Consider the following 57,671-nt stretch of genomic DNA (forward strand, 5'->3'; position numbering starts at 1 on the left):
CTAAAGGACGGCTAAGGGACGGCTATGAGCAAAAGGTAGCCCGACCATCGTACCTCCCTGGTACAGGGAAAAAGGATCAGTTTTTTAACTTCTTCATGAACTCAGTAAAACGGGGACTTGCATAGTTCGCTGCACCGGATTCCTGATAGGAAATCCTTCCCTGCTTATCAAAGACGATGGTGGTAGGCAATGCTCCGCTGAAGAGGTTTTCCGGTACTGCCGATGCTGCTGAATACAACGGAAAATCATACCCTTTCTTTTTCATAAATTTATGCGTTTCAGCCAACTTTCCATCAGCATCCACAAGGATGAATACAAAATCAGGATCGTCCTTAAAAGTTTGCCAGGCTTCCTGAATCGATGGCAGTTCCGCCAGACATGGCGGGCACCAGGTTGCCCAGAAATTCAGAAATACAACTTTACCTTTCAGGCTACCCAGATCTAAACTTTTTCCGGAGGCATCTTTGAAAACAATACCTGCAAGGTTTTGTACAGGCAAGGCCGCCTCCACTTTCTCCGTCTTGCCCACAGCAGGGCGGAATAAGCCAATCTCCATCAAACCCCGGATCATGAAAGCCTTCGCTGAAGGAACCAATAGCATGACCAGTATGATGATGACAAACAGCAGATTGGTAATCCCGCTTTTACTAAAAATCTTTTTTCTCTCCATAAATGTAGCCTGAGTTCGCCAGCCGATTTGAGTTAATCACCAAAATAACAGTATATTGTCTCTGCAAACAAACACCAAAATAAACGCTTAACCACCTGCAACCATCAACAAAACTGATTCATAAAATTATAAACAGATGAAAAAAACCATTTCGGGTTTACTGTTACTCAGTGTAGCTTTGGCCTGTACCAACAAAGATAAGCAAATGGAAACTTATAAATGGCCGCATGCCACTGCACCTGTAGCAACTGTCAAACCCTTTCTCAGGGCACTGCACGGAGATACGGTAACAGACAATTATTACTGGATGATCGACTACTTCAGGAAAGGTGCTGACAGCAACGCAGTTGTCGAATACCTTACCGCGGAGAACAATTACCTCGACACCATGATGAGCGGTACGAAAATCCTGCAAGCTGATCTCTTCAAGGAATTAAAGGGCCGCATCAAAGAAAAAGATGAGTCTGTACCTGTTTTCAAAAATGGCTATTTTTATTATCAGAAGACTGAAGAGGGAAAACAATATTATAAATACTGCCGCAAAAAAGGAAGCCTGGACGCTACGGAAGAAGTGCTCCTGGACATTGACGAGCTCGCTAAAGGGCTGCCTTACTACTCCGCAACAGGATTCAGTATCAGCCCGGACAACAAATTGCTGGCATTCGGGGTCGACAAAGTCTCCAGAAGACAATACGAAATCAATGTCAAAAACCTGGAAACAGGTGCCATCAGCAAGACCGTCATCCCCAACACGGAAGGTGATCCGGTATGGGCAGCAGACAATAAAACCATTTTTTATACTTCCAAAAACCCCGTCACACTGCTCAGCGAGAAAATCAAAAGGCATCTGCTCGATACTGATCCGTCCAAAGATCCGGTGGTATATGAGGAGAAAGACAAAAGCAACTACATCGGCGTAGGTAAATCCAAATCCGGCAAATATATTTTTATCTACTCCTCTGCCACCCTATCGGCAGAAGTGAGGATGATCGACGCGGCAACACCGGCAGCAGCATTCCAGGTGTTCCAGCCAAGGATGAAAGATGTCCTTTATGATGTGACACCGCTGGAAGACAAGTTCCTCATCCTCACGAACTGGAATGCCAAGAATTTTCGTCTGATGGAATGTCCCCTGGATAAAACCGGAAAAGAAAACTGGAAAGAAGTCATCCCTCACCGCAAAGATGTACTCCTTGCAGGGGTGGAGGAGTTTAAAAACCACGTAGTCATCTCGGAACGCAAAAACGGATTGGTGCAGCTGCTGGTACGCAACAACAACGGCACAGAGCACCACATTGATTTTGAGGAACCTACCTATGCGGCGAGGATCGGCTCAAATCCTGATTACAACAGCAATACGCTCCGTTATCAGTACACCTCCATGATCACGCCTTCTTCTACTTATGATTATAACATGGACACCAAATCGCAAAAGCTGATGAAACAGCAGGAAGTAGTTGGTGGATATGATAAAGGTGCTTATGCAACGGAAAGGTTATATGCCACGGCAAAAGACGGCACAAAGGTGCCCATCTCACTCGTTTACAAAAAAGGATTGAAGAAAGATGGCTCCGCACCACTGCTGTTGTATGGTTATGGCTCTTATGGCGCAAGCATGGACGCCGGTTTCTCCAGCAACAACCTCAGTCTGCTTGACCGCGGTTTTGTTTATGCTATTGCACACATCCGTGGCGGACAGGAGATGGGCCGGCAGTGGTATGAAGATGGAAAGCTCATGAAAAAGATGAACACCTTCACCGACTTTATCGACTGCGGAAAGTTCCTGATTGATGAAAAATTCACCAGCAAAGAACACCTTTATGCACAGGGAGGAAGCGCCGGCGGACTGCTGATGGGTGCGGTGATCAACCTGGCCCCGGAAATGTGGCATGGTATCATCTCACAGGTCCCTTTTGTGGATGTGGTCAATACCATGCTGGATGAGAGCATCCCACTTACCACAAATGAATTTGATGAATGGGGAAATCCTAAAAACAAGGATGCTTACTTATACATGAAAAGTTATGCGCCGTATGAAAATATTGAGAAAAAAGCATACCCGAACATGCTGGTGACCACCGGCCTGCACGACAGTCAGGTACAGTATTTTGAGCCCGCCAAATGGGTGGCCAAGCTACGGGCAACAAAAACAGACAAAAATATCCTGCTCCTGAAAACGGACATGGACTTTGGACATGGCGGCGCCTCAGGAAGGTTTGATTACCTGAAGGACATCGCACTCAATTACGCTTTTCTGTTTAGCCTGGAGGGCATCTCTAAATAAAAGGTCAGAACCTGCCACATATAAAAGGGGGATCAAGCATCAGCAGTCCCCCGAATAAGTCAAAGGCGACTGAGGTATACCGGAGCAAATCCGTCAATACCTCAGCCGCCTTTTATATGAATTCATCATACCTGCAATTCAGCGGAATTCTGTTCTTTGCCTATTTCCTGCTGTTCAGCATCCCTTTCAGTTCCGCAACCGCCTTTCTTAGTTCTTCCACTTCAGACTTGAGGCTTATCAGCTCCCGTTGCTGTGCCACAATCAGCTCATCATGTTCCTGCCAGCCCTTCAATAACGGCACAGTCATCGTCTGGTAGTTGAGAGATAAGGTCTTCTGAGCATCATTATCCGTCCTGATCAGCGACGGAAAATACTCCTGTACATTCTGTGCGATGAAACCGATCTGATGGAGGTCCATATCCTTACGGTCGTAAGAAACGGCATGCAGTCTTCTCAGGCTTTCCGACACCGGAGGAATCGTAACAATATTTTTTTTCAGGCGCACATCAGAATTGGCAGTGACATCACCCGTTGCACGGATGTCACCGGTTACTACGACCTGCCCGGTTACACGCAGTTCCGAGTTGACGTCCAGCTCGGTAAATTTTCCCTGTGACGGAGTAGATGAACCGATCAGCGTGCCATCAATCGCCCCATTTGTGATTTCTACGGCATCTTTATTCTGGACAGCCATATTTCCTAAACCGAGATTGACACGAGCGTCATCTGCCGTCGCAGCCCCGGTTCCACCTTTCTCAACAGCCAATATCGCTCCCGGGCCGCTGCCACTGCCAGCACCGAAGGCAATCTCCGCCCAGTTGGCATCTGCAAGCCCTCCCTTAAGCTGGTAGAGTTTTTCTTCTGCGATAACGTACACCAGCATCCCCTGGCTCCTTCTTGCCGGAGTAATGCCATTGCGCTCGGCAACATCAGCCACAGATCGAAAACCACCCTTACCATAGATCTCGTTATGCGTGGGATACTTATCCGTCAGGTCATTGGGCTCAACGGCACCGATTACCTTTACCTGACCATAACCGGCCAGCGTAGCGAGGCCCATCACCATTAAAAATGAACAGATCTTTTTCATTTGAAATACTTTTATTTTGAACATTATCACTTGCTGTTAAACACTAAATTTTATTGAACACTAAAGGTCAGGCCCGCCGCTGTATTGTCTTTCTGCACGTAGATCACGTAAGAGGTGGTACCGCCGCTGGCATTGGTAAAGGACCTGATCGTTTTCTCAAAGGCACCTGTAGAATCATTTACACCGACGATGATTTTTGTGCCCCCCCATGACGAAGGATAGGCGATCACCAGTTTTTGCCTTCCGCTTGGTGTTGCAGACTTGCTGGATACGGCGGCGGCAGTGCCAAACTCACTACCCGATAGTGCCAGGATCTGTGCATCTGTCGGCGCAAAAGCAACCCCGTCGTCACCACCTGTAGCAAAACCCCAGTAGCGCTTCCATTGGAAATCTATAGCGGCACTGGCAGTAGCCGTTTTATTATCAGACGTCTTCACAGACATACTGAATGTAGTCCGCTGGTTGTTCGTTGCCGTACCGCTTTGTGTACCATTTACTGAGGCCCCCGCTGCCGGTGAGACCGTAAACACATTGGTGCCATTCACGAGAATCTCAGTGATCGGCTCCGTTGCTGCAGCCCTGCCCGCTGTCCAGGCCAGAGATACCGAGGTACTGCCTGCACCTCCCATTTCCCTGACTCCTGACGGAGTTGCCGTAAGCGATGCTGAAGGCCCCACAGAAGGATAGAAAACGGTTTCGATCCATTTGGCAAGGTCGTTCGTGCCCGGGTTTACATTTTTATAATATTCGCCGGTGATGGGACGGTCGCCGTTGAAACTACCAATGGTACCACCGCCTGTACCGAGTGTCGATTTGTCGACCCAGGAAACGGTACCATCCGCAGCAGTTACTAAAACCTGGTCTGCCGTACCAGGATTGATCTTCTCTACTGTTACCGCTTTTTCGGCAATTGTCGGATTGGGATAAGTTCCCGTCAGGTCGCCCGATGCAGGTCCTGCAGGTGTTCCCTGTAGCAGGAGTACCGGCCAGCTGTTGTCGGCTTGTTTCGGGCCATAAAGTGTTTGCGTAGCTGTATGAATAAAGAAATCACCAGCCTTTCCCGTTGCCACATCCGGCACTGTTGCGCCATAGATCAGGTTGTTGCCCGCAGCAACCCCACCCGGTGAAAAGGCTACCCAGTTGGTGTTTTTTTCCAGCTCCGCCACAACATCCGTGGCGATCAGCTGGTAAGTTTTTGCCTTACCCGTTCCGTCATCCATCACCGTACACAACATCCCAGGCTGTCTCCTGTCGATGCTGATCTTATCCCGGTCTGCGATGGTCGCCACCTGATGGTGTCCACCTTTGGCATCATTCGTATAGATGATCACTTTTCCTTCCTTGGGAATCAGCGGATTCCCGACAAACTGGGCCCGTGCATCGGTAGGATGAAAGCACCAGGTACTTAAAGCGAGCACCATAAACCTGATTAAATGGCCGCTCCATTTTTGTTTGATTTGCATATCTTTTATTTCTTAATCATTTCTACTAAACCATCTTCCTTAATTCTGAACACCAGCTCATTGCCATAACTCAAGCCCGCCTGATTGATGGCAAAGGCTTTCACATAATAATTGACACCGGCGATCAGCCCCTCGACGACCACCTGTCCATCGCCTGCATTTACAGCATTCACCCGCGTATCTGCGATTGTAGGCTGCGCTTCAGTGCTCCAGCAGATGCCGCTCGCCGTTAGGGCCGTCCCGCCATTCCCGATCAATGTCATCGCAATGGTAACTGCCGTTTCATTTTTTGCCGTGATTGCCGTGGTTGCCAGCAAAGCCTTTTTCAAGGGCCCGTATCCATACCAGTCGCTCAGCCTGAAAGGAGCTGTTTTACCGGCAAGGTGGCTTTTGCCATTCAGCAATGCCATAGAAAACGGTGCTGCACGCTCTGCTGTGGTCAGCTCATTCAATCCAAGCATATAATCAGCAACAGTACGCATGCTCAGCGCTCCTTCAGCAGGCAGCGGGGCCATCGTCCAGTCGGCATACAGGGTCATTGATTCTGTGATTGCGGCGTCAAAATTAAAAACTGTTTCCATAGCCTGGTCACTAAACCAGGTATAAAATAGCTGTCCTTCTTTTGTCGTCGTTACCGCCGGAAGTTTTACCCCGTCTTCAACCTGTACAGACTGAACCGCAGTACCACCGTTGGTTTCAAAAGTGATGGTGTGGAACAGGCTTTTTACGGTCAGCATGCCCGGCTTAAAGGTAAACTCATAATTGTCGGCTGTCAGGCTACCCAGGCTTAAGGTCACCGGGTAATTGCCGGCAGCACTGCTCAGGGTTGCCGTGGTGCTGAAGGCCGGTTCTCCCTGCAGAGCAGCCTGCGCACGGACACTGGTTTCGGTTTCTTCATATTTGAAGCCGGCCATCTGGTAACTGAACACCGGATTTTCCTTACCCACAAATTTCGTCAGTGTATCTCCCGAGACAGTAAGCATGGCCTTATTAATCTTGAAGGTCTGCTGTGCCGTAGCAGCGGCAAAGTAAGCATCTCCGGCCTGTGATACCTTGATGATCACATCACCCGCACCTTCAATGGTCGCCATATTCCCGTTGAGGTCAAGCTTTCCTTCAAGCAGTTCAAAGATGAGCGGCAGGCCGGACGTTGTGGAAGCGATGAGCTGGAAGGGCTCATCACCATAGTTTTTATTAGCAACAGGAGCGAAGGTGATGACCTGCGCCGCCTTCTGAATGGTAATTTTCACCTCTGCCTGTTGCGTGGTGGTGTTAAATGTATTTGCGGATAAGCTGAGTGTTCCTGTCAGGTCGAGCTCCCCGATTGCCGCAGCCGCATAAGCCGCCTGATCCCAGGTGATGTTCAGCTGTTCCTTAGAACCATCATTATAGGTAACTTCTACGGATGATGGCAGGCCCAGGGCGGCAAAGGTGGTTCCGAAAGGTACCGTCAGCGGAGCAATCTCTGCTACAGAAAGCAGGTCTTTCCACAATGTCACCTTTATGGATGGCTGCAGGTTGCCGCCATTCCTCAGGTCGTCAGTCAGCTGAATTTCGCCGGTCAGCATTTGTGGTGTCAGCAGGTCAGCGTGGTAATCCTCTTCGTTCCATAACACCGGCAGACTTGCCGTGGTCTGGTCGTCAAAAGTAACCACAACTGTTGACGGCAGGTCCAGGGCGGAGAAGGGTTTTCCGTAGACATCGATCAGGTCTGCCAGCGTTTCTATTGAAACCACATTCCTGTTGTCAATGATCACTTCCACCTTCGGGCTAAGGTCATCTGGATTTTCGGCTTTACCCTCCATATCCAGGATACCAGTAAACATGTAAGATCCCGGAAGGTTGCCGTTGAATACCGGCGACTCCCAGTCGACAGCGACTTTACCTGTTGACCCATCATTGAAGCGCCCGTCTACCTGCGTACCCAACTGGGTCAGCACCTGTTCCAGCGTTGTTCCGAAAGGAAAATGCAGTGGTGTGGTCACCAGTACAGAATCCAGCACCAGCAGTTTTGGCAATACCGTCACTTTAATGACGCTGCCCTTATTGTCTTTATTTTCTTCCGGCGGGCCAAGCAATGTTCCCGGCAGGATATAACTGCCTGCGAGCAGACCGTTATAGTTGCTGCCATCCCAGCTTACCGGCAGTGCTTCATGTACGTTGTTGTTATAGGTGACCAGCACCGTATCCGGCAGCATAAGTGAACCGAAGCTGGTACCATAAGGAACAGTAACTTCCAGCGGATCTGTCACACTCACAATATAACGTTGCGCCACAATTACGGTGATCTGTGCCCCGAGGGAGTCCGGATTTTCCGTCTGCTGTGGCATCACCACCGGTGCGGTAAACTGATATTCACCTGCAGTCTCTGGGTCATAATCTGTATTGACCCATGTGCCGGTGTTGAGCATTGCGGTACTGCCATCATCAAAAACTCCAGTTACAGTTACCGGCAACGAAAGGTCAGGACGCAAGGTTCCGTAGCTGACATTCAACGTGTCGGCGGCAATGCTCAGCAGAACCTTCATACGCTCAGCAACAGTGACCGTGATCACCGGCTGCAGTGCCTTAGGATTGTCCGCATCATCAGGAACAACCATCGTACCCTGCAGCGTATAGACACCTGGAGTGTTGCCGTCATAGTTGCCCTTCGTCCAGGTTACCGGCAGCAATGCTTCGGATAGATCATTGTACGTCACCTTTACCGCCTCCGGTAGGGTCAGCGCCTCAAACGTAGTCCCATAATCGACATTGATTCCCGGAAGACTGCTGATGCTTTCAATGAGTTTTCTTTCAACCACGACCACCACTTTCGGTGTCAGGTTATTTGTATTCAGTATTCCCTGAGGCACAATGATGGTTCCTTCAAAAAGATAGGTTCCGGCTTCATCGCCATTGTAAAGCGGCGACTTAAACGAGGTATCCTGTACGGAAACATCCACAAAAGTACCATCGTCAAGTGTTGCCCTGCTGATCAGCGGGAACTGGAGATCTTCCAGCGGAGTGCCATAGACAGTCCGGATGGTATCCGCCTGCAATGCAGTGATCAGCTTCTCACGCGGCATGACGGTGACTACGATCTGCGGGTTCACCGGTTTAGGGTTCTCCACCTGATCGGTCAGGGTAAACAATCCGTTCAACACATAAGATCCGGCGAGGTTACCATTGTAGGCAGAAAGGTCCCACACTACCCCGAGGTCTTCTTTGCCACCGTCTGCGAATTGAGCGTTCAATGCATCTGGCAACGTCACTGCCTCCGGAGCGGTACCGAAGACGACAATGATGGAATCCGGACTGGTATACGTATCAATGAGGTGTTTGCCTACCGTAACGCTGAGCTCCGCTTCCACATCATCTGGGTTCAGGATGTCTTCAGGTAGCTGCAATTGTCCTTTCATCTGGTAGACTCCAGGCACATCATCTATATAATCTCCTTCTTCCCAGATCACATTCATCATGCTGCTGCTGCCATTATCATAAGTAACTTTTACCTGGGCTGGCAAAAGCGCCTGGGCTGCGATAAAGCTCGTTCCAAAAGGCACCTGCACCGCAGTGGTATCTACGCTGACCACCTCAAGTGGTTTCGGCCCTACGGTCACACTCACCGTCGCAGACAGACTGTCCGGGTTGTCGATGTCGTTGCCCGTCACCAGGGTGCCTTTAAACTCATATACACCTGGTAGCTGCGCATTGTAAGTAGATGAGCTCCAGATGACACCTTCGGTGCCTGCCGACTGGTCATTGTAGGTCACATTGACGTTTTCCGGGAAGGCGATGTCATCCGTTGATGTTCCGTATTTTACGGTAATTGCGGTCGGATTTTGTATTGTGCTTACTTTTTTATTGCCCACCTGAAGGTTGAATTCTGCTGTTTTAGCGTCCTTATTGACCACTCCAGGGATCAGTACGGGCTCCCCATCGAAGGAATAAAGCTCAGGAACCAGGGGATCGTAACCTTCCGTATCCCAGGTCATGTCCAGCATGCCTGTGCTGCCATCGTCGTAGGTCACCTGTACCGGTGCCTTCAGCTGAGGAATGGCCGACAATAAGGTTCCATAAGCAACCTTCACGGTATCCAGCAGTGCAATGCTGACGATATTTTTTGGCTTTGCCAGTACAGTCAGCACCAGCTGTGCTTTGATGTTGTTCTTGTTGTCAATGCTTTCATTGTGTAGTAAGGTTCCGGAGAGGGTGTAGTTGCCGCTTTGCAGCTGGTTATAACTACCCTTGGCCCATTCTACGCCAACAGTATCCTTTGTGCCATCATCGAAGTTTACCATCACCGTTTGTGGCAATACCACCTCATCAAAATCGGTATCATAAGGGGTGCTGGCCGAATACTGTCCCTCCACAGAAACAATATTCTTGCGGATGATTACTTTATTTTCCGCAAACAGCAGTCCGGTATTTGAAACGAGGTCATTCAGCTGCAGCGTTCCTTTCAGGTCATATTCTGCGCCTTTATCAGCGACATATGGCGTCCTGTCCCAGATCACATTCAGGAATCCGGTGGTCTGGTCATGATACGTCACCCTCACTGTGGCTGGCAATGGCAGAGATGCAGCCGGGGTATTCAGGTCCACCGTGATGTCCACAAGTTCCTGTACCGAAATGATGTTATGCTGCACGTATACATCCACATTGGCTTCAAAGCCTGCCGGGTTGGCGTGCTCCTCGGTAATGCCCAGTGCAGCGTATAAGCGGTAAACACCAACCCTGGTATTGTAGCTGCCCTGATCCCAGGTCAGGTTCAGCATTTCCTTCGTGATGCCATCATCATAGGTCACCTGCACCTGTTTAGGCAGTAATGGCAGGACCTCACTGAAAGGAGTTCCCGACAAGACGCGTACCGGTGGCAGTGGCGCTACAGCAATGATGTATGGATATACCGGAGTGATGACCGCCACTTTAGCTGTTGCGGTAAGGTTATTCCTGTTGATGTCGGCATTCGGCACCGTCAGGATTCCCGTAAGGTCATAGATACCTTCGACATTGCCGTTGTAGTTACCCGGCTGCCAGGTAACAGGGAATAGCGCATGACTGCGGTCGCTCATGACCACCTCTACCTGTGTGACCAGGTTGAGCGCTTCAAAAGGGGTACCTGTATCTTTTTTGACCGGTACCGGGTAAGGCTTCAGGACCTCCACAATGTAGGCTACCCTTGGCTTCACCTTGATCTTCAGTTTCAGCGATCCGCAGACATCAGCGCCCTGCACTGCCAGCGTAAACTCGTAGTCGCCGGCTACAGTAGGCTCTCCGGAGATCAGCCCTGTGCCACTCAGCGACAAGCCGTCGGGTAGTAGCCCCTGGCTCAGGGTGTAGGTGTAAGCACCTGTTTCTGACAATTCAATCTGGTGACTGTAGCTGGTCCATTGATCTGCATCCGGAAGCTGTTGTTCCGCATTTTCAAGATAGAGGCCCTGGAACTCATAAGCACCGAGGTCTATCTTGCTGTGTTTGATCCGTTCTCCTCCGGCAATATCGGTAGTCGTTCCTGCAATCTGTGCATTGTCACCCATATTGATGACCGGTGAGCATGGTACCAGCGAAAGGTCATCCGCAGCAGCATTCACAAACTGAGGGTCTTTCGTCAGGATGTTTGTACCTGCAGCATATCCGTTCTGTATGGTAGTGGTTGACACAATGATGCCGGCATTTATCTGGTCAGCCACCCCGTTGCCACGCGTATTGCCCCAGAAGATGCTGTTGCCAACATTGACGGCCCCTGTATTCCGGTATATCGCTCCCCCATATCTGGTCGTGGTGGAGGCATTGATGTAAGCAGAACTGTTGTTGCTGAAGCTTGAGTTCAGGATACTGGCCGTCCCGGTATGATGGTAGTATGCACCGCCAAAATATCCGTTTATGGTTGTCCGGTTCCTGCTGAAAGCGGTATTGATCAGGTTGACCGTGCCGGAATAGTGATAGATGGCCCCACCATGCTGCGCCGAGGTATTGCCGATGAACAAACCGCCGGTAATGGTTGGCTTGCCATTGGTCGCATTATAAATCGCTCCACCATTTGCTGTTGCGGCATTGTTCCTGAAAATTACATCTTTCAGTTCCACAGCAGCGGAAATATGATACATCCCTGCCCCTTGTCGTGCTTTATTGCCAATGAAGCTGATCCCTTTGAAGCTCGCTGCGGCATTGTTATAAAGTCCCCCTCCAAACTGTACTACGGTATTGTTCTCCAGGATCACATTGCTGAAGGTGGCAAGACCGCTGTTGAAAATACCACCACCACTATAGTAAGCCGCGTTATTTTTTACCCAGAGGTTTTTAAAGACGACCTTTCCAAGCGCGTTGTAAATACCGCCCCCATTGTACACATCGGCTGTACTGTTGGCATTGGCTGTTTTACCGCCGCTGATGGTAAAGCCATCTAACACGGTGGCATTGGTTAAGGCGACACGGTTAAATACGACGTGATAACTTCTGTTCGCTCCATCCAGGATGGTCTCATTGGTAGTACTGATGGCGGTCGAATCCCTGTCGGAAAGGCCTTTCTCCGTTGCCGCAAAACCACCGTATATTTTTACGCCTTCTTTCAGCGTAAAGTAATTGCTGACCTTCAGTCCCGGGCTGTAGGTACCCTTTGCGACGAAGATGGTATCACCGGCCATGGCCGAGCTGATCCCTTTCTGCAGGTCCAGGAAGGCATGCTCCCAGCTGGCGCTATTGTTCATTCCTGAAGTGGCCGCCTGGTTCACATAAATCCTCACATTCCCCGTTCCGAGTTTCACTTCAAAGGTATATAGTCTGTTTCCGCAGAGGTTGCCATCGCTGGCAGTAATGTTGAAGGTATATATGCCTGCATTGATGGGTCTTCCTACAAGCTGACCGGAAGCACTCAACAGCAGACCGTCCGGCAAAGCACCATAACTGACCGCATAAGTATAACTTCCCGATCCTCCCGAGGAGACCAGCTGATGTTCGTATGTTACTCCCCTGAACCCTTCCGGCAATACTGCCGGGCCAACACTGATCCTGTTGTTCTGGTTTTCAAAAGCGCCCATGTCGACGATTTCTGATTTTAGTCTCGGCTGGCCTGCAAGATCTTTACTGATCGCTGCGGAAAGAGCATTATCACCCATATTGATGGCAGGAGAGCAATCCGATAAGGACAGGTCATCCGGATTGCTCAGGTTGAACAAAGGATCTTTATCGACGATTACCTTTCCTGCCGCGTATCCGCCCCTGATCAGGGAGTTCAGCGGCTTGATGTTGAGGTTAAGCTCATCGACAACGCCATTGCCGCGCTGGTTGCCCCAGACAATGCTGTTGTGCAGGTTCAGCGTTCCTGCATTCCTGTAAATGGCACCGCCATATTTATTTACCGTAGCGTTTACGTAGGCAATGCTGTTGTTGCTCATCGTCACGTTGACCAGTGTCACTGTACCTGTATACTGGTAGAGGGCGCCTCCGAAATAGGCCGCCGTTCCCGTCACCCTGTTGCGGCTGAATACAGCACCCTGCATGGTTAATGTGGAAGAGGACTGGTACACCGCTCCTCCATGAAGTGTGGCTGTGTTTCCTGTAAATGTGCTGTTATTCATCGTGACCTTTCCAGAATTACTGAAAAGCCCTCCGCCGTAAGTTGCCTTATTGTCTTTGAATAAAATATTGTTGATGGTCACCGCAGCTGTAGTCTGGTACAGACCAGCGCCATAAGCAGCAGCATTGTTGATGAACTGAAGGTTGCTCATGGTGGCGGCACCCGCATTGTATAAACCTCCCCCGTAGCGGTAAGATCCCGATGGGTTAATGGTACTGTTATTTTCAAAGATGATGTCGTCCAGTTTTCCTGGCCCTCCATTGTACATCCCACCACCGTAGGTATTGGAGTTATTGTTCTTAACCCATAAATGCTGGAATGTTGCTGCTCCGGCCCTGTTGTAGATCCCCGCACCGATGTAAGCTTCGCCAGTGCTTGTTCCTGTAGGCACCGACCGGCCGCCGGTGATGCTGAATCCATCAAGGAGGGTTGCAGCTGTAAGCGCCGCATAGTTGTAAACGACGTGTCTGCTGTTGTTGTTACCGTTCAGGATGGTTTCATTATCGGTCCTGATCTTCAGCGAATCCCTTTCTGCCAGGGAAGACTCCGTAGCGGCAAAACCACCATACACCTTAACGCCTTCCTTTAAGGTGAAATAAGAGGTGACTAAGGCTCCCGGACTGTAGGTACCTTTGGCTACCCAGATCTGGTCTCCAGCAAGAGACACCTTCAATGCACTCTGCAGATCAAGATAGGCATTTTCCCAGGTACTGCCATTGTTCTGTCCCGCTGTTGCCGCCTGGTTGACCAGGATGCGAACGGTACCCGTTCCCGGCACAATGTCCATATTGTATACCCTGTTCCCGCATAAAGTACCATCGGTCACATTGATCACAAAAGTATATTTGCCAATCACAATGGGGTTTCCGGTGATGAGTCCCGATGTGCCCATAGAGAGGCCATCAGGTAGCTTTCCTGAGATTAATTTATAGGTATAACTGCCAGTACCGCCAACTCCCTGCAGCTGCTGATTGAAGGCTTCACCACGTGGTGCCTGTGGCAGCGCCGCAGGATTAAGCGTGATGACATCCGCCTGGTATTCGATGGCACCAAGATCAATCAGATCTGCTTTGGTCCTGGTATTGCCCGGCCTGTCGATTGTACCTGCCGGCGCCAGGTTATTGTCGCCGGTATTGATTGCAGGGGAGCAGCCACTGAGTGAAAGGTCGTCGCCATCAGCATTCACAAATGCAGGATCGGCATCCACGATGTTCAGACCGGCAGCATAACCACCACCAATCAGCACATTGCTGGCCTTGATGTTCAGGTTCAGCTGATCGGCCATCCCTTCTCCGCGGGTGTTCCCCCAGAGGATGCTGTTGTTCAGGTTTACTGTTCCTGCATTGCGGTACAGGGCTCCCCCGTAGTTGATGGTTCCTGTTTTATAATATCCGATGCTGTTTTTACTGAAAGTATTGTTGGTTAAAGTTGCCGTTCCACTATAGACATATACTGCACCACCATAATAAGCCTGGGTGCTGTTGACCCGGTTTCTGCTGAAGGTGGTGTTGCTCATCTTAAATGTGGAATTGCTCCAGACCGCGGCTCCATGTTGACCGGAAGTATTGTTGAGGAAGGTACCACGGTCGATGTTCAGCGTGCCGGATGCATATATTGCACCGCCAGCGCCCGTGCTGATGTTGTCCTTAATGATGACGTTGTTCAGGCTTGCAGTACCATTGGCGAAATAGAAAGCACCACCTGTGGTCGCTTTACTTCCGCTGATAGTAGCATTGCTGAGGTTGGTCACCGCTCCAGAATTGACATACATGGTTCCCCCCTGGCCATTGGTCAGCGTATTGTTTTCAAAGATGATGTCATTTAGGTCTGCCGCGCCAGTGCTGAAAATTGCCGCACCATATCCAGGGTAACTGGAGGTTTCAATGATCCTGTTATTTTCAAACACCCCTTTGTTCAGCCTGAAGCCTTTCACGTTGTATACCCCTGCACCACGTGCATAATAACCGGTAGATCGGTTGTTGCTGAACACGATGTCCTGATAGATTGCATCACCACTGTGATACAATCCTGCACCATACACACCGAGATTATTTTTGATCCATAGGCGTCGGAACACCACCGTTCCCAGGGAGTTATAAATACCACCACCATAGAAGTTGATGCTGTTGTTGGAGGTATTCACCGCTGATCCGCCTCCCTGTATGCTGAAACCATCCAGGACCGTGGCACTGGTGAGTGCTGTGGCGTTATAGACCACATGATAACTGGCCACCCCCTGACTGCCGTCGAGGATGGTTTCGTGATCTGTTCTTATTTTAAGGGTATCGCGTTCTGCAAGCGTATTTTCTGTACCTGCAAAGCCGCCATATATTTTTACGCCTTCTTTCAGTTTAAAGCTGGAGGCTGCCAGAGGACCGCTGTAATAGGTTCCTTTGGCCACCCAGATTTCATCTCCCGCAGTTGCCAGCTCCAATGCCGGCTGCAGGTCGTTGAAAGCATTGGTCCAGTCGGAGCCGTTGTTGCCTCCCGTAGCGGCCTGGTGCACGTACATCCGTCCGGTGCCATTCTGCACGGTGACTTTATACTGCCTGTTGCCGCTGAGGTTTCCATCGGTGACACCAACGACAAAGGTATATATGCCAATGATATTGGGAACTCCCGTTAACCTGCCATCCGCATTGAGCAATATTCCCGGGGGAAGTTTGCCCGCCTGCAGGCTCCAGCTCAGCGGGAGGCTGCTGCCAGCGGCACTAAGTGCCATACTCAGCGATGCACCCCTTGTAATGGGCGCGATGGTTAGCGGAGTGATCAGCAACCTGTCGGTGCTTTCATTCTCATAAGCACCAAGGTCGATGGTGCCGTTGATGACCCTTGCTTTTCCGGCAAGGTCTTTATCATAAGCCTGCCAGCTGTTCTCACCGGCATCAATCGCCAGTGAACCTCCCTGCAGTTGCAGGTTGTCTGCAGCCGCATCCAGGAACAACGGATCTCCGATCTTGACATCGGTACCCGCAGCATAATCCTGCTGCACGATGGTGTTGCCTACGATGACGCCAGTATTCAGCTGATCAGCAACAGTGCCCATACGTGTATTGCCCCAGAGGATGCTGTTATGGATGGTCACTGTTCCGGCACTGCGGTACAGCGCTCCACCGTAGCTCAATGTGGCTGTACCTTTAGCGTAGTTGATGTTGTTTTTACTAAAGCTGGTGTTGTTGATCAGGACATCATTTGAGCTGATGTAGATGGCCCCGCCATAATAGGCAGCAGCCGAGCTCACCTCATTGCGGCTGAAGATACTGTTGTCAATCTTCAGATTGCTGTTAGACCAGATGGCACCACCGTGTTGCACCGCCGTATTGTGAAGGAACGAAGCACGGTTGAGGACCAGCACTCCACTGGCATAAATGGCTCCGCCCGTAGTGGTAGCCGAATTTTCTGTAAAGGTCACCTCTTCCAGTACGGGTTTACCGCTGGCAATAAATAAAGCCCCGCCTGTGGTTGCCTTGTTGCTGGTAAAACTTGCTTTTTTAATGTTGATGAGGGCGTTGGAATTGCTGTATATGGCTCCTCCCTGTCCGTTGAGGATGCTATTGTCTTTAAATTCTACCTCCGTAAGGTCCAGTGCGCCGGAAGTAAAAATCCCGGCCCCGTAACCGGTATAGTTGCTGGTTTCGACAATCCTGTTACTTTCAAATACCCCTCTGGTCAGTTTGAAGTTCTTCAGGTTGTACACTGCCGCTCCCCTGGCGCTGGAACCTTTTGCCTGGTTGTTACTGAAGATTACGTCTGTAAACACCGCGTCCCCATTGTTGTAGACCCCGGCACCATAAACTCCGATGTTCTCCTTGATCCAGAGGTTGCTGAACTGTACAGCGCCGAGGTTATTGTGGATCCCGGCTCCCTGATAGTTGTTGCCGCTCACGAGCGTGGCATTACCACCACGGATACTAAAACCATCGAGTAGCGTTGCAGAGCTGAGTGCAAGGGTATTGGATACCACATGGTAGCTGGCTACACCCTGACTACCGTCGAGCAGCGTTTCATTTGTAGTACGCAGCGCAGCCATATCCCGCTCCGCGAGGGCTGCTTCTGTGCCTGCAAAACCACCATACATGCGGACACCTTCTTTTAACTTAAAGGTTGAGGTAGCCAGTGCACCCGTATAATAGGTTCCTTTGGCCACCCAGATCTCATCACCCGCACCTGCGAGTTCCAGCGCTGGCTGTACATCGGTAAAGGCATTTGCCCAGGAGCTTCCGTTATTGTCGCCGGTTGCAGCAGTATTCACATACAGTCGGCTGACGCCATTCTGCACGGTGATGGTGTATTGCTTGCTACCCAGCAGCTGCCCGTCGGTGGCGCCGATCACAAAGGTATAGGTACCGACAATGGTTGGCACTCCCTTGAGCTTGCCGCTGGCAGAGAAGGTAACCCCCGCAGGGAGTTTTCCTGTCTGCAGGCTCCAGCTGACAGGAAGTGATGTTCCCGAAGACAGGAGCTGCAGGTCAATGCCTGTGCCTCTTGGGAACGCATTGATTGCCGCCGGACTGATCATCAGCCTGCCGTTGCCATCCTGCTCATAAGCACCCAGGTCTATCGTTTCATTGACGACCCTCGGATTACCCGCAAGATCCTTGTCATACGCCTGCCAGTTGTTCTCTCCACCATCAATGGCCAGAGATCCTCCCTTAAGGCGAAGGTTATCCGCCGCGGCATTTTCAAACATCGGATCACCGATTTTGATGTCTGTGCCGGTAGTATAGTTGTTCTGAACAATAGATGTACTGATGGTGACGCCTGCATTGAGCTGATCGGGAAGGTCGTTGCCCCGTTTGTTACCCCAGAAGATGCTGTTATTGATGGTCGCTGTTCCTCCCGCACGGTAAAATGCGCCTCCATAACTTAACGTTGCTGTGCCTTTATTGTAACCGATGCTGTTGTTGCTGAAACTGGTATTATTGATGAGTGCGTTCCCTGAGTTGAGGTAGATGGCACCACCATAATAAGCCGCAGCCGATGTCACCGTATTTCTGCTGAAAATCGTATTGTCAATCTTTAGCGCGCTGGCCGACCAGATGGCAGCGCCGGACTGCAGTGCAATATTACCGATGAAAGCCGCCCGGTTGATGTTCACTGTCCCTGCCGCATACAGCGCCCCGGCAATCGTTGTTGAGGTATTGCCTGTAAATTGTACATCAGTAAGGGTAGTCGTACCATTTGCCAGGTATATCGCAGCACCGGAAGTAGCCCTGTTTGCAGTAAAAACAGCCTTATTGATTTCTATTACCGCACCGGAGTTAGAGTAAATGGCTCCACCCTGACCTGTAGTCAGCACGTTATTTTCAAACTGTACATCATTCAGTGTCAGCGCACCGGCATTGAACATGGCGGCCCCATAACTGGTATAACCTCCACTTTCGAGGGTATTGTTCTGGAATACCCCCTTGCTGAGCTTGAATCCCTTCTGATTGTAAACAGCCCCACCACGGGCATTTTGCCCCTTTGCCTGGTTATTGCTGAAGATGATGTCAGTGTATTCTGCATCACCGGCATGGTATAAACCACCACCATAAGCGGCACTGTTGTTCTTGATCCATAGTTGACGGAAAATGGCTGCGCCATTGATGTTGTAGATACCACCGCCGAAATAGCTGGCCCCAGTATTGTTCGTTGCAGCTCTTCCTCCCTGGATACTAAATCCATCTAGGACCGTAGCATTGGTCAATGCTGCGGTATTATACACAACGTGGTAGCTGACCGTGCCCTGACTACCATCAAGGATGGTTTCATTGTCGGTACGGACCTGTGTTGTATTTCTTTCTGTGAGGAGGTTTTCAGTACCAGCAAAACCACCATACATTTTTACTCCTTCCTTCAGCGTGAAATAGGAGCTTGCCAGAGGTCCCGTATAATAAGTTCCTTTGGCTACCCAGATTTCATCACCGGCTTTACTTTGTGTCAATGCATTCTGGAGATCGGTAAAGGCATTCTGCCAGTTGCTGCCATTGTTATTTCCTGTTGCTGCCTGGCGCACGTATAAACGAGAAGGTCCATCTGTAATGACCGCATTAAATTGTTTACTGCCGACCAGGGTACCATCGGTTACCGAGATGACAAAGGTAAAGGTGCCGGCAACAGTTGGTCTTCCTGTAATTAAACCCTCTGCGGTAAGAACAAGTCCTGTAGGCAGGACTCCCGACTGCAGGGTCCAGCTGTAGTTTCCTTCTCCTCCGGTAACCGTCATCTGGAAGTTTGGTGCTGTGCCCCTTGCAGAAGAAGGGAATGTCGCTGGCAGGATCTTCAGTCCGTTACCACCCAGGCTCTCATAAGCACCAATGTCGATGATGTCATTGGTTACCCTCGGATTGCCGGCAAGGTCTGTTGTAGTGGTATTGATGGAGTTATCGCCTGCATCAACAGCAGGAGATCCACCTTTTAGCTGCAGGTTGTCCTGTGCAGCATCCGTAAACAATGGGTCTCCGATCAGGATATTGATCCCGGTAGGGTAACCGCCCTGAATGATGGAGTTGTTTACCTTCTGTGCAGCACTGAGCTGATCCGGAACATCATCCCCACGTTTATTTCCCCAGAAGATGCCGTTGTTGACGGTGACGACCCCTGCTGAGCGGTATAAACCGGCACCACCAATGGCTGTAGCATGTTTAAAGGCAATCCTATTTTCGCTGAAAGTGACGTTGTTGAGGTTGGTTGCAGCAGTAACATACATACCGCCACCGTAATATCCTGTCCCGGCAGTGGTGACCGTATTCCTGCTGAAAATGGTGTTGCTCAGGTTCGCTGTTCCGGAGCTGTTGTACATCCCCCCGGCCTGCTGACCGGCAGTATTTGCAATGAACGATCCCCTGTCGATGTTCACCACCCCGCTGCTCTGGAACAAAGCCCCGGCACTTAGCCTGGCGCTGTTTCCGCGGAAGGTTACCTCTGTCATGGTGACAGTGGTGCTCAGGTTGAAAAATCCACCACCTGAGGTATTGGCTTCATTGCCTTCAAATAAAACCTTGTCATAAGTGGCAGGGCCCATATTATAAATACCTGCACCTCTTTCTGCCTTATTGTTGACCAGCCTCAGGTTGCTGAACACAGCCTTTACAGTTGCATAGTTGTAAATTCCTGCCCCGCGGTTGTTGTCCGAATCAGAGCCTGCCAGACCCTGCCCTCCACTGATGGTAAAGCCATCCAGCACAGTGGCATTGGTTAGTGCAATATTGTTAAAAACGACATGTCTGCTGGCGACTCCCCGACTTCCATCCAGAATGGTTTGGTTGCTGGTATGCATGAGCTGCATGTCCCTGCCATTAAGTGTCGTTTCTGTTCCTGCAAATCCTCCGTAAACCTTTAGGCCCTCTTTCATCGTGAACCAGCTCGTCGCCAGTTCTCCCGGACTATAACTTCCTTTTGCCACCCAGATCTGATCGCCAGCAATGGCCTTGCTGATGGCCACTTTCAGGTCGGTATATCCATGCTCCCAGCTGCTGCCGTCATTTCTTCCCGTAGCGGCAACATTGACAAAAAACTGAGCAGCTGCAGGGCTGATGACCAGTGTATATTGTTTTCTACCGATCAGCTCGCCATCGGTAACACCGACGACGAATGTAAATGTTCCGCTTTCCATTGGCTTACCCTTTAGCACTCCTGAAGCATCAAGGCCGAGGCCCGAAGGCAGCAGTCCTGAAGTAATGCTCCAGACGAGGTTGCTTCCGCCGGCAGCGACTGTGAAAGGGATGTCGATCTGCGCCCCGCGGCCGTATGACTGAATACTTGACGGACTGATCACCAGGCTGGCGGTACCTTGATTTTCAAAGGCACCCATATCAACAATGTCGTTAAAAATCCGGGGTTTGCCATCTACATCCGTTGCTCCGGTAACACGGGCATTATCGCCCATATCAATCGCCGGAGAACCGCCTTTTAAACGGAGGTTATCTATCGTGGCGTCTTCAAACAGCGGGTTACCAATGGCGATGTTCGTTCCCGCCGCAATGCCATTCTGCACAATACTTCTGTCGATCGTCACTGCACCCTGGATCTGATCTGCCACCCCTTCTGCACGGGTGTTGCCCCAGAAGATGCTATTGCTGATGTTCACTGTTCCGCCAGCACGATATAAGGCTCCACCGCCTGCAGCAGTTCGTGAAATGCTGTTGTTGCTGAAGGTCACATTTGTCAATGTTGCTGTTGTCCCTGCGTACATGGCGCCACCATAGGCGGCGGCCGTTGCAACTGAAACGATCCGGTTGCGGCTGAAAACGACATTGTTCAGCTTTGCAGCTCCCGTAGTTTGCAGGGCTCCGCCATGCTGCACAGACTCATTGTCGATGAAATAAACACGCTCAAAGACCGGTGACCCGGCTGCGATCATCGCACCACCAATCGCCCTCGACTTATTGGATCTAAAAGTGACATCGGTAAATTCAGGTGCACCGGCATTGCTGTAAACAGCTCCTCCATTGAGTGCCTGGTTGCCGCTAAAAGTAGTATTTGAAACTTTAACCACTGCACCCGAACTGGTGTACATCGCACCTCCGTAGGCGTAACCTGTACCGGCTGTAATGTTATCTTTAAAGCTGGAATTGCTGATCGTTGCTGTACCACTGTTAAAGATGGCGCCTCCATAAGTATTGGACCCTGCGGCAATGGCATTTCCATCAAATACTACGCGGTCAACCGTGATGCCACCGGTATGGTTGTAGATCCCTGCACCTCGGCCAAGGTTACCAATGGTGCCGTTGGTGATAAATTTCGTGTTGCTAAATGTCGCTACACCAGAGAGCACAAAGGCTCCTCCTCCATAAAGGGCGATATTTCCGGTAATGATGAGGTTATTGAAGATGGGTCTTCCAAGGCTGGTATAAATACCTGCACCATAATAATTGGGACTTAACTCACCTACGTTCGGATTATTTGTACTGGTGGTGGTCAGCGTGCGTCCTCCAGAGATGGTAAAACCATCCAATATGGTTTCCGAAGTAACAGCACTGGTGCTGGACACCACGTGGTAACTGGCAACACCCTGGCTTCCATCAAGGATACTTTTATTGGTGTTGTGCACTAAACTGGTATCCCTTGCGGCCAGTGTTTCTTCTGTGCCGGCAAAACCACCATAGATCTTTACATTTTCCTTCATCGAGAAGGTAGACGTTGCAAGCAGCCCCGGACTGTAATTTCCTTTGGCTACCCAGATCTGGTCACCAGCAGTTGCCTGCGCAAGTGCCAGCTGCAGGTCGATGAAGGCATTTGGCCAGCTGCTGCCGTCTTTACGTCCCGTTGTTGCTCCCTCACTCACGTAGATGTTGGTTGCTCCTGCGGTGACGACTATGTTAAACTGTTTTGTTCCGGCAAACTCTCCATCGGTTACAGAAACTACAAAGGTGTAATTTCCAACGTACATCACCCTTCCTGAGAGGAGACCACCAGCACTCAGACTAAGTCCTGCCGGCAAGCTTCCCGAAGAGATGCTCCAGCTGAGGGAGGTTCCGCCTCCGGTTGCAGTAAGCTGTACATTGACATTTGTTCCGCGAACCGCTCCCGGTATTGTGGCTGGCAGGATGCTGAGGCTCTCTCCTCCCTGATTCTCATAAGCTCCCAGATCGACAGTTCCATTCACTACCCTTGGCAGGCTTGCAAGATCCAGTGCTGTTCCACTCGCGGCATTGTCTCCCACATCGATGGCTGCGGATCCACCCTTGATCTTCAGATTGTCGGTAGCCGCATCCGTAAACAATGGGTTCCCAATAGAAATATTGGTACCCCCGGTATGACCATTTTCGACGATGCTGTTGGCAATGGTAACCGTACCGCCAATCTGATCTGATACTCCGGCTCCTTTCTTGTTGCCCCAGAAAATACTGTTATAGATCGCTGCTGATCCTGCGCGGATATAAAAACCTGCCCCTGAGTTCACGGCAGAAGTGATGACGGTGGTATTGTTGCTGAAGGTGGTGTTGCTGAGCACTGAGGCCCCGCCGTTATTATACATCCCTGCTCCATAACCTGAAGTGTTGTTTGTCGTGACTTTGTTCCTGCTGAACATCGCATTGTCAATCCTGGACGCACCGTTATTGTAAAGGCCGGCACCAAACTGTCCGGAAGTATTGTTAATGAAGGACACCCTGTTCAAGGTGAGGGGCCCTGACCCCATCACACCTCCCCCTGTTACAGTCGCTGTATTGTTCTTAAAGATGAGGTCTTCAGCAGTCAGGCCGGTAGTGGTTGACAATCCCCCACCGGTACCAACTACTGCATTTCCGTCGAACGTGCCTCTTTTAAGGGTCAGCATTCCGGTATTGTGATACACACCTGCCCCTGATGTGCTGGCTTTATTGCGGATAAAGTTGAGGTTTTCTGCCGTGACATCCGAAATGGTATTGAACATACCCCCACCATAAACGGCTTCATTTTCTATAAAGGTAAGATTGCGCAGGATGACAAAAGCATTGCGGTTATAAAGACCACCACCGTAGGCTTGTCCACCGACAACAATATTTTTCTCAATACGGATGTTATCAAAGGTTGCAGGCCCAAGATTGTAGATCCCCGCACCATGGGTATAGGCATTGTTGTTCCTGACCCATAGGTTTCTGAAGATCGCCTCACCGGCAGCATTATAGATACCTCCGGCACTGTTCGTGACGGCTGTTGATCCCGTTGCTGTTCTTCCCCCTGTAATGCTGAAGCCGTCTATGACGGTTCCATTGGTGGATTGCTCCAGGTTGGTTACGACATGGTAGCTTTTGTTGTTTCCGGTAAGTATGGTTTCGTTGGCAGTATATAAGTTATTGGCATCTGCCACACGTGCGCTAAGCTCTGTTTCTGTTCCTGCAAAACCTCCGTACCATTTGACACCCGATTTCATCGTGAAGGTACTCGTGAGTTCTGTACCGGTTGAATAGGTTCCTTTGGCTACCCAGACCTCATCTCCAGCAACGACGTAGGTCAATGCTGACTGCAGGTCGGTAAATGCATCTGCCCAGGTGATCCCCGTTCCTTTTCCTGTCGCATCTTTTTTGACGTAAAAACGGACAGGTCCTGAGAGGGCTTCAATGGTATATTGTTTACTGCCAATGAGTGTGCCATCACCCACGGCAATCACGAAGGTATCTCCGCCGGCGGTGCTTTTCATCACCCGTCCCTGTATGCGGCCTGCTGATGTCATGGTCAATCCCATAGGCAATTCTCCTGAAAGGATGCTCCAGGTATAGGGAGCGGTTCCTCCGGCAGCCACCATCTGGATGTCAAGCTCGGCCCCTCTTGTGATCGTGCCCAGTGTCAAAGGAGTAATTTTTAGCGATGCTCCTCCCTGGTTTTCATAAGCCCCGTGATCGACAATACTGTTGTAAATCCTTGGGTTTCCATCCAGGTCCTTGCTGGTACCGACCCCGCCGTTGTTACCTTTATCAATTGCCAATGACCCTGTTTTTAAGGTCAGGTCATCGTTCGCCGCATCTGTAAACAATGGGTCGCCCACGAGAATTGCCGATCCTGTTGCGAAACCATCTTCAACGGTACTGTTGGCAACAGAAGTCACCAATGTGTTGAGCTGATCAGACTCACCTGTACCCCGGGTATTTCCCCAGAAGATACTGTTGATCACATTTACGGTTCCCGCAGCCCGAAACAATCCACCACCACTATTCGCTGCTGTTCTCGCGACACTATTTCGGCTAAGGGTAGCATTATAGATATTAACAGTACCACCGGCAACATATATACCTCCGCCATAATAAGCCGCTGTTGACGTTACGGCGTTTCTGCTCAAAGCAATGTTGCTGAAGTTACCGGTACCATTCATATAGATACCACCTCCATGCTGCACAGCGATATTATTAATAAATAACCCGCGATCCAGATTTAATGTTCCTGTGCTTGAAATACCAGCACCGTATTGCGTAGCCCGGTTGGAACGGAACGTGACCTCACTGAGGGTAGCCGTACTTGTATTCACGAAACCTCCACCATACTGTGTGGCTTCATTATTTTCAAAGACGGCATTATTCAGGATGAAGTTCGTACCTGAGTTGAAAAGACCTCCACCAAAACCTGTCACACTGTTGTTCTCAAATACGGCATTGCTGACCGTAACATTGGCACTTAAATTATAGAATCCGGCACCCTGAATCGCCTGGTGGCCGCGGAAGGTCACGTTGTTCAGTTGTGCATTCGCCCCCCAATTATAAAAACCCGCTCCTTGTCTGGCAGAACCACTCAACACATTCCCTTCAAAAAGGACGTTGTCCAGTTTGATCGCTACTGCAGTATTGTACATCCCGCCACCGGCCACACTAGCCGCATTGTTCTTTACAATCAGATTTCTATAGTTTCCATTAACGGCTGCGACAAGGCTGTAAATGCCGGCTCCGTATATGCTTGGTGAAGTTGAGGGAATGTATCCTCCTGAAATGGTAAAACCATCTATTGCGGTCTCTACCGACATTGCAGTGGTACTGGACACCACGTGCCTGTTGTATCCGGTACCATTCAGCTCAGTATTATTCAAGGTGAATTTTCCGTTAGAATCTGCCACCCGCTGACTTAAGAGTGTTTCTGTTCCGGCAAAGCCACCATACAGCTTCACCCCGGAAATCATGTTGAAAGTAGAATCGACATGCTGTACAGGACTGTATATTCCTTTGGCTACCCAGATTTCATCTCCATCCTTAGCCATGCCCAGGGCCGACTGCAATCTGGTCAATCCATTCAGCCAGTCGGCACCATTATTGGCACCCGTAGCATTGGCCTTCACATGCCATCGAGCAGCACCTTCATTTACCTGCAGCGTATATTGCCTGGTAGCCATCGCACCATTTTGGGTGGCCTTGATGACAAAGGTATAAGTGCCTGCCTGCATCGGCACTCCGCTAAGTGCTCCGGTTTGTCTATTGAAAATTATCCCCAGTGGCAATGTGCCAAAGGTATGCTCCCAGGTGATCGCACCTGCTCCCGTCGAAGTGCTCAACTGCTGAAGGTAACTTGTTCCCCTTCTTGCCAGCGTTAAGGTGGCAGGCAGTATAGACAAAGACCCGGCATTGGCGTTGACATTTTCATAAGCACCAAGATCGACGGTTGTATTGATGATCCTGGCATTGCCGGCAAAGTCATTTGCTGTAGATACATAAGTATTGCTACCTGCGTTAATGGCAACAGAGCCATTTTTCAGCCGCAGGTCATGCGTTAGGGCATTCTCAAATTCCGGGTTACCAATGATGGTATTTGAACCAATACCGTAATCATCCTGAATGAGGTTATTGGCAATAGTAGTGGTGGTACCTCCAATCTGATCCGGTACATCATTGCCTCGTCTATTTCCCCATAGAATGTTGTTGTATATGCCGAATGCAGCAGGTGCAGCATATAAACCCGCTCCCACGGTAGTCGTCCCCGCTAACACATAGCTAATGGTATTGTTACTGAACGTACTGTTGGTTACCGATCCCGAACCGTTAAAATACATCCCTCCTCCATATATGGCTGTAGCAGCAGTCGCGGCGGCAATGCTGTTTGTACTAAAGACACTATTATTAACCGCGATGGTACCCGTACCGTACAATCCGCCTCCATTTCCTAGGGCACTATTCCTGACAAAAGAGACGCGATTTAAGGTGATATTCCCAGATGTGAAAAGACCTCCGCCACTAGTGGCAGTATTCTCTTCGAAAACGACTTTGTTGAGCACCACGCTCGCTGCGTTATTCCACATACCGCCTCCGTTTACAGCCTGGTTTCCTTTAAACAAAACATCATTCAGCTCCAGACCGGTGCCGCTGTTATAAAGACCTCCACCATATCGGTTGGTTGTGGTGACCACATTGCCCTCAAAAGAAACATTGTTCAGCCTGATCCCTCCCGAATTGCTGTACATCCCGGCACCGTATACATTTGCAGTATTGTTCTTAATGATCAGGTTATTGTAGGTTCCGTTGGTGGCCAGGTTACTGATGTAAATACCCGCACCATAAGCTTTCACCCCGCTGCCGGATGTTGCAGCACCCGCAGTAATGGTAAAACCATCCAGCGTAGATTCTGGCGTCAATGCTAGAATGCTGTTCACGACATGCACGTTCACATAGTTCCCGCTAAGGATAGATTCATTGGCGGTATATTTCCCTTTTGCATCTGATACACGCTGGCTTAGCTGTGTTTCTGTACCCGCAAAGCCTCCGTAAATTTTCACTCCAGATACCATGTTGAAAGTAGAGTCAATATGCTGAACGGGCGAATAGGTGCCTCTGGCTACCCAGATCTCGTCACCGCTTTTTGCCAGGTCTATTGCCGACTGTAACCTAAGGTATGCGTCAGTCCAGTTTGCGCCGCTATTGGTTCCTGCTGTAGCTGACGCCCATACATGGAGTCTTGCCGGAGCTGTATTGACATTCATGGTGTATTGTCTGCTCGTAGTCTGTCCAGCCTGAATTACCCTTATCACGAAAGTATATTCTCCAGTAATCATCGGAATGCCACTCAGTACTCCTGTTTGCGTATTCAGTTTTACTCCCGGAGGTAATGTTCCGTAACTAAGCTGATAGGTAGCAACTCCTGAACCTGATGTCGTCAATTGCAGCTGATAAGCAGTCCCACGCGCGACGTTGCCAATTGCGGATGGCTGGAGGATGATGGAGGCGGAAGCACCGGTAAGGTGTTCATAGGCACCAAGATCGACCAGTCCATTCACGACCCTGGTATTTCCAGCCACATCAGTGGTAGTCGCCACCTGCGCATTGTTTCCCGCATTAATAGCAATAGATCCGTTTTTCAGTCGCAGATCATTGGTTGATGCATTTTCAAATTCAGGATCTCCAATAATGGTGCTCTCAGACCCCAGGAACCCATCCTGAATCAGATTGTTATACAAACCGTATTTTGGCGTAATATTCAGCTGGTCGGAAACCCCAGCCCCTCTTTTATTTCCCCAGAAAATACTATTGTAAATATTTGTATTTGTTACGGAAGTATAAAGACCCGCGCCATAGGTGTTGTCATTATCAATACCATAAGCAATCGTATTGTTGCTGAAAGTACAATTGTAAATGTTTGCCGGACCGCCAGCAATATTTACTGCAGCGCCGAGGTGAGCTGTACCGGTTCCTGTAACGGAATTCTGACTAAAGACGGAATTCTGGAGCACGAAGCTAGCCCCAGAGCTGTAAATACCTCCCCCTCTTTGTCCGGCAACATTACCAATAAATGTCGCCCTGTTGATGATGAACCCTGCACCGGCATTGAATACTGCAGCTCCATTCGTGGTCACACTATGGTTTTCAAAGCTCAGATCCGTCAAAACCACATTGCTTACAGTACTGTTGTAGAACCCTCCTCCATTTACTGCTCCTGCATTATTCCTGAAGGTAATCTTCTCAAATGTAGCTGATGCTGCAGCATTATAAATTCCCGCTCCCACACCCAAACGCTGAAGGTTGTTATTTTCGATCAGCAGGTTTTTGAAAGTAGCAGATGGTCCCGCATTATAAATTGCACCTCCTGCTGCAGCAGCATTATTTTCTTTAATCCAAAGGTTTTGAAAAACCGCAGCGCCGCTGGTCACATAGATACCTGCGCCAATATAAGGACCTGAAATTGATGTTGAGGCAGCCGTTGCGCCCCTGGCGATGGTAAACCCGTCTAACAGCGTAGTATTATTATTCCCAGATGTCACCACGTGGTTATTGGTTCCCTGTCCGTCTAAAATTGTTTCATTAACGGTATAAAGTCCATTTGCAGCAACCATACGCTGGCTGAGTAAGGTCTCATTGCCCGCGAATCCTCCGTAAATTTTCACACCTGTTTTAAGTGTAAATGTAGCTGCAGCTGTAGGCGTTGTTGTCAGGGTATAATAAGTTCCTTTAGCTACCCAGATCTCATTACCGCTCACCGATTTAGTAATCGCTGCCGGGAGCGTAGGAAAGGCATTCTCCCAGGTTAAACCTGTGCCGGTACCTGTTGCAGCGGCATTAACATAATATCGGGTCTGTGCTTTACTGTTGAGAGCAGATGAAAATAGAAAAAATAATAAAACACCAAGGATGCTATTAAGGGATATTCGCGTCATGTTTAAAAAAGGAAGTACTGCTGGAAAAATAGGGATGCGCTCTGATTACCGAAAAAAAAGCCACAGGTTTTCCAATAAGGTAAAAACAGATCGTTTTCACTTCATAGAGACGAAGTAGAAGTCCATCATTCATTCAGGAATAGGGATTTTTTTGGTAAAAAAATTTACCGCACAGCAAAGCTAAAAAATAAATTTTGCTCCACAATAAAATAAAGTGGCTTAACGCAAAAGAATCGTTGTCCTAAACAAATGGATTATAGCTGCTTACAATTTCCGAAAACAGCATTAGAACCACCATTTTGAACCTAAAAATAAAGGATACATCTGCAGATTAATATGATGAACCAGCTATCCTCTTCCAGGATTTAAACTAAAAATGCAATCATCGCCCCGTCCTATTGTTACGTTTTATTATAAAAAAATAAAGCGCTGATTAAAGCGCTTCGCAAAAACAAGATTATAGAATAATTTTTTCATTATCAACGCTATAGCTTCAGATTATCGAAGATCTAAAAATCAAACTTCAACTTTAGTCCGGTCCCGATCAGGTATAAATTTTCACGTGTGAACTGTTTGATGGGCAGCTTAACAAAAGGTTCAACAGCAAACGATTTGCCACCGAATACCTTCTGCTGATAGCCAAAAGAGAAATTGTAAAATCCAAGATACTGATCTTCCTTGACCTCATCCTTCGGTACCGTTTCTGATACTCTGCGGCTGACCACCATCGTACGAAAAGTTGCAGTATTCCCTCCGGTGAAGTCGGATGGCACCGTTTCCACGTTGTTCTCAATGAAATTATTCTGCTGACGCTGGTTGAGCACCGCAAATGCAGATAGACCGGCATTGGCATAAAGCTTTTTATTAAACCGGTATCGGATCTCCAAAGGGATGTCAATTCCTGTTAAACGGGCATCAACGGATTGCAATGATCTCGTGCTGCTGGCCAGAGAAGTCATAACGGGGGCATCTGATGCGCCGCCATTGCCGATGTTCTCTTTCGACGCTCCCATCTCATTGTAAGCAAGTCCTGAACTGATAGAAACCTTGTCGGAAAGTGCATAAGCCATACTCAGGCCATACCCCATATTGATCTTTTTGGCATTCCCGAATGAAGGGGCCACCATCACACCAACCTCCCATTTATCCTGCTGCTTTGTCGTTTTGGCCATCATGGGCTGCGGTTTAATGCTTTCTGCTTTCAGGAACTCTTCAAAACTTTGTTTGACGGGATCCTTCTTCTGAGTAGCCGATGCAGGGGATGTGGTGTTCTTACCTTTCATCTCCAATGGTAAGTCCAACTCTATGTCTGTTTTTTGCACAGGAAACTTCGCGCTGACAGCCAGCGGCTGATTCACATTGGCAGCCAGCTGATTTTTAGCTCCTTCTATTCCGGCAGCCTTTTCCGGCAGCCCAACAATGCTTTCTGATGATGTGGTTCTGTGATGAGCTGACGCTGATAGAATTGCGGCATCATTGGGTTTAGCCATTTCAACAGTGCTTGATGCCATAGGATTAGTTTCCGGCGCAGGCGGTGTACCAAATTTTCCTGAAGACTCCCGCGGAGGCTGAGGTGCTAATTCAACCTTAGGATATGCAGGATTGTTGCTATTGTTGACCACCGATACCGGGTGCTCCGTTTTCATGTAACTGTATAGTGCAACACCAAATCCCACGAATAACACCGCCGCAGCCCCCGTCACATACCTCAGCCATAAAGGCAGCACACGACGCTCCTCATCCTTCTGATTAAACCGCTCCCATGCTCCAGCAAGATATTGTTCTTCGTGTGCATGAAGCTGCGCACTGATATGCGCTATAAATTCGTCTTCTGGCGACTTCATATTTTCAATAGGTTTAATGCCCTTTTCGTTCCTCTTTTTCATCCCCTCTAGATTAATTCTGTTCCATAAGTTCCAACTGAGGTATTCGAATACAGCACCCTTAATTTTTGTTTTGCCCTGGTTAAATAGACCCTGCTCGAGCTCTCGGGAATGCTGAGCAATTTTGCAATCTCATCATGCGCATACCCCTCAATTTCATATAAGTTGAATACCAGCCGGTGCAACTCAGGCAATCCATTCAACAAGCGAAGGATGTCCTGAACATTTAATTTCGTCAAGGCATTCCACTCCGTAATTGGTTGCTCCGCTTCAGTAAAATCATCCATATAAACCAGGGCTCTCCGGCTCCGGATAAAGTCAATGGCGGTACGGGACGAGATCTTTGCGATCCATCCTTTAAAGGCTTTGGTCAGTGCGTCTTCATCCCGCGGATGCGCAAACTGAGAAAGATTTTTAAAAATCTTAATGAAACTGTCGTTAACCAACTCCTCAGCATCATTCCTATCGCTAACGTAACGAAAAACTACGCCCATTAGATAGCCATAAAATGATTTATAGACCACTTCCTTACTCTTGTTGTCGTTTTTCAAACATCCTGCTAAAACCTCCTTAAACCTGAGCATTCTTTGTTAACACCATTAAGGATTTTGTAAGTTGATCATATACCTGATATCGCAAAAGACGATCCCAATTCTCATTCGGATCTACTTATAATTTATTGGTTATCAATAGAATTGTAAATTTAGCAATTATGCCTGATTTAAAAAAAAGCCAGCCCCATGCGCAGGGCCAGCCAGATTTAGATAGTTAATCAGTGTTTTTATTTGTGTGTGTATATTTTCGCTGCCATTTTTAGACTGTCTGCAGCAACAGTACCATTAAATCCTTTTGCCCAAATGGTATAGATCAGGCCCTTTTCAATTTTAGTCGCAGGCAAAGTAGCCACAACAGTTTTTGCCGCATTTTTCACTTCGAAATTAATGCTTGCTCCAGGTTCTACTTCAACAAATGCAGTTGACTCTTTATATGCTTTTCCAGTAAACAGGTCTGTTGCAGCTCCATTGATGCCCAGGCTCAGCGCAGGTGCATCAGGGCTCAAATTCACAAAACGAATTTTAGCTTTTTCTCCCGTTGGTGCCGTAAGGTCATCCTCCACTTTAACGAAAGTCCTTTTGCTTAGTGTATCTGCAATGAATACAGAGTAAGCCACGCCTGGCGAGAATGTTTCCTGTTTACTCAGCAGGAAAGCTGTTTTTCCTTTTTCAACAATACCGATTCTTCTCAATCCAGGATACAGGTTAAGATAGCCAAGCTGACTATTGTACTGAAAGTCCTTCTCATTAGCCTTGGTGTTGTCTACAATAAAGTCATATTTAGTAGCCTCAGCACTCGCATTGATCACATTTAATCCTGCCAGCTGAATCGGCTCAGTGGTGTCTTTTGAACAAGCTACCAATACAGCAGATAAAGTAAGCACCCCAACAAATGCTTTAGATATATTTTTGAAATTGTTTGACATTTTCATCGATTGATTATTTAGTTTAATAAAGTTACTTAGTCAACGGCCATCAACTCTTTTTCTTTTAAAACGGGAAGACCTTTTGAAACGCTACAGCGGGTTAATCTTTTTTTATATCAATACGATAATAAAACAAAAAAGCTCCCTGCATCAGATGCAGGGAGCTTTTTTGAATTCAATTGTTGTTATTTAAATCAGATCAACACTTCTGCTGACAAAAGCAGTCAGCTCCGCGCCGGTCAGCATCCCCTGTGCAAGAAGCGCCAGGTCAACTGCCTGTTTGGCTAAAGTTCCTTGCTCTTCTTCATTTGAGCTGGCCAGGATCTTTCCAATCAGCTTATGGTTCCCATTGATGGCCACCTTATAGTTGTCCGGCATATTGCCATAAAAGCCCATGCCACCACCCATCTGCGCCATATCTTTCATCCGGCGCATAAACTCGTCCATAGTAACCGTTACCGGGAGCTCTTCCGGATTTAAACCGACTACCTCCACGTGCATTCCCGCTTTGGTTATTGCTTTCTCAAAGATCTCAGTTACCTTTTTGCTTTGCTCTTCTGTAAGCACAGACTCAATCGCCTCATCTTTTTCAATCAGCTTATCTGCAACTGCAGAATCCACACGTTTCAACTGCGTCTTCTCCAGCTTGCTCTCCATATGATTGATGAAGTGATTGTCAATCGGTGAGTTCATCAACAGCACATCGTAGTTTTTTTTATTTGCCGACTGGATGAAGCTATCCTGTTTCGCGGGATCAGTGGCATACAAATACACTACCTGCCCATTTTTGTCGGTTTGAAAGTCCTTTACCTTATCTTTATATTCTTCCAGGGTAAAGTTTTCTTTTTTAGTATTGGTCAGCAAGACAAAGTCTTTGGCTTTATCATAGAACTTATCTTCACTCACCAAGCCGTATTTCACAAACAAACCAATATCGCCCCATTTTTCTTCATAAGACTTGCGGTCCTTATTGAAAAGTTCCTGAAGTTTGTCCGCTACCTTTTTGGTAATGTAACTGTTGATTTTCTTTACGTTGCTATCTGCCTGAAGGAAACTTCTGGAAACATTCAGTGGAATATCCGGTGAGTCGATTACACCATGCAGCAACATCAGGAATTCTGGAACAATGTCCTTCACCTCATCGGTAATGAATACTTGTCTGGAAAACAATTTGATTTTGTTGCGCTGCATATCAAAATCGTTCTTCACTTTCGGGAAGTACAATACACCCGTCAGGTTAAATGGATAATCTACGTTCAGGTGGATCCAGAACAAAGGGTCCTCCGAAAACGGATAGAGCTGTTTGTAGAACGACAAATAATCTTCGTCTGACAAATCTGCAGGTGCCTTTGTCCAGATTGGGTTTGTGGTATTGATGATGTTGTCGACTTCTACAGCAGTGGTTTTTGGTTTTCCTTCTTCATCTTCCCCATCCGGCACCTGTTCCGTTTTCGTGCCGAATTTAATCGGTACAGGAAGGAATTTGCCATATTTGTCCAGGATCTCCTCAAGCTTATTTTTACTCAGGAATTCCTCTGATTCAGCATTCACATGAAGAATAATAGTTGTTCCTCTGCTGCTTCTGTTTCCAGGAGTAATTTCAAACTCAGTACTTCCGTCACATACCCACCTTGCAGCCTCAGCTCCATCCTGATAAGACAGGGTTTGGATTTCCACGAGATCAGACACCATGAAAGCAGAGTAGAAGCCAAGGCCGAATTTACCGATGATCTCATTTGCATCTTTTGCATCCTTAAACTTCTCTACAAATTCGCTGGCACCCGAGAAAGCCACCTGATTGATATATTTTTTTATTTCTTCTGCAGTCATACCCAGCCCATTATCGGAAATGGTGATGGTTTTATTTTCTTCGTCAAGGGCTACTTCTACCAGGAGATCACCTAGTTCACCGTTATACTGGCCCAATGCGGCAAGGCGTTTTATTTTTTGTACCGCATCAACGGCATTTGACACCAGCTCACGAAGGAAAATCTCATTGTCTGAATACAGGAATTTTTTGATGATCGGGAAAATGTTCTCCGTGTGAATGGAAATGGTTCCTTTTTCTTCTATGCTCATATGTTAACTCATTTTTAAGTACATAGCGACACTATCAATGCCTATTCCAAACACGGCATCTTGTCAAATTGACAGTTTATCTCCTAAATAAGAAAATCAGATGAAATAATTTCTTATACTTGATCCTCCTGTGAATTAACCCTTTTGATCATGAATACTGATCTTTATGAAAAACTGTTTGAAGAAGGATGCATCAGCAAGGAATCGCTGGAGCGCATCCGCAGCAAACGACAGAACCCCTTATTTTCCCTCCATTGGGAACTGAAAACATTACTTTATCTGGGCGTCATGCTGCTCAGCACCGGTTTGGGTATCCTCATCTATAAAAACATAGATACGATCGGCCACCAGGTCATCATTGCTGCCATCGCCGCCATCAGTGGGAGCTGCTTTTTTTATTGCTTCAAACACAAAAAGCCTTTCAGCAAAACCCGGGTGACCGTTTCAAACGCCTGGTTTGACTATATCCTGCTCCTGGCCTGTCTCAGCTTTTTAAGCTTTCTCGGCTACCTTCAGTTTCAATATACCATCTTCGGCACTGCCTATGGCCTGGCCACATTTATTCCCATGGTCGTGCTTTTTTATGTAGCTTATGCCTTCGACCACCTTGGGATCCTCAGCATGGCCATTACCAACCTGGGTGTCTGGCTAGGACTTTCCATTAGCCCCACATCCCTGCTCTATACAGCTTGGGGCAACGACAACCTGATCCTGACAGGCTTATTCCTCGGCTTTTTTCTGATGGCTATTGCTTTTCTTAGTGACAGGTGCCTATTCAAACCGCACTTCTGGTTTACCTATATGCACTTCGCCACACACCTGAGCTTCATTTCTATCCTCGCAGGTTATTTCTACAATTATGATAGACCCGGATCTGTACTCTGGCTATTTATCACCTTTTTGGCAGGCTATTACGCCTATACAGATGCCATGAAACACAGGTCTTTTTATTTCTTGCTGCTGGTAACCCTCTATGCCTATATCTCAGTGTCAGCATTGCTGATCCGCGTGATGCTACTGAATGATAATATTGCATCTTTCTACTTGTGTTTCATCTACTTTATCTGCTCGGCAATTGGCATGATCAGGATATTGAAATACCTCAACAAAAAAGTAAAAACATCATGATCATTTTCAATAAAGATTGGCTGGTCAACGAAAATATCCAGGAACAGGTGGAACGGGCGCTTAACCTCGGTGAGGTTACCCGGGATGAATTCGAGCAGGTGAAACTGAGGTATCCCGTTGGATTCTATACGCCGAACCTCTTCATCAGGATTGGCCTTTTTCTCCTTACCCTCGTGATCGCGGCTTTTTCAGGTGGCCTGATCAGCCTCATCATGATGAATTCCAGGATGCTGGAGTCACCTGCTTATCTTTTTTTTCTCGGCATCATCGCTTATGTTGCCCTTGAATTCATGGTGAGGGAGAAAAAACATTTCCGTTCGGGAGTAGATGACGCATTGATATGGACCTCCGGGGGACTGATCCTCACTGGTATGCTCTGGTCTTCAGATTCCATACTCAATGCTTATGGCGACCTAGCTGTGTCAGGTTTCGTCTTCCTCCTGGCAACATACTATACATTACGTTTTGCGGATGTCCTGATGGCTGTTATCTCAACACTGGCGCTGGTTTTTCTGGTTTTCTTCGGATGGCAACGCATCGGCTTCTATTCTTTGCAGACCATGCCTTTTCTCATCATAATATTGACTGCCGTTTTATACCTTGCTGCCGACCGGATGCGGCAGCATCCGGCTTTTGTATATTATAAAAATTGCCTTCAGGTGGTTTCTCTGGTAGCGCTATTGGTATGTTATGCTGCCGGAAATTATTTCGTGGTACGCGAAATCGGTACGGAACTGGTAGAGGAGCGACTAACTCCCGACAGCCAGATTCCCCTGTACTGGTTTTTCTGGGCCTGGACCTTTATAGTCCCGATCGCCTACATCTCATGGGGCATCAAAAGAAAAGACCAACTTTTGTTGCGCTCCGGGATGATCCTTGTTGCAGTTGCTGCATTTACCCTCCGGAATTACTACCATCTGATGTCTGCAGAGGCGTTGCTGTCGATTGTCGGAGCCGGATTATTGGCTTTTGCCTACGGCGTTATCAGCTACCTGAAAACACCGAAACATGGCTTTACCTCTGCAGAACTATCTGATGGCAGTATGATCGACAACATCCAAGTCGAATCCCTGATTGTTGCGGAGACGATGTCTGCGCCCGACCTTCCAGCCCAGGGCAGGCTTGGCGGGGGGACCTTTGGCGGCGGCGGCGCCAGCGGAGATTTCTAGTAATCAATATCTATTTCGGGTAATAGTCTGTATCTTTGCAGATCAATGGAATACAATGTTCATACGCTGCCGAACGGCATCAGATTACTTCATGTCCCGGCAGCATCGGCAATTTCTCATGCCTGCATCATCATTAATAGCGGATCTAGGGACGAAACAGCCCAACAAACTGGACTTGCACACTTTATAGAGCACCTGATTTTCAAGAGAACAGAAAAGAGAACAACCAACCAGATCCTCAACAGGCTGGAAAGTGTTGGTGCAGACCTGAATGCCTATACGACCAAGGAGTATACCTGCATCCATGCCTCTTTTCTAAATCCCTACCTGGATCGTACCCTGGAGTTGTTCAACGACATCGTTTTTCACTCTACCTTCCCGGAAGATGAAATGGAGAAGGAAAAGAGTGTGGTCCTCGACGAGATCGCTTCGTATCTGGATCAACCTGAAGAAGCCATTTACGACGACTTTGAGGACATCGTATTTTCGGCGCACCCCTTGGGCAGAAACATACTTGGTACCACAGAAAGCGTGTCTGCCATCACGCGTGCAGACATCATGACGTTCATCGCAGACAACTACCATACGGACAAGATCGTGATTGCCGTATTGGGCAATTATCACCTGAATAAAGTGGTCAAAATAGGCAATAAATATTACGGGGAGATTCCCGAAAACCTGCATTCAAACGATAGAAAAGCTCCGGGGAAAGCACCGCTGCAAAACTTAGTAGTGAATAAGCCAATTATGCAGGCCCATACGATGCTAGGTATGCAAGCCTATTCACTACACCATCCTTACAAAACAGGCTTCCTCCTGCTGAATAATCTTTTGGGTGGCACGGGCATGAGTTCTATCCTCAACCTCCAGATCAGAGAGAAATACGGCATCGCCTATACCATAGAAACCGGATATAGTCCGCTCAGTGATAGCGGGATTTTCACACTGTATTTTGGTACAGACAAAGAGAAAGTGGACAAAGCGATGTCCCTTGTGTTTAAGGAATTTAAAAAGATCAAAGATCATCCGCTGACGGAGTTGCAGCTGCAGAAGGCAAAGAATAAATGGATCGGCCAGATTGCGCTGGGCGAAGAAAACCGAATTGGACTGATCATCTCCATGGCCAAGAGCCTGATCGACTACGATAAAATCGATAACCTGGAGACTGTATTTCATAAAATTCAGCAGGTCACCACGTCTGAAATGGCCGATATTTCCAATGAAATGCTGAATGAAAACAATCTTAACAGCCTAACTTTTTATCCTTTAGGCTAATATTTGTACTTTTGTACCATGAAATTACCTATCGTAGCCTACGGAGATCCGGTTTTAAAGAAAGTCTGTGCCCCAATTGAGCAAGACTATCCGGAGCTTAAACAACTCATCAGCAATATGTTTGAGACCATGTACAATGCGCATGGCGTTGGCCTGGCAGCCCCTCAGATTGGCTTGCCGATTCGTTTGTTTGTAATCGATACAGGCGGTGATGAGGATGAAGATGGCGTGAAAAGGGTATATATCAATGCCGAAATCCTTGAAGAAAATGGAGAACCGTGGGCCTTCAATGAAGGTTGCCTGAGCATCCCTGACATCAGGGAAGACGTGATGCGCAAACCCAATATCCGCATCAGGTATTATGATGAAAACTGGGAACTTCATGAAAAGGAAGTTACCGGAATGCTGGCGCGGGTCATTCAACATGAATACGACCACATCCAGGGAAAACTCTTCACAGAAACACTGAGCTTATTGCGCAAAAGAATGCTCCAGAGCAAACTGGACGCCATTTCGAAAGGAAATGTAAGGGGTGTTGATTACAAGATGAAATTCCCGAATAAAAAGCGCTAAGCTTTTTAGTTGCCTTCACTTCTGCTTTTATCCCCGTTAAATATGGACTGCATTAGCTTACCCCATGCAAATGGGTTTAACAGCGGATTGGTCTGGTACATGTTTTTGTTGAGTGCACGATCGTGATTCAGGCGAAAGTTAATACCTGAAATTTCTCCTGCATCACGCGGAAGCGTCTGGATCATACCATTGATGCTCGCCTTAGAGACGTTTCTCAAAGCGATCCCGTAATCGTCATCAGCAATTTTCATTGACATAAAATCCCGTGTAAACTCTTCTACAGTGGCCCAGGGATACACCCGAACGGCTGGCAGGTTGATGATGTCAGCTTTCAGCTTTACCATTGCCGTATACTTGCTGTCGTCAATAACCGCAGGGATAGGCATGAGCAAATCCCTGTAGCCAACAGCAGTGTACAAGATTGTGTCTCCCGGGTGGGCGATAAAGGAAAAATAACCCTTATAATTCGCGGCATAAAGCTGGTTTTTGTTGGTCAGGTTCGTCACCGTTACGTAAGGGACCACAGTATTACTGTCCACATCCGTAATAATACCGGAAAATTGGATCAGTTTCTTATCCTGCTTCACCTCCTGCGCGAATGCAGTAGTTGCAATAAAGAATAATAGTATGGCCAGTGAGTACTTCATATATACAAAAATAGCGGTAATTACGCCAACGACTAGTTAAATAGTGTTAAATCGTGCTAAACAGGTTCAGCCAGGTTGACCGCAACAACTGATGTAATCTGAGGTACAGCCTTCAGGATCGCCTGCTCAATGCCTGCCTTCATGGTCATGAAGCTCATCTTGCAGGATCCGCAGTTCCCTAATAATTTCAATTTAACTACATTCTCCGCCGTAATCTCTTCTATTTCCACATTTCCCCCATCAGCGATCAGGTAAGGTCTGATGGTCTCCAATGCTTGCTCTACTTGTTGTGTTAAATCCATTTTGGTAATTTTAAAGTATAAAAATAGTAATTTTTTAGCAATTAACAGATTGTGCATTATTAATTGCCACTTGCTGGGCTACTCTTCCTGCAATTGATGCAAACGCTGCAGACACCGGGTGATGTATGTCAAGTGCGATCGGCGCACCACGGTCCCCCGCTTCAGTAATTCCCTGTACGATAGGAATCTCCCCCAAAAATGGTACCTCAAATGATTTTGCCAGTAACTTACCGCCATCCTGTCCGAAAATATAGTATTTATTCTCCGGTAGTTCTGCAGGCGTAAAGTAAGCCATATTTTCCACTACACCCAATACAGGGATATTGATCGACGGCATCTTGAACATCGCCAGCCCTTTACGGGTATCTGCAAGCGCCACCTGTTGTGGGGTGGTCACAATGACAGCTCCTGCAATCGGGAAACTTTGGGTAATGGTAATGTGTATATCGCCGGTACCCGGTGGCAGGTCCACAATAAGGTAGTCCAGTTCACCCCAGTCCGCATCGTTAAAAAGCTGTTTTATGGCATTGGAAGCCATTGGTCCGCGCCATGGCACTGGTTGGTCGGGATCAGCAAAAAAGCCCAGCGACAATAGTTTGATGCCGTATTTCTCTATCGGCAATATTAATGTTTTCCCGCCTTCCGTTTCCCTGGCACTAGGTTTGGCTCCTACCAGGTCAAACATGGTAGGTACCGAAGGCCCGTAGATGTCAGCATCAATCAGCCCCACCTTCGCTCCGTCAGCGGCCAATGATACAGCCAGGTTACTCGCAACGGTAGACTTTCCTACCCCTCCTTTTCCTGAAGAAACAAGAATAATGTTCCTGATGTCTTTAAGCTGACTGATGTCCATCGGTTTAGTGACCCTGGAGGTCACGTCAATGTGTACTTCGGCCTCGGGATCTACCAAATGAACAATGGCATTGGTACAGGCATTTTTCAGCATGTCCTTCATCGGACAGGCAGGCGTGGTCAGCTCCAAAGTGAAACTTACCTTTTTATCTGTTATTTTGAGATCCTTAATCATGTTCAGCGTCACCAGATCTTTTTTAAGATCAGGATCTTCTACATTTTTTAAGGCCAAGAGAACTTGTTCTGGACTAATCATAATTGGCCAAAATTAACAAAAGAAGGCTACAATTAATTGACTTTAGGCTTTTTAAGTGTAATTTTAACACGAAATAAACATTTACGTTTTACGTTAAGCATTAATTATCTACTTTAATCATGCATCTTCCGAAAATTAACTTCCCCAAAAAATACGTAAAAATTGGCTCATGGGTGTTTGGCGTTTTGCTGGTCCTGATCTTCATCCTTGGAGCTGTGGCTTACAGCAAAAGAGAGGCCCTGCTCAAATCGATGATGGCAAAAGCCATCGCCAAAGCCGATAAGAGCTATGGCCTGGAAGTGAAAATCGGAGAAGCCGGATTCAGCGGCCTGAGCACAGTCCACATGCGCAACATATCCGTTGTTCCCGCAGAACGCGATACACTTGCCCTTATTGACGATTTTACTGTTGGCGTGAAACTCCTTCCTTTAATTTTTGGCAATGTAAAATTGTCGGAGGTTAACTTGAATAAGGGAACCCTGAATGTAGTCTTCAAAGATTCGCTCAGTAACCTTGACTTCTTCCTGAAAAGAAAGAAAAAAGACAGCACGGAAAAAAAATCTAAAGTCGACCTCAGTGAGCTTGCACATAACCTGATGAACCAGCTCTTGTATAAGATTCCCGACAACATGGCGATGAAAGATTTCCACCTGAAGATTAACGACAACGACACTGCAAAACTCAGCTTTCTGACAACATCCGCCACTATAGAAGATGGTGCATTGCAGTCGACCATTCTGGTAAATGATACTGAAGCCATCTGGCATGTCAATGGAACGCTTAATCCGGGAAACAAAAATTTCGATGTCAGACTATATGCAGAAGGCAAGAAGGTTGCCTTACCGTACCTGGATCATAAGCTGCATGCAAAGTTGAGCTTCGACACCGTACGGACAGAGATGAAAGATGCCGCTTACAGCGGTGGCAACTTCAGGATTGAAGGCTCCTGGTCTGTTGTTAATTTGCTCGTCAACCACCCTAGAATCGCAACAAACGATATTGCTGTACCCAATGCAAGGATCGATGCTGATATTGTGATCGGAACTAACTTCGTCTCTCTTGATAGTGCATCAACTGTATACCTGAAAAATGCCAGTTTTCATCCTTACCTGAAGTACACCTTATCCCCAAATAAAATATACGAGGTTAAACTGCAGGCACCCGAACAGGATGCCCAACAGATGCTGAACGCGTTGCCAGGCGGCCTCTTTGAATCGCTGGAAGGACTGAAAGTAGGTGGACAGGTGAAATATGACCTGAACTTCTACCTGGATACTGCTGAACCTGACAGCGTCCGCTTTAGCTCCGGGCTTACACCTATAGGATTTAAGATCCTGAAGTGGGGGAAAACCAACCTTCAGAAGATCAATCAGGACTTTGTATATACGCCGTATGAGTATGGAAAGCCTATGCGGGACATCGTCATCGGCCCATCCAACCCGAACTTCACCCGTCTGTCCGAAGTATCCAGCAACTTTAAAAATGCAATCCTTACTTCTGAAGATCCTTCGTTTTTTACTCATAAGGGCTTTGTTTCCGAGTCGATAAGAAAATCCATCGCCGTAAATTTCAAGGAAAAACGTTTTGTTCGCGGTGGCAGCACCATTTCCATGCAACTGGTAAAAAATGTATTCCTCAGCAGACAGAAAACACTGGCCAGAAAAGCAGAGGAAATACTGATCGTATGGCTCATTGAAAATAACCGGCTCATCAGCAAAAATAGAATGCTGGAGGTCTATTTCAATATCATTGAAATGGGACAAAACGTCTATGGTATTGGCGAGGCAACACGTTATTACTTCGGAAAACGTCCTTCTGATATCAATATCGGAGAAGGTATTTTTCTCGCTAACATTGTCCCGCGCCCGAAAATAGCGTTATACAAATTCAGGGGCGACGGTGGCCTGAAAGACTACCTGCGTCCATATTTCCGCTACATCGGCAACATCATGGCCAACCGCGGACTTACACCTCGCGATACCAGCGGTTATGGCTTCTATAATGTCCAGCTCCGCGAAGGACTCAGACAATATTTACTGCCAGACTCTACGACAATTGACACCAATGCATTCGATAATGAAGACCCTCTGCCTGCAATAGAAACTCAGGATCAGTCCAAAAGCCTCTTCGATCGCCTGTTCGGCACAAAAAAAGACACGGTATCCAGACAACCCGCGATGGCTGATACCGTCGAAAAGTCCAGGAAAGAAATCAGGCAGGAACGTAAGGAACAACGTCAGAAAGAACGTGACCTGAAAAAACAGCTGGAAGAACAAGGTAAAAAGCCATAACGCACCGATAAAAACCGAATATGAATACAATTCAAATAGCGGAGAAGTCTTTTAAGATTCTGCTTGAAAATGACAATATTGAAAAGCGTACACGCCTCATTGCCATACAAATCAATGTAGACTATGAAAAACGATGCCCGGTATTCATTGGGGTGCTGAATGGAAGCTTTCTATTCATGGCCGACCTGCTGAAAGAAATCGACATCCCCTGTGAGGTCGGTTTTATCCGCGTAGCCTCCTATCAGAATACAGAAAGTACCGGTGTAATTAAAGAGATATTGGGCCTGTCCGATGACATCAGGGGAAGGGACATCATCCTCGTGGAAGACATCGTTGATACCGGTTTTACCCTTGAACATATCCTGAAAGAAATCTACATAAAGGAGCCCGCCTCGGTGAAAGTATGCTCCCTGCTGCTCAAACCAGCAGCATTGAAGGCCCCTATTGATGAGCTGGAATATGTAGGCTTTGAGGTCGCTAACGAATTTGTTGTTGGCTACGGACTGGATTACAATGGCCTTGGCAGAAATCTAAAGGACATCTACAAGGCTACAGACTAAAATGTTATATTTTTTTCACATTTTTGCAAAAAAACATATACCAAAAACCAATGACCATACACAAAGAAGGCTATACTACCATCGCCATATCACTAATTTTCATCTTTATCATCAATGCAGTTATCGATTATAAATTTGCTGACATCACCTGGCTTCGGTGGCTGGTTTATATTTTTTCAGCCCTTTTGTTCCTGACGGTTCTTCAGTTCTTTAGAGACCCACGTAGAAACTTCACGATGCATAACAACCAGATCATTTGTCCTGCGGATGGAAAAGTGGTTGTCATTGAAGAAACAGAAGAGGGTGAATATTTTAAAGATAAACGGTTACAGGTATCAATATTTATGTCTCCTGTGAATGTACATATCAACAGAAATCCCATTTCTGGAGTTGTCCGGTTTTTTAAATACCACCCGGGAAAATACCTTGCGGCATGGAACCCAAAATCATCTACAGAAAATGAACGCACCACAGTGGTAGTAGAACACGAGAACGGGACACCGGTCTTATTCAGACAGATTGCAGGTGCCCTGGCGAGACGCATCGTCTGGTATGTTAAAGAGGGTGATGCGGTAGAACAAAGTAAAGAATTCGGATTCATCAAATTTGGCTCCAGGGTTGATGTTTTCCTTCCCATTGGCACCAAGGTTAACCTAGAACTAAATCAGGTCGTAAAAGGCGGGATAACCGTACTGGGTGAGCTTAGCTAAGATTATTCCATATATTAAAAAGGGCCCGTTGCAAAGCGGGCCTTTTTTTGCGCCATATTTTTAGGCGTCTGGAAAGGATTATTATTCTGGTTTTTCAGGTGGTATACTGCCGGTCGTATTTTCCCGGATCAGCCGTTGTGTAGGATAAGCAAACTCAGATCCTTGGTCCTGCACAATCTGCATCAGCTGATAATTTAGGGACTCCTTGACGCGGATATATTCTGCGTGACTCATATCAACCACCAGATAGGCAACCTGAATGTTCAGTGCCGAATCGCCAAAGTTGTCGAACGTTGCAAAGCCGTCCTGTGTTTTTGGATGGGTATCCAGTAACATATTGATGGCCGAAACGATATTCTGTATGGCCAATGCAGGGGTTTCATAAGTAATGCCGATAAAAAAGCTGACCCTTCTGAAATTGCGTCGGGTGACATTTTCCAGCACACCGTCAATCATAGAACGGTTGGGGATGACAATCATGGTCTTGTCAGGACTGATCAATCGTGTACTGCGGAAACCTACCTTATCGATGGTCCCCTCTATTCCGTCAACTTTCACTACGTCCCCAACTGTAAAGGGTTTATCAAGAAAAATGGTGAAGGACCCAATCAGGTTCTCCAGACTTTCTTTTGCTGCAAGGGCAATGGCAATACCGCCAATCCCGAGCCCAGTAATGAGTGTGAGTACATTGATTTCAAAAACGTATCCGAGCAATACAAAAAAGCCTAAAAAACATATCAGTGTTTTCGTCAGCTCCTTCAGAAAAGGTACCAGCTGGTCGTCAGACCGGTCTTCGGTCATTGAAGCCTTGTAGCGTAGCACATGGGCGACAAAGTCAATTATTCTCAAAATAATCCAGAATACCGAAAGAATGATCAGGAACAGGAAGACTTTATCAACGACATCTCCTAAATCGACCGCCACACGCATTTTTGCCTTCTCCAGTTGCCTGGTATAATTGAAAAGCACCACATCCAGTGGATGTTTCAATTGGTTTACGGCAAGGTAATAGGAGCATAGGCTGATAAAAAAAGCAATCGGCTTCAGCAATAGCGCCACAAAGGTATCATTACCGATAGCCGCCGAAAAGCTTCTGAACAGCTTAAAAAGCAGGAGGCTGAGTACGCGGGAAATGATTCGTTTAAAGAGTATGCCAAAAAGAATAATGCCTGCAAAAAGACAATACCGCTGAATGGTATTGCCCCAGAATACCTGTTCGAAAAACTGGCTGTCTATGATCATGAATAAAATAGGGAAATTATTTACGGTCGTGACCCAGCTCAAGTCTCCTGAATGAAAACTGCATCAAAAAAACCAAACAAAAAAACCTCCCCGATAAAATCGGGAAGGTCAATATGTGATACTGAAAGAGATTAAACTCTTTTAGATTTAATACGTGCTGCTTTACCAGTTAATTCACGCAGGTAGAATAATTTCGCTCTGCGAACTTTACCGTGGCTGTTAACCTCTATTTTAGCGATGTTTGGCGAGTTGATCGGGAATATACGTTCCACACCAACACCATTTGACATTTTACGAACAGTAAACGTTTCATTAGCACCTACACTATTACGTTGTAATACTACACCTTGGTAAATTTGAATACGTTCTTTATTACCTTCGCGAATTTTATAGTGAACACTCACTGTATCTCCTGATTTGAATGCAGGAAACTCATTTTTTGCGATGACCTGCTCTTCAACAAATTTTACTAAATCCATGATTTTAAGCTATTAAGCCGATTTTTTCTTGTTTAAAATCGGACTGCAATATTAGGAATTTTATTTTAGAAATAAAAGCGATTTTTATTTTTTTCCACATTCTTTATTATTTCTACACCTTAATAGAAGCCCCCATCTATCCTTACCCTTGCTAATTGCCTTCAACCAGCGCCTATAAGCCTTGTTTCTGCATCTGATTTTTATTGCTGTTTTTTTCTTCTTCGATAAGGGTCTCCAGACTTTTCAACGGGATCGGGTAATTTGCAAGACCACCGCTTTCCATTCCGAAAAGTCCCTCCAGCATCCGAACTGTTGCATATGGAATATCTGCTTTTCCATTAAGTGGCAATTTGCGATAGTTGTGGAAAGTATTAAATGCAATGTCCAGATACTTTGGAATGATTTTACTTGCTGCCTTATAACTTTTTAAAGTCAATTTATTCATCTCCTCTTCAATCTTGTATTTTCTCGGTTTCTCCATTATTTTGAATAGTTTGGTAAAATTTTCAGATTAAAACCATTGCGTTGTTTTAATCATTAAATTATTTCTTAATAAATAATATCAATGGGGCAATAATATAAATTAGCGCCCACATATCATAATATATTTACTAAAAAATTATTTGATAAACAATAATGAAGTTCTGTTGAATAAAATGATAAAACGAATAGGTAAAGCATTTGAATACTTCACCTACACCGGAAAAGGAACATGTTAAAGTAAACGTCAAAAAAGATCTTTTAATTTATCTACTATCGGCTGTTGATTGGTCAATGTGCCAGGAGCATAGTCAAAAAGCCTTTCCAGAATAACCACTTTCTCATAAGGAATATCCTGGACATCGCCGATGAGGATATTGCGGTAATTTTGGAAGGTGTTTAAAGAAACTCCTAAAATCTGTGGAATCAGATGCACAGCCTTACGGTACTCCTTTACAGTCAGACCGTTTAAATACTCATCAATTTTATACTTATAACCTTTAGAAACCATAAAATTTCATCGAAAAATATTTTTAATGTGTACATTTATCAAAATAATGATAAATAATTGAGATTTATATTGCTAATATAGCAATATATTATCGTATTCGCATCAAAAAACACTATTATTTTATGCTTTTAAAGAGCCTGGTTGACAAATTACTGAAGGAAAAGAAAAAACCAATGAAATGGCTCGCAGAGGCCATGGGAAAAACATTCGACGGCCTGAAGAAAAGCCTTCTCAACCATTCGATCAAATACAGCGACATCGTACTCATGGCAGAAATACTCGAAGTCTCTCCGGCAATTTTCTTTGCATCTGAAATAAGACCTCAAAAAGATCCCTTGCTGGTTACAGACGATAAAGAAACTCATGAAAATTATCTTTCGCTAAACAGGAGCCTCGATGACTGTAAGGAGTTAAACCGGCAACTGAAGGATCAGCTAAAAGATAAAGAATTGATCATTAGCCTGATCAGCAAAACTAAATAGTCTGATTAGTCTTCCAGCAGATCCGGACGACGCTGCTGCGTGCGGATGAGCGCCTGTTCATGACGCCATTCGTTTATTTTAGCCTCGTGCCCGCTCAACAATACAACAGGAACCTTGTGTCCATTCCAGTCGGCCGGCCTAGTATAAACAGGCGCGTCGAGCAATTCCCCCTGGAAGCTATCCGATAATGCAGAAGTCTCATCATTCAGCACCCCCGGGATCAACCTCGTAATAGCGTCCACGAGAACGGCAGCAGGAAGCTCTCCACCGGACAAAACATAGTCTCCTATAGAAATCTCCCGCGTCACAAACAAATCTCTTATACGTTGATCTATGCCCTTATAATGACCACACAAAATCATCAGGTTTCCCTTTCCGGAAAGTTCATTTGCAATGGTCTGGTTAAAGGTTTCTCCATCCGGGCTCATAAAGATCACCTCATCATATTCCCGTTCTGCCTTTAAAGCTTCGATACAGGCAGCAAAGGGTGCAATAGACATCACCATTCCACTTCCTCCACCATAAGGGTAGTCGTCCACACTCTTCTGCTTGTTGGTCGCGTAGTCCCTAAGGTTATGAACCACAATTTCAGCGATCCCTTTTTTCTGCGCGCGCTGAAGGATGGAATGAGCAAATGGACTTTCTAATAAGTCCGGCAATACGGAGATAATGTCGAAACGCATGGATCAAAGTTAAAATTAATTTTCAAGATAGATGTCGAGCAACCCATCAGGCAGCAGTACCCTGAGCAAAGCTTCTTCCTCATCAATCTCCACAATCATGTCTTCATTCAGGGGAAACATGACTTCTTTATTTTTATAAGACATTGTAGCTACAAACTGTTGTGGATATTCATTGACTTCCAGAATTTCCCCAAGCTCACCCAGGTTTTCATCGATAACCAGATAACCAACAAGGTCCTCATAGCTGAAATCATCATCGGATCGGTCGGGCATCTTTGCCAGCGGCAGATAAATCTTTTTTCTCAATAACGGCTGGGCCTTATCAATATGGTCCACGTCATCAAAGTAAAAATTACCCGTATTGTTAGTCTGCAGCTTATAGGAAGAAACAAAGAAAGGTACCATCTTACCATTGATGTCTGCGAAAACAACATCCAGTTCCAGCAGTTCAGGTTCGTCATATTCAAAAAATAATTGTACCTCTCCTTTCAACCCTTTGGTCTTCGTAATGTACCCGATATAAAATGCCTCTTCGATCTTCATGATATAAAAATGTATGGTGGGAATGGGATCTTTGCCGCCAGAAATAGCAGCAAATAAAAATAGCGAAGATCATTTCCGGGAAAAGATACTTCGCTATTTTACAGAACAACAAGAATATTAAGCTTGCTCTTCTTTGTTTTCTTCGGTTGCAGGAGCTTCCTCAGTTGCAGGAGCCTCTTCAGCTACTACTTCTTCTTCAACAACTTCTTCTGCTACAGGAGCATTTTTTATTGCCAAAGCAGCGGCACGGTCTGCATTTTTCTTAGCTTCTGCAGCTAATGCAGCCTTTTTAACCTCATCTTTAGATTTAGAAAGGTTATCTTTTTTGCCTTCGATTTTACCATCTTTAGCGCTCAACCACTCTGCGAATTTAGCCTCAGCCTGCTCAGCAGTTAGTGCACCTTTTTTAACGCCGCCTTCTAGGTGTTTTTTGTATAAAACACCTTTGTAAGAAAGGATCGCGCGACAAGTATCAGTAGGCTCAGCACCTTTGTTTACCCAGTCTAATGTTTTTTCGAAATTGATTTCGATGGTTGCAGGATTGGTGTTTGGGTTGTATGAACCTAAACGCTCAATGAATTTACCATCTCTTGGTGAACGGGAATCCGCTACCACTACGTGGAAAAAAGGTTTCCCTTTTTTACCGAATCTTTGCAATCTGATTTTAGTTGCCATTTTTTCTTTGATTTATGTATTCAACATAGTTCCCGGAGCTTCGTGCTTGCGGGGATGCAAAAGTAAGTAAAATACTAATGATAAGCAAGATGCAATTGCTGAAAATATGAGTCATGTAACATTCCAGCCATCAGGGCATCAAACCTTTAAAAAAAATCAATATGCTCATTACGACAACGAACTCTATAGAAGGCAAAAAAGTAATCAAATACATCGGCCTTGTAAGCGGCGAAACCATTATCGGTGCCAACATCTTTAAGGACCTCTTTGCGGGCATCCGCGACATCGTCGGCGGTAGATCCGGCTCGTATGAACAGGTATTGAGAGAAGGTAAAAATACTGCCATTAATGAAATGCAGCAATATGCGGCTGCGATGGGTGCAAACGCCATTATTGGCGTAGACCTCGACTATGAAACTGTAGGCAGCGGCGGCAGCATGCTCATGGTAGCCGCCACCGGTACGGCCGTCATCATAGAATAAAAAACGCCCTGCAAAAAACAGGGCGCTGCCATTTATCTTCAGGACAGATCTCTTTACAAAGACAATATCTCCACCAGCTTAAGCCAGGCAGGAGTCATCTCCTTGGCATCAATATGTTTAATCGCATGATCAAAAGGAGTAAACACAATCTCCCCGCTTTTCTGACCAACCATTACGCCGGTATGTCCGTGTAACAGACCCTCCACGGCAGTAACACCAAGGCTGCTCGCCAGCACACGGTCCATGCAGCTTGGCTTACCGCCACGCTGAATGTGTCCCAACACGGATACGCGGATGTCATATTGAGGAAATTTCTTTCTCAGCACCTCGCCAACGTTGAAAGCGCCGCCCATGTCGTCCCCTTCCGCAACAATAATAATCTTCGAGGCTTTATCTTTTCTTCCGGTCTCCAACCGGGTAACAAGGCCTTCTACACCCATATTTGCTTCAGGAATCATAATAGCTTCAGCCCCAACACCAATGCCACTGCGCAGCGCAATCAGCCCGGAATCACGTCCCATCACTTCCACGATGAAAAGACGGTCATGGGATTCCGCAGTATCCCTGATTTTGTCTACTGCATTAATTACTGTATTAATGGCGGTATCGTAACCAATGGTGAAATCCGTTCCTTCAAGATCATTGTCGATGGTGCCGGGAAGCCCAACTACAGGAAAATCAAACTCAGTAGTCAATAGATTAGCACCTGTGAACGTACCATCTCCACCAATCACGATTAAGGCATCAATGCCATTTTTCAGTAACTGCCCGTGCGCTTTTTCCCTTCCTTCTTTCGTGCGGAACTCATCACTCCGCGCGGTTTTCAGGATAGTCCCCCCACGTTGGATGATATTGGCCACGGATTTACGGTCCATATCGATAAAATCGCCATTGATCAATCCCTCGTAACCTCTCAGTATACCTGTAACTTTTAAATCATAATAGATGGCCGCTCTTACTACGGCACGAATTGCTGCGTTCATGCCCGGAGCATCACCACCAGATGTCAATACTCCAATGTTTTTAATTTTACTCATTTGGTTTTCCAACATTTTTAAATTTATCCAATCCGCTTTGCAAGTAGGCGGCATATTCTTTTGCATCAAACACTGCACCCTGGGGTTTCACCATAGGATTAAGGTCCTGTCCTGTCAGCACATAAAAAGGCTGAGAGTTGGCAATATACTTCGTTGCCTGAAAATCACCATTCCAACGGCCAAGGTCGTCTGTATTGGTCCGGAGCACTTCAGAATAATGAACTTTTTCTTTCGGCATCTTAATGTTACGTTCATCCACATATAACTGGATCAACACATACTCTTCACGGATCAGGCGTCCTACTTCCGGATCGATCCAAACCTTGTCTTCCATCTTCCTGCAATTCACACAGGCATGGCCAGTAAAGTCAATCAGCACTGGCTTGTTTACTTTTTTAGCGTAGGCCATCCCTTCATCAAGATCAAAAAAAGCGTTAAATCCCACAGGGGGCTTCAACGTTTCGTTATATTTTACCGCTGCAGGAAAACCGTCATCAGCGCCCGAGGGCGCCGCGGAATTACCGGCGGTAAGGATAAAATCCTGAGTATTCATCGGCGGTGCAATTCCACTTAAAATGTTCACCGGAGCCCCCCACAACCCTGGTATCAGGTAAATGGCAAAGGCAAGAGAAAACATCGCAAAAAATAATCGGGGCACAGATACATAAGGCACGTCGCTGTCATGGGAAAATTTGATCTTCCCAAGGATGTAAACGCCCATCAGCACAAAAATAACGATCCATAGAGACAGGAAGATCTCACGGTCAAACCACTCCCAATGCCACACGAGGTCTGCTGCTGAAAGAAATTTCAAAGCCAGGGCAAGCTCGAGAAAGCCAAGACAGACCTTTAAACTGTTCAACCAGCCTCCTGATTTAGGCATCGCACTCAGGAAACCAGGGAAAATAGCCGATAAGGTGAAAGGTAAAGCGAGCGCAAGCGCAAAGCCAAACATACCTATCGCCGGAGCCAGGATATCACCTTTGGAACTCGCCTGAACCAGCAAAGTTCCGATGATAGGCCCGGTGCAGGAAAAAGAAACCAGCGCAAGGGATGCAGCCATGAAGAAAAGCCCTCCGAGTCCCTTGCTCGTATCAGCCTTTTGATCTATTTTATTTACAAATGAGCTCGGCAACGTAATTTCGAAAGCCCCAAAGAAGGACATCGCAAAAACCACCAGCAACAGAAAAAAAGCAAAGTTAAACCAACCACTGGCACTGAGCTCATTCAGCTTGGCAGAACCAAACAATACTGTGATCAGTAAACCGAAAGCCACATAAATTACAATGATCGACGCACCATAAATCAACGCATGCCCTATTCCCTTCTGCCGACTCCCTGCTTTTTTTGTAAAGTAGCTGATCGTAAGTGGTACCATAGGAAAAATACAAGGCATCAGGAAAGCAATAAATCCGCCAAGCAACCCTGCAATAAAAGTATCCCACAGGGTTTGATCTTCGGCCTCTCCGGAAGACAACCCCACCGCACCGGCTGATGAGGTCATCGTCACTGCAGCAGTGTCTTTCAGTACTGTATCCTGTTTTGCCGTATCTTTGACGATATCGTTTGCCGCGCTGTCTGCCGAAGAACCAACTTCAGTAAAGACAAGGTCATCGGTAGACACGGAGTCTGCCTGCTGCAGCGCAGCAAAACCAGATCCTGGAAGCGCCACTGTAAACATCAGCAGCAAAGCCAGGACAAAAGGTATTCTTTTCATTAATTTATATAGTTTTTGTGTGTGTTGCTCATGCAGAAATCATTAGCTGTTACGAATGAAGCGGTGAAATTACTTATTATTTTTTATTAAAATCCTGATTGTGGTCATTACAAGATTATTTTTACGCTGTTGAGATATTGACTAAAATGAAGTTTACTTCAAAAAAGTGATCTCCTTAAAATTATAAGACTTTCGCTCTCCATCGGTCAGCATCACCAGCATGCCCGAGGAACTTACATCCACAATAGTCCCTCTGATCTCTTCGCCACTTTGTCGGTAGCGCGCTTCCTCACCAAATTGATACAATCCCTGGAGATAGTCCTGTTTCAAAGCCTCTTCTTCACCTGCTTTCAACCGGACGTACTGTGTTTCAATTTCAGCGCAAATGTGCGGTAATAGCTCCATCAGTCCGACTTCGCTTCCCAGGATTTCCTTCAATGAGGTCACTGATCCCTGTAGCCCGGGCTCAAATGAAACCTGGTTCACATTGATCCCGATCCCTACCACCGCTGCTTTATAGCTGCTTCCAGAAATAATATTCTCTATGAGCACCCCTCCTGTTTTCTGCTGCTCAAAATACAAGTCGTTGGGCCACTTCACAGAAATGCCCCTGTCTACAAAATACCGCAAGCCATTTCTTATTCCAATACTTATCGCCATATTGAGCAAAAATTGTTTGTGAATGGCCAGAAATACCGGCTTAAGCAGGATGCTGAAAGTGAGGTTCATTCCCGCAGCAGCATGCCAGATGTTCTGCACCTGCCCCCTTCCGGCAAACTGGTGATCTGCCATAATAACAGTCCCTTCGGTTAATGGCTCGGATTTTGACACCAACATTTTTAAAAAGTTATTGGTAGAGTCAACCTCTGATAATTTGATAAGATTTTGACCAACAAATAATGTTGAAAAAGTGTTATTTTGCAAGTGTTGATTGTATATTTGTTTATCAAAACTAGAATATTTTAATGGTAAAAAAGAAAATTGTAAACCTTTCTACCTACCTCTCGGAGATAGCCGTACATGGCATACAGGAAAAAAAAGGGAATGATATTGTGCGTTTGGACCTCAGAGAACTCAACAGCTCCGTTTCTGATTATTTTATCATCTGCAATGCTGATTCTTCTACACAGGTGAAAGCCATAGCGGACAGCGTGGAAGATGAAATCTATAAAAGCACCCAGCTCAATCCATGGCAAAAAGAAGGTCTTGAAAATGCAGACTGGATTATTCTTGATTATTTCGATGTTGTAGTGCACATTTTTAAAACTGAAAAGCGTGAGTTTTATGGAATAGAGGACCTTTGGGGTGATGCCCAGGCCACTTCTTTTAAAAGCGCCTAATCATTTACACAAAACATTTTTGATTCACGATGAAAGAGAACCCAAATAATACTAAGCCTAAACTAATAAAAAAAATCCCCAATATCCCGAAGAAGCCTAACAAGGGCTCGAAATTCAATATCTTCTGGGTATATGCGGCAATTATTTTAGGCCTGATCCTATTGCAATTTCTGTTTAGTTCAGATACGACAAAGGATGTCAACTACCGTACGTTCGAGACACAAATGCTGCAGCCAGGTGACGTGCAGAAGCTTGTTGCCTACAAACATGAAGACCTTGTAAAAGTAGAAGTCTACATCAAAAAAGACAGGCTGAAAGAAGATAAATATAAACAGTACCAAAGTAAAAATAATTTCGGCACTGCTAACGGACCTACTGTATATTTTACAGCCGGGTCTATGGACGGCCTGGATACCCAGCTGAAGGAATCACAAAAAAACATTCCTGAGAATCAGCAGATCCTCGCAGAAAAAGATACCAGACAAAGTGCTTTCCAGTCCTGGTTCCTTTCAGTAATCATCCCTGTATTGCTCCTGATCATCTTCTGGATCTTTATCATGCGCCGGATGGGCGGTGGTGCTGGCGGTGGCGGCGGTCAGATCTTTAACATCGGCAAATCCAAAGCAACTCTTTTTGACAAGGAAAGCCAGGTAAACGTGACTTTTAATGATGTTGCTGGACTAGAGGAAGCCAAGCAGGAGGTAATGGAAATTGTCGATTTCCTTAAAAACCCTAAAAAATACACCAACCTTGGTGGTAAAATCCCTAAAGGTGCATTGCTGGTAGGTTCTCCCGGAACAGGTAAAACGCTTCTTGCTAAGGCTGTTGCTGGTGAAGCCCAGGTGCCATTCTTCTCTCTGTCAGGATCTGACTTTGTGGAGATGTTCGTTGGTGTCGGTGCTTCCCGTGTACGTGATCTTTTCAAACAGGCTAAAGATAAAGCTCCTTGTATTATATTCATTGATGAGGTAGATGCTATCGGACGTGCCCGTGGTAAAAACAGCATGATGGGTGGTAATGATGAGCGTGAAAACACACTAAACCAACTCCTTGTAGAAATGGATGGTTTCGGTACAGATTCAGGAATCATCATCCTGGCGGCAACAAACCGTCCGGATGTACTGGATACTGCGCTATTGAGACCAGGCCGTTTTGACAGACAGATTTCCATCGATAAACCTGATCTGGTTGGCCGTGAACAGATCTTTAAAGTACACCTGAAACCCATTAAGACGGATGAAGTAGTGGACGCTAAAAAGCTATCTGCCCAAACTCCTGGTTTTGCCGGTGCCGAAATTGCAAATGTTTGTAATGAGGCTGCTTTAATTGCTGCACGCCGCAATAAAGAGTCTGTAGATATGCAGGATTTTCAGGATGCCATTGACCGTGTCATCGGCGGACTGGAAAAGAAAAATAAGATCATCTCCCCGGAAGAGAAAAGAATTGTCGCTTATCATGAGGCCGGACATGCCATTGCTGGCTGGTTCCTCGAGCATGCTGATCCATTGGTAAAAGTATCTATCGTTCCAAGAGGTGTTGCAGCCCTCGGTTATGCGCAATACCTTCCTAAAGAGCAGTTCCTTTATACTACGGAGCAACTGACCGATGGCATGTGTATGACACTCGGTGGAAGGGTTGCTGAAGATATTACGTTCGGAAAAATCTCTACAGGTGCTCAGAATGACCTGGAACGCATTACCAAGTTGTCTTATGCCATGGTGACCATCTATGGTATGAACAGCACCATTGGTAACGTTTCCTTCCACGATCCTCAGAATGAATACAACTTCAACAAACCTTACTCTGAAAAAACTTCAGAGATGATTGATGTAGAAGTCCGTAAGCTGATTGAAGAGGCTTATGAAAAGACTAAACAGCTGCTTCTGGACAAAAGAGAAGGTCTGGAAAAACTGGCACAAAAACTATTGGAAAAGGAAATTCTCTTCCAGGCTGACCTGGAGGAAATTTTAGGAAAACGTCCATTTGACAACCGCACTACTTATGATGAATTTGTCAACGGAACAGGCGACCAAAAACCAGCTGCAGAAGGTTTATTACATCATGGCGTTGGCGAGACTACAGATCCCGCCACCTCTGTAAACCCGGCCCAAACAGAATCTTAAACCCATTTTATGGCCGCTGTCAGCGCCTAAACCTGCTGACAGCCGGCCCTTTTTTTTATGCAAGAAAACAGATCTTCTAAAGAGTTAATGCTGAAAAAGATAAGGAAAGCACTGCTTGAAAAAAGAGACAACCCTTATCCCAACCTGGAAGATACACCTCTCTACGTAAAAAATGACGAGATGCTGGAAGTCATCTTCGCGGAAGAGCTGACTGCCGTATCCGGAAACTTCATCTATTGCGAAAACGGAATAGAATTCATAGAAAACATCCTGCAACTGGCAGAAAAGTTCAATTGGCGCAAAATTTACTGCTGGGAGCCTGAGTTACAGCGACTCCTTTCGGAATACGAATTCCCTTTTTATCAAACCGACAAGGATTTTGAAATGGCAGAGGTGGGCATTACCATGTGTGAAGCCCTCATTGCCCGCAATGGCTCCGTAATGGTCTCTAATGAAAATGCCGCCGGCCGCAGACTCAGCATTTTCCCCCACCATCACATCGTCATCGCCAGAACGGGTCAACTGGTCATGGACCTCAAAGATGCCTTTAAGCTCATCAAAGACAAATATGGGGACCAGATCCCATCGATGATCAGCAACATCACCGGTCCCAGCAGAACTGCAGATATTGAGAAAACTTTGGTTTTAGGTGCCCACGGACCTAAAGAACTTTTCGTATTTTTAATCGACGATTTCGCCTGATCGTTTTAATTTTCAATAAATTAATCCTAATTTTATACTATACACCAAATTAGTATACGGTTCAGAATGGGCGAAAAAACAAATTTATACTCAGTAATAACTGGCACAGGTAGCTATATTCCTGAAAAGATCATCTCCGGTAATGCCTTTTTGAATGCTACATTTTATGACAACGGGGTCCTGTTGGAAAAAGAAATTGGAGAAATCATCCGGAAATTCACAGAAATCACGGAAATTGTAGAAAGAAGGTATGTAAATGATGATCAGAACAACAGTGACATTGCCGCCATTGCCGCCCAGACTGCCATTGACGACGCGGGTATAGATAAAGAAAGCCTCGACCACATCATATTTTGCCACAATTTCGGCGACCTCAGCAAAGATGGAAACCGATCGGATATCCTTCCTGCCCTGGCTTCAAAAGTAAAAGCGCAGTTGAGGATAGAAAACCCTGATTGTGTAGCGTATGACCTTATTTTCGGATGCCCCGGATGGGTTCAGGGTGCCGTACAAGCCAATTACCTTATCAAAAGCGGGGATGCTAAACGGGTAATGGTCATCGGTGCGGAAACACTTTCCCGCATTACAGACCCCCACGACAGGGATACGATGATCTTTTCTGATGGTGCCGCGGCTGTGATCTTCGAAGCGCGCTCCACCGCTGCAGAAACGGGAATACTGGCACACAAAACAAAAACCTTCTCCCTCAATTACTCAGGACTGCTCACCATGGGCTCCAGCAACAATCCCGCGGAGATCAGTGGAAACAGGTACATGAAAATGAACGGTAGGAAGCTGTATGAATTTGCGGTCAGCAATGTTCCGGCTGTTATAAAAGAAGCGATAGACAAAGCTGGATTAGACATTAGCGACATAAAAAT

35 protein-coding genes (1 of these 35 running past the window's edge) are annotated in these 57,671 nt (G+C 46.6%); 14 read left to right on the top strand and 21 right to left on the bottom strand.

Going from position 1 to position 57,671, the window contains the following annotated elements; translation table 11 throughout:
- Window positions 1-76 precede the first annotated feature (76 nt).
- Window positions 77-670 carry a TlpA disulfide reductase family protein gene (locus PBAL39_RS11770; RefSeq protein ID WP_008241637.1) on the bottom strand — a complete coding sequence of 198 codons (594 nt, stop codon included), beginning with the start codon at window positions 668-670 and terminating at the stop codon, window positions 77-79.
- Between the two features lie 136 nt (window positions 671-806).
- Here PBAL39_RS11770 and PBAL39_RS11775 point away from each other — a divergent pair, with 136 nt between their 5' ends.
- Complete coding sequence (locus PBAL39_RS11775) at window positions 807-2,954, top strand: oligopeptidase B (protein WP_008241638.1); 2,148 nt, start codon at window positions 807-809, stop codon at window positions 2,952-2,954.
- A gap of 160 nt (window positions 2,955-3,114) precedes the next feature.
- Here the strand turns inward: PBAL39_RS11775 and PBAL39_RS11780 are convergent, their stop codons facing one another.
- From PBAL39_RS11780 to htpG, 7 genes are all read right to left on the bottom strand, one after another.
- Window positions 3,115-4,044, bottom strand: a complete 930-nt coding sequence (locus tag PBAL39_RS11780) for a tail fiber domain-containing protein (RefSeq protein WP_157274006.1) — start codon at window positions 4,042-4,044, stop codon at window positions 3,115-3,117.
- 50 nt (window positions 4,045-4,094) lie between these two features.
- Window positions 4,095-5,507: a hypothetical protein gene (locus PBAL39_RS11785; RefSeq protein ID WP_008241640.1), complete on the bottom strand. Its 1,413-nt coding sequence runs from the start codon at window positions 5,505-5,507 to the stop codon at window positions 4,095-4,097.
- A 5-nt stretch (window positions 5,508-5,512) separates the two neighbouring features.
- Window positions 5,513-29,089, bottom strand: coding sequence for a choice-of-anchor Q domain-containing protein (locus PBAL39_RS11790; RefSeq protein WP_039866498.1), 23,577 nt, complete (start codon window positions 29,087-29,089; stop codon window positions 5,513-5,515).
- Window positions 29,090-29,598: 509 nt separating this feature from the next.
- Window positions 29,599-30,975 carry an outer membrane beta-barrel protein gene (locus PBAL39_RS11795; RefSeq protein ID WP_008241643.1) on the bottom strand — a complete coding sequence of 459 codons (1,377 nt, stop codon included), beginning with the start codon at window positions 30,973-30,975 and terminating at the stop codon, window positions 29,599-29,601.
- Between the two features lie 5 nt (window positions 30,976-30,980).
- Window positions 30,981-31,523: an RNA polymerase sigma factor gene (locus tag PBAL39_RS11800; RefSeq protein WP_232282941.1), complete on the bottom strand. Its 543-nt coding sequence runs from the start codon at window positions 31,521-31,523 to the stop codon at window positions 30,981-30,983.
- A 230-nt stretch (window positions 31,524-31,753) separates the two neighbouring features.
- Complete coding sequence (locus PBAL39_RS11805) at window positions 31,754-32,452, bottom strand: DUF4397 domain-containing protein (protein ID WP_232282942.1); 699 nt, start codon at window positions 32,450-32,452, stop codon at window positions 31,754-31,756.
- A 189-nt stretch (window positions 32,453-32,641) separates the two neighbouring features.
- Window positions 32,642-34,531 carry a molecular chaperone HtpG gene (gene htpG, locus PBAL39_RS11810; protein ID WP_008241646.1) on the bottom strand — a complete coding sequence of 630 codons (1,890 nt, stop codon included), beginning with the start codon at window positions 34,529-34,531 and terminating at the stop codon, window positions 32,642-32,644.
- Between the two features lie 150 nt (window positions 34,532-34,681).
- Here htpG and PBAL39_RS11815 point away from each other — a divergent pair, with 150 nt between their 5' ends.
- From PBAL39_RS11815 to def, 4 genes are read left to right on the top strand one after another with little or no spacing between them, the layout of a single operon-like run.
- On the top strand, window positions 34,682-35,659 hold the full coding sequence (locus tag PBAL39_RS11815; RefSeq protein ID WP_008241647.1) for a DUF2157 domain-containing protein: 978 nt from the start codon (window positions 34,682-34,684) through the stop codon (window positions 35,657-35,659).
- On the top strand, window positions 35,656-36,828 hold the full coding sequence (locus PBAL39_RS11820) for a hypothetical protein (RefSeq protein WP_008241648.1): 1,173 nt from the start codon (window positions 35,656-35,658) through the stop codon (window positions 36,826-36,828). The genes PBAL39_RS11815 and PBAL39_RS11820 overlap by 4 nt, the downstream gene beginning before the upstream one ends.
- A gap of 45 nt (window positions 36,829-36,873) precedes the next feature.
- Window positions 36,874-38,103, top strand: a complete 1,230-nt coding sequence (locus PBAL39_RS11825) for a pitrilysin family protein (RefSeq protein ID WP_008241649.1) — start codon at window positions 36,874-36,876, stop codon at window positions 38,101-38,103.
- Window positions 38,104-38,121: 18 nt separating this feature from the next.
- Window positions 38,122-38,676, top strand: coding sequence for a peptide deformylase (gene def / locus PBAL39_RS11830; RefSeq protein ID WP_008241650.1), 555 nt, complete (start codon window positions 38,122-38,124; stop codon window positions 38,674-38,676).
- 5 nt (window positions 38,677-38,681) lie between these two features.
- Here the strand turns inward: def and PBAL39_RS11835 are convergent, their stop codons facing one another.
- Genes PBAL39_RS11835 through PBAL39_RS11845 form a run of 3 tightly spaced genes read right to left on the bottom strand, consistent with a single transcriptional unit; the run spans window position 38,682 to window position 40,733 of the window.
- Complete coding sequence (locus tag PBAL39_RS11835) at window positions 38,682-39,323, bottom strand: hypothetical protein (protein ID WP_008241651.1); 642 nt, start codon at window positions 39,321-39,323, stop codon at window positions 38,682-38,684.
- Window positions 39,324-39,379: 56 nt separating this feature from the next.
- Window positions 39,380-39,625 (bottom strand): NifU family protein, encoded by a 246-nt coding sequence (locus PBAL39_RS11840; RefSeq protein WP_039866527.1) that lies wholly within the window; start codon window positions 39,623-39,625, stop codon window positions 39,380-39,382.
- A gap of 34 nt (window positions 39,626-39,659) precedes the next feature.
- Entirely contained in the window at window positions 39,660-40,733 is a 1,074-nt protein-coding gene (locus PBAL39_RS11845; RefSeq protein ID WP_008241653.1) for an Mrp/NBP35 family ATP-binding protein, read from the bottom strand.
- Window positions 40,734-40,852: 119 nt separating this feature from the next.
- Here PBAL39_RS11845 and PBAL39_RS11850 point away from each other — a divergent pair, with 119 nt between their 5' ends.
- Genes PBAL39_RS11850 through PBAL39_RS11860 form a run of 3 tightly spaced genes read left to right on the top strand, consistent with a single transcriptional unit; the run spans window position 40,853 to window position 44,294 of the window.
- The gene (locus tag PBAL39_RS11850) at window positions 40,853-43,024 is read left to right on the top strand and encodes a transglycosylase domain-containing protein (RefSeq protein WP_008241654.1); all 2,172 of its coding nucleotides are present in this window, start codon (window positions 40,853-40,855) and stop codon (window positions 43,022-43,024) included.
- 20 nt (window positions 43,025-43,044) lie between these two features.
- Window positions 43,045-43,584 carry a hypoxanthine phosphoribosyltransferase gene (gene hpt, locus PBAL39_RS11855; RefSeq protein ID WP_008241655.1) on the top strand — a complete coding sequence of 180 codons (540 nt, stop codon included), beginning with the start codon at window positions 43,045-43,047 and terminating at the stop codon, window positions 43,582-43,584.
- Window positions 43,585-43,634: 50 nt separating this feature from the next.
- On the top strand, window positions 43,635-44,294 hold the full coding sequence (locus tag PBAL39_RS11860) for a phosphatidylserine decarboxylase family protein (protein WP_008241656.1): 660 nt from the start codon (window positions 43,635-43,637) through the stop codon (window positions 44,292-44,294).
- Between the two features lie 81 nt (window positions 44,295-44,375).
- Here PBAL39_RS11860 and PBAL39_RS11865 read toward each other — a convergent pair whose 3' ends face one another.
- The 4 genes from PBAL39_RS11865 to PBAL39_RS11880 form a co-directional block, all read right to left on the bottom strand.
- Window positions 44,376-45,536, bottom strand: coding sequence for a mechanosensitive ion channel family protein (locus PBAL39_RS11865; RefSeq protein ID WP_008241657.1), 1,161 nt, complete (start codon window positions 45,534-45,536; stop codon window positions 44,376-44,378).
- A 131-nt stretch (window positions 45,537-45,667) separates the two neighbouring features.
- Window positions 45,668-46,015, bottom strand: a complete 348-nt coding sequence (gene rplS / locus PBAL39_RS11870) for a 50S ribosomal protein L19 (protein ID WP_008241658.1) — start codon at window positions 46,013-46,015, stop codon at window positions 45,668-45,670.
- A gap of 172 nt (window positions 46,016-46,187) precedes the next feature.
- Window positions 46,188-46,496 carry a hypothetical protein gene (locus PBAL39_RS11875; protein ID WP_008241660.1) on the bottom strand — a complete coding sequence of 103 codons (309 nt, stop codon included), beginning with the start codon at window positions 46,494-46,496 and terminating at the stop codon, window positions 46,188-46,190.
- 246 nt (window positions 46,497-46,742) lie between these two features.
- Window positions 46,743-47,006, bottom strand: coding sequence for a hypothetical protein (locus PBAL39_RS11880; RefSeq protein WP_008241661.1), 264 nt, complete (start codon window positions 47,004-47,006; stop codon window positions 46,743-46,745).
- A gap of 122 nt (window positions 47,007-47,128) precedes the next feature.
- On the opposite strand from PBAL39_RS11880, the gene PBAL39_RS11885 reads away from it, so the two are divergent.
- Window positions 47,129-47,488: a hypothetical protein gene (locus tag PBAL39_RS11885; RefSeq protein WP_008241662.1), complete on the top strand. Its 360-nt coding sequence runs from the start codon at window positions 47,129-47,131 to the stop codon at window positions 47,486-47,488.
- 5 nt (window positions 47,489-47,493) lie between these two features.
- Here PBAL39_RS11885 and trmD read toward each other — a convergent pair whose 3' ends face one another.
- The 3 genes from trmD to PBAL39_RS11900 all read right to left on the bottom strand — a co-directional run bounded on the left by trmD (window position 47,494) and on the right by PBAL39_RS11900 (window position 49,389).
- The gene (trmD, locus tag PBAL39_RS11890; RefSeq protein WP_008241663.1) at window positions 47,494-48,171 is read right to left on the bottom strand and encodes a tRNA (guanosine(37)-N1)-methyltransferase TrmD; all 678 of its coding nucleotides are present in this window, start codon (window positions 48,169-48,171) and stop codon (window positions 47,494-47,496) included.
- 15 nt (window positions 48,172-48,186) lie between these two features.
- Window positions 48,187-48,714, bottom strand: coding sequence for a ribosome maturation factor RimM (rimM, locus tag PBAL39_RS11895; protein WP_008241665.1), 528 nt, complete (start codon window positions 48,712-48,714; stop codon window positions 48,187-48,189).
- 117 nt (window positions 48,715-48,831) lie between these two features.
- A complete protein-coding gene (locus tag PBAL39_RS11900; RefSeq protein ID WP_008241668.1) occupies window positions 48,832-49,389 on the bottom strand; it encodes a 30S ribosomal protein S16 in 558 nt (185 codons plus the stop codon).
- 161 nt (window positions 49,390-49,550) lie between these two features.
- Between PBAL39_RS11900 and PBAL39_RS11905 the strand changes: the two genes are divergently transcribed.
- A complete protein-coding gene (locus tag PBAL39_RS11905) occupies window positions 49,551-49,871 on the top strand; it encodes a YbjQ family protein (RefSeq protein WP_008241670.1) in 321 nt (106 codons plus the stop codon).
- A gap of 53 nt (window positions 49,872-49,924) precedes the next feature.
- On the opposite strand, the gene pfkA is transcribed toward PBAL39_RS11905, so the two are convergent.
- From pfkA to PBAL39_RS11920, 3 genes are all read right to left on the bottom strand, one after another.
- On the bottom strand, window positions 49,925-50,908 hold the full coding sequence (gene pfkA / locus PBAL39_RS11910; protein ID WP_039866533.1) for a 6-phosphofructokinase: 984 nt from the start codon (window positions 50,906-50,908) through the stop codon (window positions 49,925-49,927).
- The gene (locus tag PBAL39_RS11915) at window positions 50,901-52,625 is read right to left on the bottom strand and encodes a cytochrome c biogenesis protein CcdA (protein WP_008241673.1); all 1,725 of its coding nucleotides are present in this window, start codon (window positions 52,623-52,625) and stop codon (window positions 50,901-50,903) included. Before PBAL39_RS11915 ends, pfkA begins: the two co-directional genes overlap by 8 nt.
- Before the next feature lie 153 nt (window positions 52,626-52,778).
- Window positions 52,779-53,549 carry a biotin--[acetyl-CoA-carboxylase] ligase gene (locus PBAL39_RS11920; RefSeq protein ID WP_008241675.1) on the bottom strand — a complete coding sequence of 257 codons (771 nt, stop codon included), beginning with the start codon at window positions 53,547-53,549 and terminating at the stop codon, window positions 52,779-52,781.
- A 41-nt stretch (window positions 53,550-53,590) separates the two neighbouring features.
- Here PBAL39_RS11920 and rsfS point away from each other — a divergent pair, with 41 nt between their 5' ends.
- The 4 genes from rsfS to PBAL39_RS11940 all read left to right on the top strand — a co-directional run.
- Window positions 53,591-53,965: a ribosome silencing factor gene (gene rsfS / locus PBAL39_RS11925; protein ID WP_008241677.1), complete on the top strand. Its 375-nt coding sequence runs from the start codon at window positions 53,591-53,593 to the stop codon at window positions 53,963-53,965.
- A gap of 29 nt (window positions 53,966-53,994) precedes the next feature.
- The gene (gene ftsH, locus PBAL39_RS11930) at window positions 53,995-56,088 is read left to right on the top strand and encodes an ATP-dependent zinc metalloprotease FtsH (protein WP_008241678.1); all 2,094 of its coding nucleotides are present in this window, start codon (window positions 53,995-53,997) and stop codon (window positions 56,086-56,088) included.
- A gap of 57 nt (window positions 56,089-56,145) precedes the next feature.
- A complete protein-coding gene (locus PBAL39_RS11935; RefSeq protein WP_008241682.1) occupies window positions 56,146-56,790 on the top strand; it encodes an LUD domain-containing protein in 645 nt (214 codons plus the stop codon).
- Between the two features lie 66 nt (window positions 56,791-56,856).
- On the top strand, window positions 56,857-57,671 hold the 5' portion of the coding sequence (locus PBAL39_RS11940) for a 3-oxoacyl-ACP synthase III family protein (RefSeq protein WP_008241683.1). 268 nt of this gene lie beyond the right edge of the window; 815 of the gene's 1,083 nt are visible here — the first part of the coding sequence; it begins with the start codon at window positions 56,857-56,859; the stop codon falls past the right edge of the window.

This window comes from Pedobacter sp. BAL39 (genome assembly GCF_000170795.1).
Classification (GTDB): Bacteria; Bacteroidota; Bacteroidia; order Sphingobacteriales; family Sphingobacteriaceae; genus Pedobacter.

Bases quoted from the DNA above. Each gene is read 5' to 3' on its own strand.
- PBAL39_RS11770 (WP_008241637.1), bottom strand. From the start codon at position 670: ATGGAGAGAAAAAAGATTTTTAGTAAAAGCGGGATTACCAATCTGCTG.
- PBAL39_RS11775 (WP_008241638.1), top strand. From the start codon at position 807: ATGAAAAAAACCATTTCGGGTTTACTGTTACTCAGTGTAGCTTTGGCC.
- PBAL39_RS11780 (WP_157274006.1), bottom strand. From the start codon at position 4,044: ATGAAAAAGATCTGTTCATTTTTAATGGTGATGGGCCTCGCTACGCTG.
- PBAL39_RS11785 (WP_008241640.1), bottom strand. From the start codon at position 5,507: ATGCAAATCAAACAAAAATGGAGCGGCCATTTAATCAGGTTTATGGTG.
- PBAL39_RS11790 (WP_039866498.1), bottom strand. From the start codon at position 29,089: ATGACGCGAATATCCCTTAATAGCATCCTTGGTGTTTTATTATTTTTT.
- PBAL39_RS11795 (WP_008241643.1), bottom strand. From the start codon at position 30,975: ATGAAAAAGAGGAACGAAAAGGGCATTAAACCTATTGAAAATATGAAG.
- PBAL39_RS11805 (WP_232282942.1), bottom strand. From the start codon at position 32,452: ATGTCAAACAATTTCAAAAATATATCTAAAGCATTTGTTGGGGTGCTT.
- htpG (WP_008241646.1), bottom strand. From the start codon at position 34,531: ATGAGCATAGAAGAAAAAGGAACCATTTCCATTCACACGGAGAACATT.
- PBAL39_RS11815 (WP_008241647.1), top strand. From the start codon at position 34,682: ATGAATACTGATCTTTATGAAAAACTGTTTGAAGAAGGATGCATCAGC.
- PBAL39_RS11820 (WP_008241648.1), top strand. From the start codon at position 35,656: ATGATCATTTTCAATAAAGATTGGCTGGTCAACGAAAATATCCAGGAA.
- PBAL39_RS11825 (WP_008241649.1), top strand. From the start codon at position 36,874: ATGGAATACAATGTTCATACGCTGCCGAACGGCATCAGATTACTTCAT.
- def (WP_008241650.1), top strand. From the start codon at position 38,122: ATGAAATTACCTATCGTAGCCTACGGAGATCCGGTTTTAAAGAAAGTC.
- PBAL39_RS11835 (WP_008241651.1), bottom strand. From the start codon at position 39,323: ATGAAGTACTCACTGGCCATACTATTATTCTTTATTGCAACTACTGCA.
- PBAL39_RS11840 (WP_039866527.1), bottom strand. From the start codon at position 39,625: ATGGATTTAACACAACAAGTAGAGCAAGCATTGGAGACCATCAGACCT.
- PBAL39_RS11845 (WP_008241653.1), bottom strand. From the start codon at position 40,733: ATGATTAGTCCAGAACAAGTTCTCTTGGCCTTAAAAAATGTAGAAGAT.
- PBAL39_RS11850 (WP_008241654.1), top strand. From the start codon at position 40,853: ATGCATCTTCCGAAAATTAACTTCCCCAAAAAATACGTAAAAATTGGC.
- hpt (WP_008241655.1), top strand. From the start codon at position 43,045: ATGAATACAATTCAAATAGCGGAGAAGTCTTTTAAGATTCTGCTTGAA.
- PBAL39_RS11860 (WP_008241656.1), top strand. From the start codon at position 43,635: ATGACCATACACAAAGAAGGCTATACTACCATCGCCATATCACTAATT.
- PBAL39_RS11865 (WP_008241657.1), bottom strand. From the start codon at position 45,536: ATGATCATAGACAGCCAGTTTTTCGAACAGGTATTCTGGGGCAATACC.
- rplS (WP_008241658.1), bottom strand. From the start codon at position 46,015: ATGGATTTAGTAAAATTTGTTGAAGAGCAGGTCATCGCAAAAAATGAG.
- PBAL39_RS11875 (WP_008241660.1), bottom strand. From the start codon at position 46,496: ATGGAGAAACCGAGAAAATACAAGATTGAAGAGGAGATGAATAAATTG.
- PBAL39_RS11880 (WP_008241661.1), bottom strand. From the start codon at position 47,006: ATGGTTTCTAAAGGTTATAAGTATAAAATTGATGAGTATTTAAACGGT.
- PBAL39_RS11885 (WP_008241662.1), top strand. From the start codon at position 47,129: ATGCTTTTAAAGAGCCTGGTTGACAAATTACTGAAGGAAAAGAAAAAA.
- trmD (WP_008241663.1), bottom strand. From the start codon at position 48,171: ATGCGTTTCGACATTATCTCCGTATTGCCGGACTTATTAGAAAGTCCA.
- rimM (WP_008241665.1), bottom strand. From the start codon at position 48,714: ATGAAGATCGAAGAGGCATTTTATATCGGGTACATTACGAAGACCAAA.
- PBAL39_RS11900 (WP_008241668.1), bottom strand. From the start codon at position 49,389: ATGGCAACTAAAATCAGATTGCAAAGATTCGGTAAAAAAGGGAAACCT.
- PBAL39_RS11905 (WP_008241670.1), top strand. From the start codon at position 49,551: ATGCTCATTACGACAACGAACTCTATAGAAGGCAAAAAAGTAATCAAA.
- pfkA (WP_039866533.1), bottom strand. From the start codon at position 50,908: ATGAGTAAAATTAAAAACATTGGAGTATTGACATCTGGTGGTGATGCT.
- PBAL39_RS11915 (WP_008241673.1), bottom strand. From the start codon at position 52,625: ATGAAAAGAATACCTTTTGTCCTGGCTTTGCTGCTGATGTTTACAGTG.
- rsfS (WP_008241677.1), top strand. From the start codon at position 53,591: ATGGTAAAAAAGAAAATTGTAAACCTTTCTACCTACCTCTCGGAGATA.
- ftsH (WP_008241678.1), top strand. From the start codon at position 53,995: ATGAAAGAGAACCCAAATAATACTAAGCCTAAACTAATAAAAAAAATC.
- PBAL39_RS11935 (WP_008241682.1), top strand. From the start codon at position 56,146: ATGCAAGAAAACAGATCTTCTAAAGAGTTAATGCTGAAAAAGATAAGG.